This window comes from Longimicrobiales bacterium (assembly GCA_029245345.1).
In the GTDB taxonomy this organism is placed as follows: domain Bacteria; phylum Gemmatimonadota; class Gemmatimonadetes; order Longimicrobiales; family Gaopeijiaceae; genus CALFPJ01.
The window spans coordinates 1-57671 of sequence record JAQWPM010000014.1 but is presented as its reverse complement, the minus strand read 5'-3'; the positions used below and the strand labels follow the sequence as shown (position 1 = coordinate 57671).

Here is a 57671-nt window from a genome sequence, read left to right as displayed (position 1 = left end):
CGCCACTCACGTCCGAACAGGTTCACGCTCGTATCGATCTTGCTGACATCAATGAGCCGTCTCGCACGCACGTACAGATCCTCGAAGCCCGCTCGGTTGTTGCGTTGGGTCTCTTCACCGTCCACGCCGGTCTGGATGTATCCGAAATGTGCGGGAGGCATCACAGCTTCGGCGACTTTCTCCATGTCAAAGACGTCGAGTGCCTTCTGCGCTTCCATGACAAGATCGTCGAGCGTTCGGCTCCTGCCCTGCTGCGCGATGGTGTCTGGTGTGCCGAAGGCATCGCAGCCACCCAGGTAAGGAAGCAGCGGACTAGCGGCGAGCCACCGGAGGAAGTCACGGCGCCGAATCTCGGTATGCGGTGTGTCGGACAAGGTCGTTTTCTTTCAAGGTGAATCTGGCGTCGCCCATTTCGAGTGGCTGCGACGGAGTCAGGTTGGGATGCACGGGCAATAACGTCAATCAGGGGCCTGCTCGCAGTGCTCGATCCGGTTTGCAGTCCGACTCCGATGTTCCCTTGATGAAGCCCACATTTCGTTCTCTTTCAGCGCACGTCCATGGTGGCCTGTCGGTTGCTTTGGTGGGGCTGATCCTCTCGCCCGTCTCCGGCGAGGCCCATGCCGTTTGGTCGTATGATGCGCCGAGGGCGGCGGGCACAATTCAGATCGACGGCAGGCTCGATGATGCTTGGTCCGGGGCGCCCGGCCCGGTGGCGGTACCAGGACAAGCGCGGGCGGTCCCTCCCCGAGCGGGTGACAGCCGGCGGGTGAATTTCTCCCGCGTTGAGTGGCCGTTGATCGAGGCGGACGATGGCTACAGGAAGGAACGAGAGCCCGTGGATTGGTGACGGAGTTCGCGAGGGGGTGACCGCCTTGGCAGGCACGCTTCTGAATGCGGGGCTCTACCTGCCCGACCTAACGCCTGTGCAACTGGATGAGGCCGTTGCCATTGCTCGTGAGGCGGGGGCTTTAGGGGTGTCGGTCTTCGAAATGGATGGGCTGACGGACGAGCACTTGTCGACTGTGAGGAGCGGGCTGAGCGTCTAACGCTCTGCCAGCGCCGCTAGAGACAGGTCCAACTTCTCGCGAAACCAGTCGACGGACTTCGCGCATGCCTCGAGCTCTTCTGCGTTGATGAGGATGGACCAGCCATCGTTTGACTCGGCGACAATGCAGGGTGTGGCTCCTCGCGTCACGGCTTCCAGCTCCGGAGGCTGCTCGTTCAAGTGCACCAGGTGGAGTGGGAGTGTGCACTCATCTTCGAGTGTCTTCCACTCGTCCTTTTTGGACACAGTTGCGTGTGTGATATCACACAGAGCGCAGTGCATGGTCCCCCGGATCTTCCCGAACACATAGGCCAGCTCGCCGGCGATGCCGCCGTTTGCGTTGTACACGCCCCAAAGTGCCTTCGGTTGCACGCTCATTCCTCCTTGGTCGTATGGGTCGAAGAGTAACGCCCACAGGCATTCCTTGGGTTCCCCCTGTATGTTCGGGGCCATGACTATTCGATCGATATCAAGTGTTCTGACAGCCTTCCTGATTACCGCGTGCGGCCAGCCCGAATTCGACCTCGTACTCGAGGGCGGTATGGTGGTGGACGGCACCGGGGCGCCTGCTTTCACGGCCGACGTCGCCGTGCTCGACCAGGTCATCGTAGAAGTCGGGGATCTCTCTGGGCGTTCCGCGACGGACCGCATCGACGTCACCGGGCACTACGTCGCCCCCGGCTTCATCGACATCCATACGCATTCGATTGGGTTGATCCGGGAAGAGCGCGATGCGGACAACTTCGTCCGCCAAGGTGTGACGACCCTTATGGAGGGGAACGACGGAAACTCACCGCTCGAGCTGGGCGGCTTCTACGATTCGCTGAGTGCGGGAGGGCCTGTAGCCCCGAACTTTGGGATGTTCGTAGGCCATGGCTCGATTAGGTCCGAGGTAATCGGGAACGAAGACAGAGCTGCGACTCCAGGCGAACTGGATCGGATGCGTGCATACGTCGCCACGGGCATGGAGGACGGCGCCTTTGGGCTTTCCACCGGGCTCTTCTATTTGCCCGGTAGCTTTGCGGAGACATCAGAGGTCATTGAACTCGCGAAGGTCGCTGCTGCCGCGGGTGGCATGTACATCTCCCACCTGCGCAACGAGGACGTCAACGTCCTCGAGTCCGTGAAAGAGACGATCCGAATCGGGCGTGAGGCTGGTATCCCTGTCCAGATGACCCACCACAAGGTGGGCGGGCACCGCAACTTCGGGCGGAGCGTCGAGTCCCTGGAGTTGATCGCAGCAGCTCGAGCCGAGGGTGTCGACATCACCTTTGACCAGTATCCGTACACAGCGTCGTCGACAGGCTTGTCCAGCGTTATTCCCCGCTGGGCCCAGGCGGGTGGGCAACTCGCGGAGCGGCTATCCGATCCCGCGACGCGCCGGCGTGTGGTGGACGACATCGAGGCCTTCGTCGAAATGCGCTTTGCGGACGACCCGTCCAAGATCCAGCTCGTGTCTTGCTCTTTCGATGAAAAATCGGCGGCCGCTTTTCCGGACGATCTCTCGGGTTGGACGCTTGCCGACATCTTCACCGCTCGGGACGTGCCGGGGACTCCCGCTCAGATAGCTGACCTCATTCTCGAGATCGATGCCGCCGGACGGTGCGGTGCGATCTTCCACGCGTTCGACGAAGAGGACGTTGAACGCTTCATGCAGTCGGAGTTCGGCATGATCGGTTCGGATGGTCGCTTGTCCCGGTTCGGGGAGGCCAGCCCTCACCCCCGTGGATACGGCACCTTCGCCCGAGTTCTGGGAGTGTACGCGCGCGAGCGCGGCGTGATCACCATGGAAGAGGGTGTGCGTCGAATGACTTCGGCTCCGGCGGACCGACTAGGACTCTCTGATCGCGGAAGGGTGTCCCCGGGTATGGTGGCGGACCTCACCGTCTTCGATCCAGAGACCGTGGCCGACCGAGCGACCTTCGATGATCCACATCAGTACGCGGTCGGGATCCCGCATGTCTTCGTAGGTGGAATCGCGGTGGTGCGGGATTCTGAAGTCACCGGGATGCGGCCCGGCGTGGTACTACGCGGCCCCGGGTACCGGCATCGATGACCGCGACGGACACGCGGTCAGTCATCGTCCCCGCCTGCGGCGGCTTCAAATTCCAGAAGTCGTGTTTCGAGCGAGCCCATCACCCGTTCCAACGCATCCTGTTCTTTGCCGAAGAAGAAGCGGAAGACCGGAGTCGATGTGGCGACGACACCGAGGATCCCCGCCGGAAGCAAGAGTCCTGGGTTGGCGATCGCGAGTGCCTTTCCAACGATTGCAGCTGTTGCCATGCCCGTGACGGACCCGCCCCCAATGACCAGGCCGAGGAATCCGTCCCGATAGTTCCCGAGTACCCGGATGCGTGTCTGGTCGCCCTCGGGTCGAAGCGAGACGTAGCGAGTTCCGAGTGAACCACCTGCCTTCCACTCGAAGCCGCCCATGATCTCTGTCACGATGCCCTGGCGGGCGAATTCATTGCGAATCAGATCGAGCAGATGTGGCATGTGGTCGTCTTGAAGCCGCGCCGGGATGACACGCTCGAATTGCACCGTGGTCGGCTGACCCAAGATCCGTCCTGTGGGCGCGGTTCGAACGATATCGAGAGAGCGTGCCGCAGTTTCGATCTGGGCAGACTCGATGCCGACTTCTACGCCGATGTCTTTGAGCTCCTCCAGCGTCATGCCAGAGCCCGACATCGACCCGGAATCGTCAGTACGTGAGTCGACCGCTTTTCGTAGGATCAGGGCGACTTCGTCTTCGTTATAGCGGCGTTCAGGCACGGTCGTCAGCCTCGGCGAGCGGCCGCTAGGGTCGAGTACCTGCGCGTTTCGTGCCCATGATGGACCCGTTGCCCATACCCGCCATTTCGAACTGACCGATGAGTTCGCCTTCCTCGATCATGATTTGGAACGTGAGCGAGAAGTCTGGGCTGTCACCAACGAACGTGACCTCGTGAGAATCAGTATCTACCGTGAACGTGTTCAGGTCGACCACGCCCATGTCGGTTCCGAGGGATCCACTGAACTCACCGTCGGTCTCCGTGATGTCCAAGACTCCGCCGAGCTGCATGCCCATGGCGTCGATGGAGACGTCGTATGTGCCAGTGGGCGTCCACGGCGGCGGCGGCGGTGGCGGTGGCGGACCGGCCGAGCAGGCCGCGACCATCGCGGCGAGCATGATTGTTGGAAGCAGCTTCTTCATTGCTGTGGTCTCCGGGGTGGTAGCTGGTTGGGCACGCCCAATGTAAGGAGGTGCCGGCGCCTTGGCACGGATCGGGCGCATTGAGCTGGAGGACGGTGTCGCGCATCAGTCCAAATGCTTGAGCTCAGCATCGAGTGCTGGCAGAAGTGCCGTCGCTTGAGGGATCCGATCTCTAGCTCCCCGCCTGCTCGGCGGTCTCGCCACGCGTCGACTCCGAGCCCGACTACGACACCGAGTACAACAACGGCGAACTCGGCGGCCAACCAGCCGAGGCGGCTGCGGAGGTGGGATCGTTCACTCATGGGAGACTCCGCTCTTCGAATTGCGCCTCATGCAGACGGGCGAACCTGGCGCGGTTCCATACCGTGCGCCTCGGGGTAAGTCGGCATGTGGTGTTTCGTAGGATGCATGTGAAGGTGGCACCTGACGAACTGCGCACTGAGCCGCGACATCCCGATTCTAATGATCAACGGTGTGGTGATCTGCAGGTTCCGACCCTTGAGTACGTTGCTCGCTGGGGTGACCTGAACGCCTGCCAGGCGACGCTCTCCGTCCCCGAGTTTATGGATCCGTAGGACGACAACACGACCGTCGAGCGGTCGGCCTGCGTAGGATGCGGAGCGGAAACCCTGTTCTACAACGCCAACGGTGGGAGGCATACGTGGCCCGGTCACCTTCAATTCTGCGCTCGGGGCTAAAGGTTTGGAACTCAACGCGACCGACTCTATTCTGGCGTTCTTTTTTCGGAACTCCCGCTAACGATCGATGGCCCGCTTCCCTGAGTCGCGCCTCACGCGCTCGCACGGCATACTCATGGCGGGTGGAATGGTTGGGTTGATTCAGATCGGCCGGAGAAGAGCATGGTACGCTACGAAGTGAATGGCCCCGTCGACGAGCAGGAGGTCGATCAACTCTTCTCCGCGGTTTGGCCCAATCATGCGCCTAGGAGTTTGGCGGACATGCTCGACGTGAGTTTGACCTACGCCGTGGCCTACCCCGATGACACTTTGGGCGGATTCGTACGAGTCTTGGAGTGCGGGCGTGTGCGCGGATTCGCGATTGGCTCCACGGCGCATCCTGACGCGGGAGATGGCGTAGGCACGGCGTTGTTCAACGAGGCCGCAGCTGTGGCGAAGGAAAAGGGATTGAAGCAGCTACACGTCGAACTTCCGTCGAAGATGAGGTGTTTCTGCGGCCGGGCAGGCTTTCGGCACACCGCTGCGGGGCGCCACAAATGTTGAGTAACTGGCCACACAGCGTCGGTCCTGTGGCACTGAGAGTCTGCCTCATGGCACTCGCGATTCCAGCACTAGCTGAATCCCAGGCTCCTGATCCACAGCCCGGAACTACCGCGATCATGGGTGGCGTGCTATGGGATGGCACCGCCGATGTGGCCCGCCCGAACCCCGGGATCCTCATCCAGAACGGGACGATCCTGCGGCTCGGCGTCGCACCTGCCGAAGTTGGTGCCGCGACCGTCGTGCTCCTTGAGGACGACCAGTTCATTATGCCGGGCCTCTTCGATCTGCATGCACACTACGCGGTCGACCTATTCGGAGAAGGCCGGGTCGATGACTACACTGTGAACCCGGTCCTCTTTCTCGCGAACGGAGTGACCTCGACCTTTCCGGCGGGAGAGATCGACCCAGATGAGGCGCGCCGCGGCCGTGCCCGCATTGCGAGTGGTGAAATGCCAGGGCCGCGCATCTACAGCTCGGGACCGTATTGGGGCTCAGCTCGTCCAGGCTGGAGTCACGAAGCGATGACTCCTGATTCGATCAGGAAGGAAGCGACGTACTGGGCGTTGAACGGAGCCCGCGGTTTCAAGGCCAAGGGGATCCGGCCGGAACAGCTCGAGGTCCTCATTGACGTTGCCCACGCGCATGGACTCACGGTGACGGGCCACCTCGACTCTGGATTCCGGAATAGCGTCAATCCGCGAGATGCCATCTACATGGGCATCGATCGGATCGAACACTTCATGGGTGGCGACGCTTTTGTGGGTACGCAGTCTGCGTACGCGTCGCTTGAGTCGTTTGATCTGGACGACCCCGAGACCCTCGACCGGATCGAAGCGCAGACGAAGTTGTTCGTGGCCCAGGGCGCCTACTTCGACGCGACCCTCAGCGCCTATGACTACTGGGCAGGGAAGGACGCGGAGGTTTACGACTATTGGGAGGACGAGCGCGGCTTCCTGACCCCTTACGCGCGCGCAGAAGTAGAGTCGCGGCTCCCACGAAACCCGATGGGGCAGTTCGAACGCATTTACTACATGAAGCGCCGGACCATCAAACTCTTCTACGACTTCGGCGGCGGCGACAACATCTCGCTTGGCACGGACCACCCGAGTTGGGGAGAATGGTGGAGTGGTTTCGGTGTGCACCGAGAGCTCCAGTCGATGGTCCTAGCCGGCCTCCCGAATGCGGCTGCTCTCAGGGTCGGCACGATCAACTCTGCTCGCGCTTTCGGTGTTGACGAACGACTCGGCACGATCGAGCAGGGCAAGTATGCAGACCTGATCGTGATTGACGGGAATCCCCTCGAAGAGATCACGGATACGCGACGCGTTACGTGGGTCATGATCCGGGGAGACGGGTACTACACCGAGCCGTTGTTCGAGTCCGTCCGAGGGAAGATGGGACCCGCCAGCGAGGCAGACGCGGACGGGTGGAAGGGGAATCTCCGCTTCGGCCGCTAGGAACACTCCCATTCTCTGCGGAATGGGCTTCCTAGCGGCTTGTCGCGTCTCCATGCTGTGTCTAGCGTTTCCAAGATCCTCTGCATGGCTCTGAACCATTAATTGGGCATGGTGGCGACCTGAATCGTCTTCCGTGGTTCTGAAGGAGCATCCGACAATGAAGCGAATTCATGTCCTCCTGGGCCTCTTGGCTGTTCTCGTAGCTGTGCCCGCGAACCTCTCAGCCAAGGTACTGCCCGAACGCGCTGTGCTGCGGGATATCCCGCTGACGAACGCCTTCCGTCGTGCCTTCGAAGCAGGCACGCGTGATTCGACCGGTGCGCCAGGCGCTGCATACGGGCAGTTCGAGGCGAACTGCTCCATCGACGCGCGATTCGACGTCGACGCCGGTACGATCACGGGTCGCGAGACCGCGGAGATCGAGAACAACAGTCCAGGTCTGCTGGATCGGATTGTGATTCGTCTCGACCCGAATGTGTATTCGGCGACTGCGGTTTTTTCTCGCGCGGTTCCGGATATCATCACCGGGACGGTTGTTTCGGCGGTCTCCGTAGGCCGGTGGCCGAAGGCGTGATTATGGCTCGTTTGGCGGCTCGTTTGGCGGCTCGTCGATGTATCTGACGGACGGCCACCGGCTCCTTATCCGAGAGACGTTGCAGGAGATCGAGGAGACGCCGCCGCCGGCTGAACCCGGAGTGTACGGCTGTGGACTCGCCATAGTGGGCCTAGTGGTGCTCGTTGGCTTTGGGATCGTAGGTCCCAGATTCGGGGTGGGTGCCGGCGTTGCCACCCCGATCCTCGTCGTTGGAGGAGGCTCCTTGGTCATTGGTATGGTGCTTTCGCTGACACGCAGTGGCTTCACGCGAAAGGTGGCCGGTGCGGCGACAGAGGTCGCCTTGAGCGAACTCGAAGACGGAGAGGGCGACGAAGACGTGCTCCTACGTGCGGCGACGCTTCTCCTGGCCCATGCCTTCGTCGCTTCCGGAGAGACCATGAGGTCTACCTTCGACCGAAGTGAAGCCGCGCTGCGTATAGGCGAGCGAATGCCGCTCGTTCGGGCCGTGGAGGGGTACCTGACTTCGTCGGAATCGATGTATCCGGTCTTTACTACGGAGACGTCCGAGGACGCCTCACCTTTGGACGGTGAGAGCGAAGAGGCCTAGCGACCGTTAGTAGATCGGCGACCTGAGGTAGACATCGGTCCGCTCCCAAGAGGCCAGCCGCTCGGCGAGCACTTCGTCGGCCTCAGCGTCGTCCCCGATCGCTCTAAGTGACCGCTCGAGCCCGAACAGCGACCAGCCGTTGTGCGGGTGCGCGACCAGTTCATCCCTGAAGGCTTCGATGGCCTCGTCGTGGCGTCCTGCCTCCCATAATGCGTCGCCGAGCCACTGGCGAACCGAAAAGGGAAGGGGTTCTGGTTCGTCGTATCGGAGACCGCGCTCCAACTCCGAAGCTGCCTGGAAGATCGCGATGGCCCCGTCGAGATCACCGTTCGCACGCATGATCTCGCCTTCCAGGATACCGCCTGTGATCCCGAGCAGCTGAGCCACAGTGTGGCCTCGGAAGGACGCGTTTTCTGGGGCGTCTTCGATCCCCTGCTTCACGAGATGCAAGTACCACCGGGCCGTGCCTTCGTCACCCATACGCAGGTGGGCATACCCCTTCCCGGCGTTCCACAGGCCCTCGAAGACTCCCCCGTCAGGGGCCCCGTCCAAGGCAATGAGGTCCTCAAAGCGTCCGAAACGCATCATCGTCAGGGACTGATAGAACTGTCCGCCTTGCTGGATCTTGGCGTATTCCTTGGCGGCCTGGATCGCGACGGCGCCCTGGCCTCCGTTCGATGCGGCGAAAAGCAGCATGTGCAGGTTGTGGGACGGGTAGATCGCGAAGCCTTCGCCGGTGGCCGCCTTCATGTCCGAATGCCATGCCTGCGTATTCCCCACAACCGATTCGGCCCAGCGCCCCACCCGGTTGAACGTATGGGACGGCATGTGTTGGATGTGGCTCGCGCCCGGGATCGACTGACCTAGGTACGCTGCACACCCTTCCGCCTTCTCGGGCTGTACCGTCGGCTCGGTCGAGTGGATGTAGAGGTGGCAGGCTCCCGGGTGGGTGATGTCCTTGGACAGGACGTCTTCGAGTACCCGGTGAATCCGTTGGATGGACACCTTTTCGATGTCCCACCTGCCGCGGCGTGGCTCGAGGAGCATGAGGGACTCGCCTGCCAGGAACCCGATGTCCAGATCGTTCGGGTAGGCCTCGTAAAGTGTGTTCACGCTCTCGGCCCAGGCTTCGTCGAGTGTGCGGCGGCGATCCCCATCGTGTTCGGCTTCATAACGCTCGGCCATCGCCTCGATCATGGCCCGTTCCACCGGGGTCGTGTTCCCGTCTCGTACGTCCATCGCCTTTGAGATGGCGGCGTGGGCCCGGGGCGCGTCAGGCGTTGTCATCGGTCCGTTTAGATATGGACCCCAGGCCCAAGCTTCACCGAAGTAGCACATTGCGCAGTTCGGATCGAGCTTCCATGCCTCGCGGAACGACCGAGCACCCAGGCCAGGATCGAAGGCGTACACCAGCTGAATGCCTTGGTCGAAATACAACTGAGCCTGATCGGAAGACGTCGTGATCGTTCGAGAGAAGGGTCCCAATCCCCGGCCATCGTGGTGCAGCGGCATCGGCTCGTCAAAGCCTGCCGGGAGGTCGGGACCGTCTTGGGCGAGGGTCACGGTGGGAGCCATCACGAGAACGAGAGCCACGAACGGTATACGTCGGCGCATGCGGTACTGTCTCCGGTGCGTTCTTGAACTTCGAGAGGGCAGAATTTGCATGTAGATGGCGTTGGCGTCCAGCGAATTGCTGTGATTCGTCTGAAGGCCCGCCCCTCTAGCCGATCGCTCGTCCCGGGCTCAGGTTGAGCCCGTCGCTGCCCCCCTGCCGAGAGGAAGCTCCGCATGACACCCAAGCACCGCCCCGGTCTGTCCAGACGAGCCTGGCTCACCACGACCTCAGGGGTCATCGCTGCAGGTCTCCTGAAAACCCAAGCCGATGCCGTAAAGCTGGTTGCGCAGGAGGCTCCGTCTTCCGCAGACGATCCTACCAGGGTTCCGGGACGTTTGGTGTCTGAGTTGGGGAGTAGGGCTCCGGCTGAGCGGCCGCGCAGGCTGATGCGCAACCAGGCGCTGTCGAGTTCGTCCCGGACGCCACTCCAGGATCTCCACGGGACGATCACCCCGGCGGACCTCCATTTCGAACGGCATCATGGCGGCGTGCCGAACATCGTTGCAGAGAACCACGAGCTGCTCATCCACGGCATGGTGGACCGCCCGTTGGTCTTCAGCATGGCGGACCTCAAGCGATTTCCACAGACGTCGCGAATCTGCTTCGTCGAGTGTTCCGGAAACGGTGGCGGAGCCTACAACCGTGAGCGTATGCCCACGGAGATCACTCCGCAGGCGCTGGACGGGCTTCTCAGCACGAGCGAGTGGACGGGTGTGATGCTGTCCACCGTGTTACGCGAGGTAGGCGTCCAAGACGGAGCGAGTTGGCTCCTTGCCGAAGGGAGTGACTCGGCGGTGATGTCCCGGAGCGTGCCGCTGGAGAAGGGCCTGGATGACGCGATGCTCGTCTACGCACAAAACGGCGAGGCGATCCGGCCAGAGCAAGGATATCCGCTTCGGCTGCTGCTCCCTGGTTGGGAAGGCAATACGCAAGTGAAATGGCTGCGCAGGCTCGAGGTCGCCGACCGACCCACGATGACGCGCGACGAGACGTCCCGATACACGGATCCGCTGCAGGACGGGACGGCGCGGCAGTTCAGTTTTGTGATGGACGCCAAGTCCGTGATCACGTTCCCGTCGTTCCCGTACACGCTGCCTGAAGCTGGGTGGTGGGAGATCAAGGGACTCGCGTGGACGGGACGTGGGCGTATCACCAGAGTGGAAGTGAGCACGGACAGCGGGGACAGTTGGCAGGACGCCGAACTTCAAGAGCCCGTTCTGTCCAAGTCTACGGTCCGTTTTCGGCATCTCTGGGACTGGGACGGCGACGAGACGGTCATCCTGAGCCGAGCGACGGATGAAACCGGATACGTGCAGCCCACGGTACAGCAGCTTTGGGAGGCACGGGGCGAGCGCACCACGTATCACCAGAATCACCAGAGAGCGTGGAAGATCGGCGCAGACGGTGCGGTCACGTTTGGCCTAGGAGATCTGGTATGAGGCGAGCGACTACTTGGGCCGCGGTCGCGGTTCTCTTGGCGGCGTGCTCACCGGCAGACGGCCCGCAGCAGGCGACCAACGGCGTGGATTCCGAGGCTGGAGACTTCTCGGCCGAGTTGGCGGCGAACGCACCGGCTTCTTTCGGCTTCGGCGCGGATGCCACGAACGCCCGGATCGCGATGTGGGACATCGATGTGAAGCCGGATGGAGAAGGTCTTCCAGTGGGAAGCGGTTCCGTCTCCGAAGGCAAACGCGTTTACGAGATGTACTGCATCGCGTGCCATGGTCCGACGGGTACCGAAGGGCCGAACGACCGGTTGGCCGCTACCGATGAGTGGGAGCAGTGGCCGGTAGCGCGCGGGGTCGGCAACTATTGGCCCTACGCCACGACGCTTTACGACTACGTCCGCAAGGCGATGCCGCAGAACGCGCCGGGATCACTCTCCGACGATCAGAACTATGCGGTGATCGCGTATGTGCTGAATCTGAACGGGCTGCTCGCGGACGACGGGGTCCTGGATGCGACGTCCTTGCCGGCGATCCAAATGCCGGCGCGTGATCGGTTCGTAGCAGATGACCGCGTGGGTGGGCCGGAGATCCGCTAAAGGCGGCGGCCTATCCGACGTTCGCCACCCAGTGCGGAGCGGATGGAGAGCTCTTTCTTGCGGCGTTCGGCCCTGGCCAAGAACAAATTGCCTGCATTCAAGGCAGACACGAGCAGGAGAAGCGCGACTGAGGCGAACACGATCGACAGTGTTCGGGACACGCTGTGGAGGACCGACTCTTTCAAGGGCGTGGCTTACGCTACGGTAGGGTAGGGAATGCGTACTCGGTGATCGCGAGGCGATACCAGACGGCGCTGCTCTTGCCTCGAATGTTCTCCTCCCAAAGATCTCCGATCAATGCTTCAGGCGCCTCTCGGTCTGCCACGGCCCAGGGGAGAAGTCGCTCCCACCATCCGTTCTTCGTCATCTCTCAACGACTCCCTCCAAACCTTGCCAGGCCTGTACCAGGGCTTCCTTGGCCTCCCGCAGGGCACCTCGGCCGCTCTCTGTGACCGCGAAGTAGCGGCGGGCCCGGCCTCCTCGTTCTTCAGAAGCGTCAGCCATACGTGATGTCAGGCATCCCTTCTTCACGAGCCGGTCCAAGGTGATGTAGGCCGCGCCGCGGGCAACGGTGCGACCGGACCGGTCCTCACCATTGTCAGACAGGGCTGCAGCGAAAGGGTTGCGGAGTTTGACTGTGGGGGACGTGCTCTGCCGGAGGTCGTCCACGGGCTGCGTTACCGAGTGAAGACGCTACTCACCAGTGCCGTCATCGAGCACCTCGAGCGCTGCAATATCATCCACTAAGGGATGATATGCTGGCGGTCAGTTCCCTCCGCCCGGCGGTAACAGAGCCTTGAGATCTTCCACCATTTGGCCGGCCATGTACCCCAAGAGTTCGCGGGTTGCAGTGGCCTGGTTCACCGTCGTCACGTCCAGGGTGAACACCGCCTCGTTTTTTCCAGCTTCGTCCGTGGTGATCGCGGTGAGATTCAGCGCTTCGCCATTCTGGAGCCGCACGATCTGGTGCGACTGGAGAACGGCCGGAGCCTCGAGGACATCGCCGGTTCCGGCTGGGGCGCTCCAGACGACGTCCGCGTCGTCCGCCGCACCGAAGTGGAGAACGTACAGGTCCTCTCCGGCGAGTTTGTCGGGAAGCGTCGCCCGAACGACGAGCGAAGGAGCGTAGATGAGGTCCGGGTGGTCGAACTCGAATCCGATCGAGTCGAGGACCTCCTGGAACTGCCCCACTTGCTCCGGAGTCATTCCGTTGCGCCGCTGAAGAGCGGGAGCGAACTCGATACTGATCACTATGTTTCCGTGGCGCGCGAAAGCCACAGAACGAGCTCCATCGAGTATGCCTGTTGGGGCCACGCTGAGCGGACCAGGCGTTGTCCATGGGCGTACCTCTTGGACGTCCCAGAGGTCGTCGGCGGCGTCCACAAACCGATAGACACCGTCAGGTTCCGCTGCTGCTGCCGCGGGGGCACAGACGGGACTGTCTTGAGTGGCACAAGCCTCGATCACGACGGGTCTGATCAGGATCGCCCCATCACACGGACCAGCCGCCGTGGCGACATCCCCGGACGCATCAATCAGGTCCTGCGCCTGTGTTTGGATAGCCGTCGCAGCGATTTGGATCGTCCCCTTAGCCCCCTCTCGAGCGATGGTGCGTTGCCTCTGCATGTCCTGGTTCTCGGTGTCGACATAAGCCTGAGCGAGGCGTCCGTCGGCAACGAACCAGTCGTGAATCGCCTTTTCCGTCTCATCAGACTGGTCCAACTCGTCCATGATCATCCGATCTTCGAGCGCCATGGCTTCACTGATTTGACGCAGTCTCTCGGCACGTAAGCCCAGGGGCATGAGCTGGGTGTTGAGTGCGTCCATACGTGCTAAGATCGGCACACAGGCGGCAGTTCTAGCCCTTTCGATCGCGTCGAAGTTGGAAAGCAGCATGTCCTGCGCAGTCGCGAATTGTGGCGAGGCGAGGGTGATAATCGCAGCGATGGTAAAGACTCTCACTCGTACTTCCCTTTTTGGTCGATCTGGATCGATGGGCCGTCATACCCCGTGACTCGTCGAGGATCCCTCCCCCAAGCCCCGAGCGCATATATACGAAAATCCTTGGAAAAGGTACTGAATTGGGAACCGATTTGCCCCGCTCAGGATTGTTTTCTCGAAGAGACATTCATCACGTCGTCGCCACCGACTCGGTTGCGACGCCGAGGAGACTAAGGAGACAGGAATGAAAATCGACTTCGTTCGCGCCATCGCAGGTGGCGTCTTGGGGACCGTAGCGATGACCGTCGTCGGGGTGTATGTGGCACCGTTGATGGGCTTGGCCCCCATGAACCCGGCGAATATGCTGGCCGGTCAAATGGGCGGAAATATGATGCTCGGCTGGGGAGGAGACTTTATGATCGGCATGCCGCTCTTTTCTGGAGACGCGATGGTGGCCATGGGCTCGCTAATTGGGCACATGGTGTTCGGTGCGGTTCTGGGTGCCGTCTACGGCGAGGCCCGTGAGGCAGTGAGGGCTGCTGCCTAACGAGTTCTCGGACACCCGAAAACGACTGAGGGGGCGGCGCCGTGTGGCGCCGCCCCCTCTTTGCGTCTGCCGCGCACAGCTTCGACTAGTAGCTGTCGTCGCTGATTAACGGGTTGAGTCCGTGCTCCACCAAGAGGCGATTGAAGGCTGCCAGCTCCTCGGTCATGAGGTCGTCCAGCTCGCCACGCGCGTTCATGAGGATCGTACGGAGGAGGACCTGCACCTCTCCCTGCTGGTCTGTCGGACGGAAGTCGGCGGTGCCGGTCCCGTTTGCCAAGTGCCGGAGCTTGCCGGCGACCTTCGCTGGATAGCGCACCCCGTCTTGTCCAGTGCCGGTCGAGCGGAGTTGGATCAACTCCTCCTCAACATCGATGAATGCATTGTCCAATGCGTCCGCTCCGGTGATCAACTCCTCCGCGCCGCCCTGGTCTTCGAGAACGTCCACGAGGTCGTAGAGCTGCCTACGTATCCATTCGATCCGGTTGATCGCGTCGGCTGCTGCATCGTAGTCGTTACGGATCTCTTCCATTGCTGCGAACTGCGCCCGGATGTCCGCAATCGTCCCCTCGGAGCTTGGGTCCTTCAGCACAGTCAGTTGCTGAGTGAACTCCTCACCCGCGACATCGAGAGTCACGGTGTAAGCGCCCGGCGGGTGGCGGAGCGACATTCCGTTTTGGACCCTGACCCGGTCTGGGCCGTAGTCCACCCATGGGGCAAAGAGCGGGGCAACGCGACGACGAATGGCAGTACTGGACTCACCTTGGAAATCCCAGAATGCTCGGTTCATGCCCGGCTCGCTGCTCCCTTCCAGGGACCGGACCAGCGCTCCTGTCGCGTCGGTAATCGTGAGTGTTACCGGGCTGCCTGCATTCTCTTCGCTGATCCAGTAATTGAGATAGGCCGCGTTAGCCGGGTTCGTGCCTGCACTCTGATCGTAGTTCCCCTGCGCAGGCACGGTACGCGGATTGAAACGATACGCGTCGCGCGGTTCGAACAGGAACGCTGACGACCCACGCACACCATCTGTGAGCTGCTGAAGCGGCGTCAGGTCATCCATGATCCAGAACCCTCGCCCATACGTGCCGATCACCAGGTCGTTGAAGTTCTCTTGGATCACGATGCCGTACATCGGTGCGGGTGGCATGTTGTTGATGAACGGCTGCCAGTTGTCGCCGTCATCAAAACTCATGTAGACGCGGTTTTCCGTGCCTAGGAAGATGAGGCCTGGCCGAACTGGGTCCTCCTGGATGCTCCGCGTGAAGCTCAGGACGTGATCATTGATACCGTCCGTGATCTTCGTCCACGACGCGCCGAAATCCTCGGTGCGATACGCGTAAGGAGCGAAGTCGCCGACCTGATGCGCCTCGACTGCGAGGTATGCTTTTCCTGCGGCCCACTTCGAAGCATCGATGCCACGCACGACTCCATCCGCCGGCCAGTCCGGGATGTTGCCGGTGACGTCGGTCCACGTCTGACCATCGTCCTGACTGACGTGCACTTTGCCATCGTTCGAACCGGCGTAGAACACACCCTGCTGTGCAGGCGACTCATCGAATGCGTAGACCACGCAGCAGTACTCCACGCCGATGTTGTCCGGCGTGAGACCACCACTGATGCCCTGACGACTCACATCGTTCGTGGTCAGGTCTGGGCTTATCACTTCCCAACTCTGTCCTCCGTTACGCGTGCGGTGCACGTGCTGACTCGTGACATAGATCGTGTTGTTGTCGTGGGGCGAGATCAGAAGTGGGAATGTCCACTGGAACCGATATCGGAGGTCACTCGCGGGTGCCCCACCGGTGCTTTCAGGCCAAACCTCGACGTTGCGGAACTGGCGGGTCTTCTCGTCATGCCGGACCACGATGCCGCCACGCGCGCCGGAGCCTGATGCGCTCGACCACACGATGTCTGGGTCGGTCGGGTCTGGGGTCGCGAAGCCGCTCTCGCCACCGCCGACTTGGTGCCAGTCTCCACGAGGGATCGAGCCCCCACCGAAGCCGCTGTAGAGGCTATTGCTGGGTCCGCGGTAGCTGGGACCGTCCTGTCTGTTCCCGAGCACGTTGTATGGAATCGCGTTGTCTACGGTGACGTGATACATCTGCGAAATCGGGAGTTCAACGCGTTGGTACGATTTGCCGCGATTGCGCGAGATGTGCACACCCTGGTCGTTGCCGATCACCAAGCGATCCGGATTCTGAGGATCGATCCACAGCTCGTGATAGTCACCACCGGGACGTTCGAATCCCTGGTGAGTCATGTACGTCAGGCCCCCGTCGTACGAGCGGGACAACGCGGCGGTGAGGAAGAAGACTTCGTTTTCGTCGTCCGGGAAGACACGGCAGTTGTTGTAGTACGCGGTCCGCCCCCCGAGATCGCGGCTGTGATTCACCAGGTCCCAGTCGTACCCGCCATTGTCCGAGCGCCACAATTCACCGTCCTCGGTTTCCTGTCCATTCCACGGGACGCCGTCGCCGGTCTCGATCAGGGCGTAAATACGGTCCGAGTTGGCCTGCGACATGCAGACATCGATCTTGCCCACGGGTAGCATTGGTAGACCATGCCCCTCCAGTCGATCCCACGTGCTACCTCCATCGCGAGACATGAAGATCCCGGAGCCCGGCCCGCCGCTCTCCCGACCCCAGGTGTTCACGGTGACGGTCCACATTCCTGCGAATAAGATCCGAGGGTTGTTCGGATCCATGATCAGACTCGACGCGCCAGTGTTCGGGTCGACAAAGAGCACGTGCTCCCACGACTCCCCGCCATCCGTGGTTCGATAGATGCCTCGTTCCTGCTGGGTCGAGTGTGCGTGTCCTAGTGAAGCGACGTAGACGATGTCCGGATTCGTGGGGTCAATCACGATGCGACTGATCCGGCCCGTCGCGTCGAGACCCATGTGCGCCCAGTTGTCTCCGCCATCGGTCGATTTGTACACGCCGTTCCCGATGGTGACGTTGGAGCGGATGTGGGGTTCGCCCGTTCCCGCCCATACGATCTTCGAGTCCGACGTCGATACGGCCAAAGCGCCCACCGAGTGGACATCTTGGTCGTCGAAGAGCGGTTCCCAGAGAATCCCGCCGTCCTCGGTCTTCCAGAGTCCGCCCGAAGCGGCACCCGCGTAGTAGGTCAGGGGATCCCCCTGGACGCCTGCAACGGATGCGACCCGGTTTCCAACGACACCGATATGCCGGAAGGACAGGGAAGAGAGCTGGTCGGCCGGAAGGGCCTGGGCAGCTGAGACGGAAGGAAGCGATATGGCGAACAAGGCGACGACTGTCGCGATGCGGCGCGTTACAGACCCGATCATGGTGGGCTCCTGCCTGACGTGGTGACGCGCGTTGGTTCCGGTGGCGGAGACCAACATGAGGAGCGCTGTTCGGCGCCCGGATCTATCGACTCGGGACTAAGCCCGTTTGTCGTCACTTCTTTCGGCGGGGTACCGCTCAATTGGCGGGCCGGCGGGCACCCCGGCAAGTGGACGCGTCAGTCGCGCGAGGGCAGTGAGCCCTTCAGCGCGCCGCCGGCGACGACGAGGGCGAATCCGACGTAGACGACTGCCGCGACCACTAACGCCAAGCCGTAGACCCTGTCTGCCGTCTGCGGCTGGCGCCGTTCGGCAAGGGGAATGCATAGGGCCCCGAGGGCCGCTCCACACAGGAGCATCGCGGTATCCACGAAAGCACGCTCGACGAAATGGAAGGAGAGGCAGCCTTTTAGGTCTGCTTTACGTCAGAGTTGATGTGAACCGATGATTCCACCGGAGAAACCACATGAGCGGAATTAGTACAGATGTCATTGCGTTGGCGGCAATCTTGGGAAGTGCGGCGGCGGCGGGTGCCACCACCATGGCGTTGTCTAGTGATCGCTCTGATGACTTCGCGTTTGAATGCGCGACGACGGTCGTCGAGACCGCGCCGCGCGTCGTCGTGACACTGGGTGGGGATGAAGGGACGTTCGTTGTTGCACCGGACGTACAGGTGCATACGGAAGAGGCCTGCTCGAACGTGGTGTCGGTGAACATGCATGGCATGGACCGAGCGGCTGCGGAGATGGATCGAGTGAGGGCCCGAGTTGATCGGGCGAGAGAGCGCTACGAGCGCCTCCGTGAAGTGGAAGGTGACCTCGGTCGTCGCCAGATCGACTTGGATGGCTTGAAGATCGAGCTCAAGGGTCTGGAAGGGGTGATGATGATGGAGCTCGGAGGACTTGGTGAGTTTCTCGAGATGGAGTCAGAGGGATTGGACGAAATTCTCGAGATCGAAATAGAAGGGCGACTCGAAGACGAGATGCATGAGCTCGAGAAGCAACTGGAGCGGTTGGATGGTGGGAACGGGCGGTAGGGAAACCCGCACCAGAGCAAAGAGCCCCGGACGGTTTCAACCGTCCGGGGCTCTTTCTATTCTCGTCAGCCTTGAGATGGCTGTAGTTGTGATGCCTAGTGAGGCAGGCTCGGCTTCATGAGGCCGTAAGTCCACGCACCGACCAGAGCCCCCAGCAGCGCAACACCGATGATGGGCAGGCCACTCCCGATAAGTGCGAAGAGCGGGCCGGGGCATGCACCGGCGAGACCCCAGCCAAGGCCGAAGATCGTGCCGCCCAGGATGTGGTGCTTTTGTGGTCTCTTGGACTCGGCATCCGGCCAGGCGATCTCGTCACCGCGCACGGTGCGAGTCCCGAATTTCTTCATGGCCGCCACCGAGATTGCCCCCACACCAACCGCGAGACCAATAATCCCGTACATGTGGATGCTTTGGAAGCGGAACATCTCCTGGATCCGGAACCACGAGACGACCTCCGACTTGAGGAACACCACTCCGAGAAAGGTCCCGAGAAGGAAGTAGACCACTAATGAGCCAGGCTTCTGAGCGTTTTCTGTCATGATCCGCCCCTAAAGAACGATGGGGAGGAGCAGGTGGGCAGAGATCAGCCCACCTATGAAGAAACCCATGACGACTACCAACGAAGACAGCTGGAGGTTGGCCAAGCCGGAAATCGCGTGCCCGGATGTGCAGCCGTTGGCGTAACGGGCGCCGAAGCCAACGAGGAAGCCACCGACGATGACCAACATCACCCCCGGAAGAGTAAACAGCGCCTCGAAAGACATCACGTCGGACGGGATCAGGCCGGAGAAATCTGTGATCCCCATTTCGGCGAGGTCCGCACGGGTGGCGTCCGAGATCGCGACGACGTCGTCTGGATTGGACAACACTCGGCCTCCCAGGAGGCCACCCAGCACCATTCCGGCGGCCATGGCGAGATGCCACGAACCCTTCTTCCACCAGTCGTAGTTGAAGTACTCGATCTTGCCGGGGAGTGCGGCTGCGCAAAGATGTTGGAGGCTCGACGAGACGCCCCACTTTTTCCCGCCATACCAGTACACGAAGGGTACGACGAGGCCGATGAGAGGGCCGGCCACGTACCACGGCCAGGGCTGAGTGAGGATGTCCGGCATAATGCTCCACTAGGGTTGGCGACTGTCTCCCCCAATCTGCACATCCCAACTGATTCAAACCACCCGTGCAGGGCGTGCACCCGCCTCGCGACGGCACCCCGCGAAGTGCGGGGGCCGCCGTCAGTCGCTATTCAGCCTTCAACGCCACCACTAGATCGACACGTGAGGCCCTTCGGGCCGGCAGGTAGCTTGCGAGTAGCGCCACCATCAAAAGTGCCAGCGCTACCGAACCGAACGTCACCGGGTCCATTGGGCTGACCCCAAAGAGCAGTGACTCCATCAACCGGGTGAGTCCGAAGGCCCCGACCAGCCCGATCCCGACCGCCAGCGTCATCACCGCTACGCTTGAGAACAGAGGAGCCCGAAGAAGTTTCCAGATCGTATACCGAAGGTTCTGCACGAACCCGTCCACCACTCACCCATCCCACCCAAAATGAAACGACCGCCGCAGGCTAGGTGCCTGCCACGGTCGTCCCTACGGCCGGATTCCGGCGTCGGTTTTGGTGGTTCGCGCTCCGCTCAGTTGCCTCCCGGGCCGGCTGGCTTACGGTAGTCGAGCGGAGGGTCGCGATCCCCGAGGAGGGGCTCATACACCCAGCCTTCCGGGATACGATCTGTGTGCTCGGTCTTCGCGGCCTCGATCAGGTCGGGGTTTGTGAAGAGATCGATAGCGGTCATAGCGAGGGTCTTCGCTGCTACGATCATGCCCTTGTCTCCGATGCCGGTGCCGCCCGCGGCGATCGCCTGCCAGGAGTGCGCTGAGGTGCCCGGCACCCAGGTCGCAGCACCCATGCCACCCGTCGGGACCATCCAACTGACGTCAGCAACGTCCGTGGAGCCGCCGCTGCCCTCTTCTGTGACGAAGAACGGCTGGATTTCGGCCGCTGTCTCGAGCGATGGCCCGTCAGCGGGGAGTGTTTCCTTGATGAGCTCCGCGAACGTCCATTCTTGGTCGTCGTAGTACACGCCACCTACCCGTTCGAGATTGGCGTGCATGGTCTCTTGGAGTGCCACGTTTGGGAGCATGTTGTACAGCCCGTGGATGACCTCGTACTCCATGGTCGTCCCTGTGCCGAGTGCCGCGCCCTCAGCCGCCTTCGCGACGCGCTCAAAGATGGACTTCACGTTGGCCGGATCCGGGTTGCGGACGTAGTAGAAGACCTCAGCGAAGTCCGGCACCACGTTCGGGGCGGCGCCGCCGTATGTAATCACGTAGTGGATGCGCGTTTCTTGTGGGACGTGCTCACGCATCATGTTGACCATGTGGTTCATGGCCTCGACACCATCCAGGGCCGAACGGCCCCGCTCCGGTGCACCGGCCGCGTGCGCGGAGATACCGCTGAAGCGGAACTTGGCCGACTTGTTCGACAAGGTGCTGCTCGCGCCCGCCGCATTCTGAGAACTGGGGTGCCAATGGAGCACGACGTCCACGTCGTCGAAGAGACCTTCGCGAACCATGTAGACTTTCCCGGCTCCACCTTCTTCTGCCGGCGTGCCGTACAGCCGGATCTCGCCCTGCTGTCCCGTGGACTCCATCCACTCCTTGGTAGCAATGGCTGCAGCGACCGATCCCGTGCCAAACAAGTGGTGGCCACAGGCATGTCCCGCCGGCTTGCTGTCGATGGGGGCACGGACCGGCTGGCGGTCTTGGGTGATTCCTGGAAGTGCGTCGAACTCCGCCAGGACTCCAATCACTGGACCATCTCCAGTCTTGAACGTGGCCACGAACGCGGTGGGGATTCCCGCTACTCCGACCTCGACTTCGAAGCCTGCGTCACGCAGGGTCACTTGGAGGAGGGCTGAACTCTGTTCCTCCAGGTACCCCAATTCGGCGAAGTCCCAGATCTCTTGAGCGATATCGCCGTACGCCATGGCGTTCTGGTCGATGAAGTCGCTGACCATCTGTTTTCCGTCTTGAGCCGAGGCCAAGGTCGGGAAGGCGAGGGCCGCCACTGTGAATAGAATTTTGCGTCTCATGTCAGGTTCTCGTGTCTGGTCGGTCGGATCGTTGAAGTCGAGTCAGCGGGTTCAGTTACCGGGACGGCGGGCCGCCGGTCCGCGGGCGCTCCCTTCCCAATCGGGATCGGCTGCGCCGATCCAAGTGTTGGTCTCCGGGTCGTACTGGATTCCGTGCACACGGCCGAAGGCGCCGCTTTGTGGCTGTGGGTTGATGTCGATGCCAAGGGCTCTCATTTGTTCGAGTTCGGCATCGGTCCATCCGATGTCGGGACTCGTTTCGGCGTTGAAGCCGCCGCCACGGGCACCTGCGACGCGGGGTTCAGCAAGTGCGTCGGGGAGAGACATGCCGAAGTCGATCACGCGCGTGATCGCGTGGACGACCGCCGGGGGAATCAAGCCACCGCCGGCAGCGCCGAGTGCGAGAACAACCTCTCCGTCTTTCATAACCATGAACGGGTTAATGTTCGAACGGGCACGGTCACCGGCCTCCATCCGTCCCAAGTACCCACCCAATGTCGACGCGTAGAGAAAGCCGAGCCCCGGCGTCACGACTTTCGAGCCCATGTTCGGTCCGAGTGTCTGTGTCAGAGAAACGAACATCCCGTTTTCGTCAGCGGTCGCTAGATGAGTCGTATGGCCGCCGAAGTTATCCCCACGGTCGGCGAGGGGGGGCAACGGGCTCTCCCCCATCGGCGTGGCTTCGGAGTCAGGTCGGTCGCCCATGGCTGGAGCTGCGATTTCCTCCGCCATCCGCGTAGCCCATTCCTTTGAGATCGCACGCGTGGTCGCGCTGTCCGGGCCAAGCGTTCTCAACTCACGCGAGGCGAAGCTCAGAGCCTGCCCGGTGATGGCGAACCATTCCGCTTCGGACATCGAAGACGGGTCGAAGTTTTCCATGATTTGGAGAGCTTGAATCGAGAGCACGCCTGCTGCTGGTATATCGGTTCCGATGAGGTCATACCCCCGGTAGCTGCCCCGGACGATGCGACTGTCCTCAGCCACGTATTCCCTAAACGCCTCCAGAGTGACGGCGCTGCCGTGAGCTGCGAGGTCCGCAGCCATCGTTTCGGCCATCTCTCCTTCATAGAAGAGCTCCCGCCCGCCCTCGGCGATCTTGCGGAGAGTGTTGGCGTAATCCGGTTGCCGCAGGAGGTCGCCGGCCTGGTGGGGCGTGCCGTTCCCGCGGTAGTAGGCCTTAGCTGTGCCAGGAAACTCCATGGCCTGTTCCATCCCGAACATTTGACGGGCGGCGTCGGCTGGAAGAACTCTGAAGCCGTTCTCCGCATAGTCGATCGCCGCCGCCATCAGGCTAGCCAGCGGGAGAGAACCGTGTTCGTCGTGGAGCTTGAGCAGTCCTGCCAGCGCTCCGGGCACGGCGATCACGGCATATCCGTAGCCGGCCTGGGGGGCGGTCTCGTAGTCGTAGTCAAACGGCGCCTGCGTCGTCCCATCGATGCCGTGGAATTCACCCTCTGCAGTCCGCAGCAAGATCTGGTTGCGGCCCCCAATGCTGTTCATGGTCGGTTCGACGACCGCGATCGCGAAGCCGGCGGCCACAGCGGCGTCGGCGGCATTCCCGCCCATCTCGAGGATCTTCACGCCGGCCTCGGTCGCCATGGGGTGAGCCGCGGAGACCATTCCGGTATTCGAGCGCCCGGATTGCCGGACGTTCTGAGCCGCACTGAAGTCAGGAGTGGCGGCCGCTACCAGAGCGGCGGCGAGAACGACTGCGGAAAGTTTCTGAAAGCGCATGCGATAGCCTGTTTCGAGTCCCGGGAGGATTTCGGATTCTAACTGGCCCCCCCTGGCGGGCGCACTACCTGTGAGCTGACTTCTACTCGAAGTGTTTCCGGTAGGCGCGGTACGCCACGCCGGCCCGTTCTGGCATGAAATCGAAGATCGCCATGGGATCGTCCTCCAGGCGCTGGAGGAGCGCCAGCGTGTGCTCGTATCCGACGAATTCGGCCGCAAGGTCGCGCGTCAGGTCGTGGACGTTACGGTCCTGCCTGACCGTGGGCGGTCCATAAATCAGGGTCGCGCCACGCGACTGCACGTAGTAAGCCGTCCAGATGTCGATGAAGCGCCCGACGTGCGGGAAGAGGAAATACTCTCCGAGCCAATCCGGACTGACAAAGGTGTTCTGTGAATTGAACGGCCCGACCTTGTTCGATGCGAGTGGGAAGCGTGAGGCGTCGAAGACGACGTCCGGTTTGAATTGCATGCGGCAGAACGCGTCGATGTCCGGATCCCCGTTCCAGAAGTCTGCCTGAACATCCGGTGTGACGATCTTCCGCTGTGGCTCGCCAAAATCTCGTTCGGCGAGCAATTGGGGCGGATATCCGCGGTGCCACAGGTGACTGTGCTCCGTTACCGCGACCGGATCGAACGCGAGCTTGTCTGTCTCGTAGTAGTCCACCTCGACTTCTTGCCCAACGAAGACCTGCTTGCCCCAGTTTTCCAACGGCACATTGTCGTCGTCGACGACGGCCACGACCTGGGCTCCCATGTCCTTGGCCCATAAGAAGCCGTAGTTCCGGCGCTCAACCACGTTCCAGCCGAGTGCTTCCGACAATTCGGGGTCGTATTTCTCCTGTTCGTCTGGCGTGACATAGATCGCGCCATCGATATGGAAGTCGGTCGGGGTCTTCTTGTCCCCGATGACAACGAGCTGCCACTCCGGCATGGCCGCGAACTTCTGCAGCGCTTCAGTGGGCGGATTGATCGTGGTGGTGACGATGACTTTGGACATGTCTACTCTGGCTCGTCCGACTTGACAATGTCGTCGCGGTTCATAAATCGGGTTTTGAAGCCCGGTCTGAAGTACTCGAAGTTACGCATGAACGGGTTCACCGACTCACCTTCTACCCGCGCCTTCCAAGACGTAGGCACCTCGACGGCCCTTACACCGAGTCGCAGCGGTTTCACGATTGTTTCTAGGACGAACGGGTGCCTGGCCTCTTCCCACTTAATAGTCTTGGTGAGGTGTGTGGGCAAAATTCGATACCCAAAGGTCATGTCGGTGAGCTTTACCCCGTACAAGATCGCGAAGCTTTTTTGGAAGACCCAATTCGCGACCAGCTTGACCTTGTTGTACCCCTCGAAGCCCCCACCCGCCCAACGCGAAGCCGTGATCACGGCGTCTGGGTGCTCCTTCGCTGCGGCCACGAGCACGTGGGCGTCCTCTGGCTTGGTTTCGAGATCCGGAGCCATGAGCATCGTGTGGCTGCCCGTCGAGACTTGGAACGCCTTGAGGATGGCCCCGCCGAAGAATGGCTTGTCCTGCCAATGCACACTGACCAGGTCTGGGTACTTCTCGACCGCTGCATCGATGTGCGACAGCGCGCCTTCCGTTGTTCGATCACATACGATCACTAGGATTTGGATCAGTTCCGCACGGAGGTCTCCGACGAGCACGTCGACGGTATGCGTGAGGGAATGCGTCTCGTCCAACGTGGGAAGTACGGCTGTTAGAGACTCGAAGACGGCTGCCACTGTGTCAGCCCCCGAGGAAGATCGGGTGCATGCGCCCGGAGCGGGACATGTTCACCCGCAGTTCGCCCGAACTCCGCATGAACATCGTGGTGAGTTCCCCGTTGATAGCCCCCAGTGCCACGTCGTGACGTTGGAGGTCAGGGGCATCGACGTCGTACTCGATCCACGTGGTCGGATGGTATTCCTGGACTAGCCAGCCTTCGGCGATGGCGACATCGAGGGCCTCGGACCAGCGGTCGGCGTCGACTCCCGTGCCGATAATCACCCCTTGGCCGCGCGTGTCGAGACCCCGCTTGAGCACGTAGCGATGCCGTTCGTTGCGCACCAAGTCCAACCACTGAGGATCGAGTAAACGAGCGCTACGTGACCACGGGACGTGCTTCTGAAGGAGGTCCCAGTCGGTCTCGTCGAATAGATGTTTGAAATCTGGGTCAGACATCACAGCGAGGCACAACTTGTCGTCACCGACCCAGCGGCCGCGCTGCCCGTTCTGAACGAAGAGCGCCCGATCTCGCACCGCCTGAACGAAGGGCTCACACTCGGGGCGCATCCTTTGGAACGGCTGTATTCCCAGCTTCTGATATGCGTGTGTCAGCGCACGACCACGTGCACTCGGCGGCCCTTGGCCGTCGTACTTGATCTCTCGCGGATCTACTTCTTCGCATCCCACGCCTTCCCAGTTGAGGTGCTTCGCAAAGTCTCCAAGCTCGAGTCGGTTGCCGCCTTCCTCTCGAATGAGGCCGAGGAAGTCTGGCCGGGCGCCGGTGTCTTGCTCAATGACCTTGAGAAACCACTTCGCCATGAATGCCTTCTCTTCATGAGCTAGTGCCGGCGGCATCGTGTGTCCCCGTTTCTCCATGAACTCTCGCCACGCTCTGTTGCAGATCCCCGAGAAGACGAAGCCGCCGGGGCAATTCGCGTTCGTCTCAATAATCCAGAATCCGCCGGCCGGGTCCGGCATCAGGTCGAGGCGACAGATGTGCACCCGGCAGTTGGCGGGGTCCCTGTCGGCCTTGAGGTCCGATGCCAAGGCGGGTGGAGCGGAGAGTGCACTGCGAACGTGCTCGTCGGTGACGGACGCTTTCACGATGATCTCGATGGCGCGGTGGTAGGTCTTTGTCACCAAACGGAGTGTCTCGGCCAGCTCAGCTCGCACCATTTGGGCAGGCCCCAGCAGGAAAGGCTTACCTTCGGCGAACATGAAGCGCGCCTCCGCCTTGTGGCGGAGGGCTTCGCCCTCTGGGGTGCGACCTTCTTCGAGAAGGGCGGTGTGGAAATCTCGGTCTAGCCCGGACCAGATCGGATGGTCCGTCGCGGAGGGGGAGGACGCCACGCGGGATACTCCTTCAGAGAGATTGGCCACCCGGCCACGTAACGACTGCGGCGAGCAAGTAAAGCTTGCTCGTGCACACGTTACGAATTTTAGGGCCCTTCTCGCTATGGTTTTGCACATGAAGCATTATCGTGTCGTGTTAACTGTTCCTACTGCCTGAGCCTCATGCCGGAAGCCGCACCTAAGACCCGCATCGCGATCGGAGACCTGTCAGGAGGTATTGCGTCTGCGATCGTGGCGATTACCGGGAATGTGGCAGCCGGCGTCATCGCGTTTGCCCCGCTCGGTCCGGAATACGTTGGGCAGGGCATTCTGGCGGGCATGCTGTCCTCCGTAGTTGCAGGTCTAGTGGCCGCACTGTTCGGTGGCGCGCCGGGGATGATCTCCGGACCGAAGGCGACCACGTCCATGGCGTTTGCTGCCCTGCTGGCGTCATTGCTGGCCACGGGTCGATTCGACTTGGCCAACCCGGAGTCCGCGAACCTGCTGCTTTCGTTGGCATTCGGGGCCGTGCTGATCAGCGGAAGCGTACAAATTTTGCTTGGTGCATTTCGTGTGGGCGGGCTGGTCAAATTCATGCCCTATCCGGTTGTAGCCGGCATTCGGAATACGACCGCCATCCTGCTGATCTACGGACAGTTCTGGCCGTTTCTCGGGGTTTCGAAGCAGTCACCGCTCGAATTGCTGGGCGGCCTGGGTCAGATCCAGCCAGCTACCATGCTCGTGGCGGCAGTGACTGCAGGATTGGCTTGGAAAGGCAGCAAGTTCATGCCCAAGCCCGCCGTTGCGGTCGTCGCGTTGGTGAGTGGTACGGTCCTATACCACGTGATCGATTTCGTGGGAGGGGATGTCCCGTTGGGCCCCGTCCTCGGCGCCTTACCGTCCGCTGTGCCGACGCCAGCCTATTTCGCGGGCATTGTGAGTGCCTTTACTGACAGCGCCAACTTCACGCTTCTCGCCGCGGTGATTTCCGGTGCGCTGGCTATGGCCGTGCTCGATTCCATCTCCGCGCTGATCACTTTGGTTACGTACCAGAGCATTGCAGACAAGCGGTTCGACGCGAACAACCAGCTTATCGGGCAGGGAATCGGATCGGCCGCAGTGGCGTTCTTCGGCGGACTCACGACCTCGGGGATTTTGGCTCGAGCGGCGGTGAACCACAGCGCCGGTGGGCGTACCCGTGTTTCCGGTGTGGTGAACGCGGTAGCGGTCCTCGTATTGGTCGTGCTGCTCGCTCAGCCGCTCGCGATGATTCCGAAGGCGGCCATCGCCGGTCTCATCATGGTGATCGCGTCGGGGCTCTTCGACCGGTGGAGCTTCGATCAGATCAAGGAAGCGCTGAATACAGAGGCAGAGGACCGACGAGACAATATTGTCGCGGTCGCTCAGATGGCGTTCGTTGTTGCTGTGGGAGTCGTCGCTGGGCTGGTCTTCGCGGTGGGGGCAGGGGTCGCATTGTCCGCCTTGGTCTTCGTCGCTCAGATGAGTCGCTCCCCTATTCGGCGCGTTCGGACGGGCCGCACGGTCCGATCAACCAAACGGCGCGATCAGTACATGACCGACCTGTTGGTCGAGGAAGGGCAGCGGATCGCGGTGATCCAACTCGAGGGTATGATTTTCTTTGGATCGTGTGATCCCCTAGCGGCTCGTGCGGAGGATCTGGCGGACAAGGGCGCCGAGTTCGTGCTTCTGGATATGAAACGCGTGAGCGGGATTGACGCGACCGGCTTCAAGGTCCTGGGGCAGACCTTCGAACGGCTGAGGTCGCGCGGGACGACGTTGGCGTTCGGATATGTCCAGCCGGGGACGATCAACTCGGACCTCGCGGAGGACCTGGTGCTCAACGGAGTTCCTGCCGCTCGAATGTTCGAGAGCTCGGATGCCGGCCTCGAACACTTCGAGGAAGGGCTCCTCATGAAGCTTGGAGCCGGGGACAGTCATAAGAATGGGTGGACGCTCGAAGACTTCGGAGAGGCGTGGGAGATTACAGGTGACGAGCTTGAGGCTCTGTCTCTGATCATGGAACGCCGGACCTTCGATCCCGAGGACTTTGTCTTCGTGGAGGGCGACACGAGTCGGTCACTCTATCTCTTGTGCCGCGGAGACGCGGATGTGTCCATCCCGATTCCAGGTGGTACCCGACGTCGCCGTCTCGCGACGTTGTCTCAGGGGACTGTGTTCGGCGAGATGGCTCTACTGGATGGACTCCCCAGGGCCGCGGGCGTGCGGGCCACGGGTCGACTCGAGGTGCTTGAACTCACGTTTGATGCGTTCTCCAAGCTCAGTGAAGAACGTCCCCAAGTCGCGATGAAGATCCAGAAGAGCATCGGCAGGATCCTGGGGACCCGACTCCGGGGGGCGAACGCTTTGATCTTGGAGCTCGATTCATGAACGTGCGCCGACGGATCGGATACGTGCTCGTGGCGATCGCAGGATGCTCGGGGCAAGGGCAGGATTCTGCTCAGGAACGCCCCAATATTCTCCTGGTCTTCACGGACGACCATGCAGCACATGCGGTGTCCGCCTATGGATCGGTGTTGAATCAGACACCGAACATCGATCGCCTCGCGGCCGAGGGCATTCTCTTCCGGAATGCCTTCGTCACGAACTCCATCTGTGCCCCCAGTCGAGCGACGGTACTCAGCGGTCAGTACGGACACCTGAACGGCGTCCCAACGAATCGGGACACGCTCTATTCTGCGACCGTCACTTTCCCTGGACTCCTGCAGGACGTCGGCTACCAGACGGCCATTGTCGGGAAGTGGCACCTCAAGATCAGCCCTAAAGGATTTGACCACTACGAAGTGCTTCGCGGGCAGGGGCCGTACTACAACCCCGTGCTCTACACGCCAACCGACAGCGTGCGCTACGAAGGGTACACGACGGACATCATCACGGACCGAGCGCTCGAATGGATGAGGCAGGAGCGTGATCCGTCCGAGCCGTTCTTGCTCATGTATCAACACAAAGCGCCTCACCGAGAGTGGGCCCCGGGCCCAGACCAACTCGATCTCTATACAGACATCGAGCTGCCTGAGCCGTCCACGCTCTTCGACGACTGGGAGGGCCGCACGAGTGCCGCCCAGACGCAGGAGATGACGATTGCGCGCGACATGACGGACCGAGATCTCAAGTTCGTGCCGCCTGCGAATCTGACGGAAGCGCAACTCGAGACATGGTACGCCGCCTATGTGCCCCGAAATGAAGCGTTGGAAGCAGCCGGCCTCGAAGGAGATGAACTCGTCCGCTGGAAGTACCAGCGCTACGTGAAGGACTATCTGCGGGCGATCGCCTCCGTAGATGACAACTTGGGCAGGGTACTCGACTACTTGGAGGAGGAGGGCCTCGCGGACAATACGGTGGTGGTGTACACCTCTGACCAGGGCTTCTTCTTGGGCGACCACGGCTGGTTCGACAAGCGATGGATGTACGAGGAGTCGCTGCGTACCCCCATGCTGATCCGGTGGCCGGCCGGTATCGAGGCGGGCACCGTGAGTGACGCGATGGTTCAGAATCTCGACCTCGCCGAGACGTTCTTGGACTTGGCTGGGGCCTCGATCCCGAACTCTATGCAAGGTCGTAGCATGGTCGAACTCTTTGACGGAGAGGCGCCAGCCGATTGGAGAGACGCCATCTATTATCAGTACTTCGAGTACCCGGGATGGCACATGGTGCGGCGTCACTACGGCGTGCGTACACAGACGCACAAGTTGATCCACTACTACGAGATCGATGAGTGGGAGCTCTTTGATTTGGTGGCCGACCCGGACGAACTTTCCAGTGTCCATGCCGATCCGCAGTATGCCGACGTGCGAGCGACCCTTGCTCTACAGTTGGACTCGCTACGGACTCATTTCGCGGTTCCGGATGAGGATCAGGTCCCATACGTTGTTTGGCCTCCGGGTGGCTGAGCGTTTCGCTCTCTTTGGACGGACCCGGAATCCAGCCTTTTTGACCTCAGAGGTGTCATTTTTCGAGACGCCTATTCATCCCACGTGATCGAATCGCCTTGATGAACCCTGTTCGCTTACATCGCGCATGTCCCGCGCTTCTATGGGCCGGTTGCCTTCTCATGTCTGGCTGTGCCGCGAACACAGCAGACCTGATGCAGGGGACCTCCGGGCTTGCGGGGGCCTTGCCAGGTGGAGATGGGCGAGCGCTGGCTGCGTATAAGGCTGAGTTCAACGCCAACGCGTTGGCGGGTATGGACACCCTGATGCTTCGCATCGATGAGGTCTGGCGACGGGACAACCGGACCGAGTTGGCGAGGCTCTATTCCGACAAAGTGACGCTCCTGACTCCGGACGGGCAGCTATTGGCCGGGGGTGAGGCGGTCCGCGAATACGTTTCCTCGCAACTGCCGACCATGGCGACCCTGGATACCTGGCGGGACGAGTTCGGGGCTTCAGGGATCATGGCCTTCATGTATGGTCGTTACGACGCCGATTCGAACGAGCCGAGCGGAGACAACAAGGGGATTCACCTCACGATCGCCATGCGGGATCGCTTCAATTGGCAGATCCGGTCCAAGGTATATTTGTCCTTCGATGGTTCGGGCGCGCCCACAGCTCCAGAGCTTCTCACTGGAGATCCGCTGCATGTTTCGCCGGATTCGATCCGGGCTGCCTTTGGCGTGCGCGCGTTGAATGGACAGAACGACCGAGCAGAATGGCAGGTGAACTCATACTTCGCTGTGAATAGCTTCATGTCCGAGTGGCAATATGTCTGGAACAACGACGATTTTGATGGCGCCGTAGCTATGATGGCGCCCGGGGTCGTGGTGCGGTTCCCCTACGACATCCCTGCGGTAGGCAAGACGAATGCGGCTTATTCGCTTCAGCGCCTCCTTCCGGCGGCAGGAGACGTGACCATGTCCATTCTGGACTTCGACGTGAGTGAGCGCCTCAGCTTCTGCCTCGGCACGTATACTCTGAATGCTGGCGGGCAGGAGGTGACCGGGTACTACATGGCGGTCATCGGTATCCAGGACGAAGGCCCAGAGCTCCGTTCGCTTGTCTTTTCCGGCGCCGGGGCTAACGAAGGTTCGACAGACGGGTCTCTGGACTTCCATTGACGGCGCTTTCCTTGCTCTTCCAGGACCCGGCTTTCGCAGCTACGGCGCCGGCCCGTGTGCGTGCTGCGGTGGGCGCGGTCATGCTTATCGGAGTGGCTTGGGGACTTTCGAGCAGCCGAGACAGGGTCTCGTGGCGGTTGGTCGGTTGGGGCCTGGGTCTGCAGCTGGCGTTCGCCTTCTTGGTGCTTCAGACCCCATTCGGTGTGGCGTTCTTCGATTGGATGAACGGCCTCGTCCGGGCGGTGCTCGGTTATGCGGAGCAGGGTGGCCGATTCGTCTTCGGCAATCTCGTGTCGGACAACGTGCCGGTAGGGACGGTCGATGCGAACGGGCTTTTTAGTCCTGAGGCGGGTTCAGTCGCCCGCACGGGCGCGTTCTTCGCCTTCCGCATCTTCCCGAACATCATCTTTGTGTCGGCTCTCATGACCGTGATGTATCACCTTGGGATCATGCAGGCCGTCGTGCGCTGGATTGCCTGGGTTATGCAGCGGACCATGCGGACGTCTGGAGCCGAGACGTTGTGTGCGGCCTCGAACATTTTCGTGGGGCTGATGGAGGCGCCCCTGGTTGTGAAGCCGTTCATCGCGAAGATGACCGAGTCCGAGTTGATGGCGCTGATGACTGCAGGGATGGCGACGATCAGTGGAGGGGTGCTCGCAGCCTACGCTGGGATGTTGCTGCCGTACCAGCCAGAGGCGGCCGGACACCTCATCGCAGCGTCGATCATGTCGGCTCCTGCGGCCCTCGTCATGGCGAAGCTTCTGGTTCCTGAAACGGGCACTCCGGTCACTGCGGATTCGCTCGAGACCACCGTCGAGAATCCTGACGTAAACGTCATCGATGCGGCCGCGCGCGGTGCGTCAGAGGGGCTTCGCCTGGCGCTCGTTGTCGGGGCCATGCTGATTGCCTTCGTGGCGCTGATCATGATGGCCAACGGCATCGTCGGGTGGGCCGGTGGGCTCGTGGGCATCGACGGACTGACGATCGAGATGATGCTCGGCTGGTTGCTGGCGCCGGTGGCATGGATGCTTGGCATACCTTGGGTCGATGCCACCATCGTCGGTCAGCTGATCGGGGTGGATTTTGTCGTCAACGAATTCGTCGCGTTTGTCCAACTCGAGGGCGTGCTCGCGGCTGGGACGGAGCTCCAGGCGCGTTCGCTGGTGATCTCGATCTACGCTTTGGCGACGTTCGCCAACTTCGGGTCCGTGGCGATGACGATCGCCGGGGTAGGGGAGCTCGCACCTGAACGGAGGCACGATCTCGCCCGACTCGGCGTGAAGGCCATGTTCGCGGGGCTCCTCGCCGCGCTTTTGACCGCAGCCTTTGCCGGCGTGCTCGTATGACCGCACCCGCGGTCTTGGCTGTGGGCACCGTCTCCTTGGATACGATCGAGAGCGGTGCGAAGAGTGCCAAGGATGTGCTCGGTGGGTCCGCCCCGTACTTCGGAGCAGCGGCACGGGTCTCATGTGCTGTTGAACTGCTGGGTGTGGTCGGCGAGGACTTTCCGCAGGGGCATCTGGATCGGCTCAGGGATGCAGGCATCGGAACCGACGGGATCGAACGGCATCCGGGGGAGACCTTCAAGTGGCAGGTGCGTTATGCGCCCGACGGGTCGCGTGAGACCCTCGGGACGAATCGGGAGACCGCTCTCCGGGCCGCACCTGGACTCGATACAGGGCAGAAGGACCCGAGGGCGCTCTTTTTGGGCAGCACCGACCCCTCGATCCAGGCCGCGGTCTTGGCTTCAGCAGGAACGCCGGACTTTGTGGTCTTAGACACCATGGCTCACTGGATTCGGGACCGGCGCTCCGACTTTGAACTGGTGGCGCGTAGCGCGGACGTCGTCCTGCTCAATGAAGAAGAGGCCGTGCTTCTGGGGAACGGGAAGAGCGAGAGTGGGGTGCGAACGCTACTCGAGGCGGGGTGTTCTTGGGTGGTCGTGAAACGGGGGAAAGAGGGTGCGATCGCGTTTGGTCACGATCGTGCTGTTCTTGCTTCCGGGGCCCGGCCCAGTCAGGTCATCGATCCCACCGGAGCTGGGGACGCTTTCGCAGGTGGACTCGTGGAGGCTTTGGCCCGGAGTTGGCCTGATCGGTTGGGTATGGAAGAAGCCATGGCCAGCGGGGCCGCCTTTGGTGCCCTGGCGGTAGAGGGTTTTTCCGTGGATCGACTCTTGGGTGCGACCTCTGAAGGCGTCGCATCGCGGGCCCGAGAAGTGAGGGTCAGCGTGCGCATGCACCGCCCGGGGCCCAACTGACGAGTAAGGAGCGAGCCCGCTCGCCGAGTCCTCTTGAGTGGAGGGGGTATTGGGTCGACCTTACCTGCCCACTCCGGCGCCTGTGCGCTGGACCCTACGAGGGTCACCATGACGGATTCAAAGAAGCGTCTCATCGTTGTCGGCGATCGTGTCTTGATCGAGCCGGAAGAAGGTGAAGACCGCACCAAAGTCGGGCTGTACCTCCCCGCCACGGCGGTGGACAGCCAGCCGGTTCAAGGCGGGATTGTGCGGGCCACCGGTCCGGGGAATGCGGTGTCGGCGCCCACGGAGCTCGGGAACGAGCCTTGGAAGATCGGTTCGCCGGAGCCTAGGTACGTCCCGCTTCAGGCCCGTCTGGGGGATTATGCGATTTTCTTCCGGAATGCCGCGGTCGAGATCACGTTCGAAGGGATTCGGTACTTAGTGGTTCCTCAGGCCGCCATCCTGACGCTCGTCCGAGAAGAAGACGAAACGGACGAAGGCCTTCTCCCGTTCTAGGGGCCGCAATCCGCGGCCACCCCGTCGGCAGGCGGTCGACCTAGAGCGGTATCGGGACGTCGTGGACGACTGGGCCGCCTTCACCGAGGCCGCCGGACGTCCTGAGCCTTCTGTGATTCGGACCCGCACGGGCCGAATCTCGCCAGAAGCGCTGGTCGAGCGACTGGCTGCTCAGGGCTTCCGCGTCGTGCCGAAGCCAGGGCTCGAGGGCTTCTTCGAAGTCGCGGACGGACCCACCGCGATCTCGGCCACCGTAGAGCACTGGCTAGGGTTGTTCTACGTGCAGCAGGCATCGACTGGGGTGGCGGCTCCTCTGCTAGACCCGAAGCCGGGCGAGCGTGTCCTAGACCTGTGTTCGGCGCCCGGAGGGAAAACAACCCATGCCGCCGACCTCATGGGCGACACCGGGTGCCTGGTGGCGGGAGAGATCAGCGAGAGCCGCATACGCGGCCTCCTCGGAAATGTTTACCGCTTGGGACACCCGAACATCTTCGTCGTCTCGGGCGACGGACGTGACTTTCCGGAAGAGGCTTCCTTCGATCGTGTCTTGGTCGACGCTCCATGCTCTGGGGAGGGCACGCTCCGGAGGAGTGGGGGCAAGGCGCCCTTCCAGTCCAAGTCGTTCAAGGGATACGTGACAGGCGCGCAACGCGGTCTGCTCGAGAAAGCCATTCGTGTGACGCGGCCGGGCGGCACGATTCTCTACGTCACGTGCACCTTTGCACCAGAGGAGAACGAAGCGGTCGTCGACCACGCACTGCGTACACAGCCGGTGGAACTAGAGCCGATCGAACCGCCGGTTCCGCACGCCCGCGGGCTCACGTCCTTCGGGGATACGCGCTACGACAGTCGGCTTGAGGGCGCGGTGCGGATTTATCCGCATCACCTCGATTCTGGGGGTCTCTTCATCGCGAAGCTGACGAAGTTGGACGACGGAAGCGTAGCGGATGAAGGCTGGTGGAGTGCGCCGCCTACGTTTTTTGCGACTCCCGGCGAACAAGCCGACGACGCGGTCGCCGCCGATCTCGTGCGTGCTGCTACGGACGAGCTGACGGGTCGATTCGGCGTTCCACCCGAGGTCTTTGATGACTCAAGTTTCATTCTGAGGGGTGGGCGTCTGTGGCTTCACACGCTCCAGGAATGGCCATTTCCTGCGTGGAAGGAAGGTCCGTGGCGCCCTATCTCAGTGGGTTTCAGAGCCGTGGACTTCGACTCTCGAGGTCGGGCGCGACCGACCAACGACCTTCTCCGTTGGCTTGGGGACGCCTTATCGAACCGAGTCCAGACCGTGACGTCTGAGGAGTTGCAGAGTTTGGTAGCGCGTGAACCCGTAGGGCTCTCCGAAGACATTCTGGGGCCTGTCGCGATCCGTCATGAGGGTGCCGTGATCGGGAGGGGGGCTGCGACCCAGGATGGCTTGAAGAGTGAGATCCCAAAGGCCCGGGCTGCTGACCTCATGAGAGCGTTCAAGCAGAAGTAGCACCGAATGGCCGGAGCCCGCTCAGGTGGTTGCGGCGACCCACTCGACGAACGCGGCGTCGGACGGGGCCAGGGGCATGGTGCGCAGTGTTTTTGGGGTGAACCAGCCCAAGTCGATGTGTTCGAGGGCGACGGGCTCTCCCGACAGCGTGACCTCGACGAAGTGAATCTCGAAGGGGCTCCCGCTGTCACGGCCCACGAAGAGTGTCTCTCCGACGGATGTCACTTCCATGGCGAGTTCCTCTGCGACCTCCCGGTGGGCCGCCTCTAGTAGGGTCTCTCCGGGATCGACCTTGCCGCCCGGGAATTCCCAGAGCCCTCCGTGTTGCTTCTCGTAGGGGCGTCGGCCGACCAGGTACTGGCCGGCGTGTGAGGCGACCACGGCGACGACGGGTATCACAACGTCACTGTCGATGCTGCACCTGACCCTAGGCCAACCCGATCGCTAGAGCGATCGCGATCGAGATTGCACCCAATGCGATGAGCCCGCCATACAGCGGCACGGTGAACTTTATCCAGTCTTCGTAAGGCACGCCGGCGGAGGCGAGTATCGCCATGAGGGCACCGTTTGTTGGCGTGATCAAGTCGCAAAGTCCGGCGCCGTACTGGTATGCGAGCACCGTGACCTGTCGCGACATTCCAAGGAGATCGGACAACGGCACGAGCACAGGCATGGTCAACACGGCTTGGCCGCTGACACTGGGCACCGGGACGTGGATGGCTGCCTGGGCCACGATCATTCCGAGACTCGATGCCAGGACCGGGAGGCCTTCGAGCGGTGTGAACATGCCGTGGACGATCGTGTCCACGATGCGTCCGTCCTGGAGCACGACGTAGATGGCGCGCGCGAACCCGATCAGGATTCCCGCGTAGGCCATTCCTCGGAACCCCTTCACATATGCCTCGGCGGTGCCGGACATGCCCATCTTGGCGAGGCCGCCGACGATGAGTCCCATAATAAAGAATGCCGCCGATAGTTGGTCGAAGCCCCAACCCCATTGAAGCATCCCGACAACGATGAGCACGAACGTCGCCCCGACGAGCCCGAAGATGCCCCAGTCCGCCCCGGTGACTCCCTCTTCATCCGAGTCTGAGACTGCCTCAGAGGCGCCTCTGGTGCGGGCCGCATAGCGCATGGTCATGCTGACCCAGAAGGTGAGCGCGAGGAGCAGGAAGACGATGCGGAATCCTGCCGCCGACAAGGCCGGCAGTTCCGCTAACTGTTGGGCGATGGTGACTTGGAAGGGATTGATCGGGCTGAATGCCGAGCCGACGAAAGCTGCCCCCGCACTCATCGCGACGGCCACGAGTGGGGTGAATCCGAGCCTGCGCGTCAGGATGATCAGAACCGGTATGAGTGGGATGATCTCTTCCTGCATGTTCTCGACGACACCGCCCATCGCGAAGAAGATCGAGACGATGGGAATGACGAGTAGATCTCGCCCCTTCAGTTTCCGGATCAGAGAGGTCACACCGCGTCTGAGCGCTCCGGTCTCGTCGATCACCGTGAACGCTCCGCCGATCAGAAAGACCAGAAAGATCACGTCTGCGGCATCCGCCATTCCCCTGGGGAGCGCGACGATCGCGTCGAACAGATTCACCGGATTTGATTCGACCTCGTGGTACGTGCCCGCGACGACCACACTCCGTCCGGTTATGGGATCGTCCCGGCGGTCGAACTCGCCGGCTGGCAGGACGTAGCTCGCCATCGCGGCAAGGATCACACAGCCGGTGAGGAGAACGAGCGGATGAGGAACGGAGAACCGGCGTTTCGACTCGCTCATGGTGTTCTCTTCGGAAGGGTTGGGACCACCTCGTCCAGCGCGCGCAACGCGGACAGGATCGTCTCGACTGAAGCCAGAAACTCGTCCGCCTTCACGTGCTCGACGTCGTCCGTGGGTTTGTGGTAATCCACGTGATCTTCGACGCCGAAATAGACGAACGGAATTCCGGCACGGTGAAAGGGCGCATGGTCAGAGGAGTTCGTCCAGTCCGCGCCTTCGGGGGCTCGTGGCCGGTCGTGACCCAGGCGTAGTTCGACCCGTGCGTCCCTCGCGATTTCCTCGAGTGTCTGTCTGAGCTGGGGCGTGTGGTACGCGCCGACGGCCCACAGAAGGCCGTCGGTCCTCGCGACCATGTCGAGGTTCACGTTCAAGCCAATGCGATCCAGCGGAACTGGAGGGTCCTGTACGAAGGCGCCGGACCCGACCATCCCATCTTCCTCTGCGTCGACAAACGCGATGATCACTGTGCTGTTCAGCGGGTCGGCCATAAGACTTCGCCCGATCGCGAGCGCGGCCACTACCCCTGACGCGTTGTCGTCTGCCCCGTTGTACACCACGTCTCGCCGGACGCCTTCGTGGTCGTAGTGGGCCGTAACCACGATCACAGGGGCGTTCCGATCTCTGCCTGGGATCGCCCCCACGACATTCACACCCGAGCCACGAAGGGTAGAGAAACGTTCTTCGTATCCGCTGCCCGTCGGTGTCGCACCCATTTCATTCAGCGAGTGCACCAGGAAGTTCCTCGCCTGCTCACTCTCGATCGTGCCTGGCGCGCGGCCCTGCATCGAGTCGTGCGCCAGGACGGCTAGGTCCTCCATCAGGCGCTCCGCGGTTGGCTGTTGCGCACGGGCGAGGGAGGGCGTCAGCACGGCGAGTGCCAAGCTGAAGAGCGCGGTAGTGGTAAGGGAATGCTTCATGCCCAGGAGCTTGGCATCCGGCGGGGCACGACGCCAGCGTACTTCACGGTTAGACGAAGACCTCGCGAGGGTCGACACTTACTCATTGGCCCCCCTGTCGGCCGCCGTCCCCGCAAGAGCGAGGACGGCGGCCGGTACTACGTGGCAGACTCGCTCAGTCCGAGATGATGCGTCTCCGCGGCGGGAGCTTCATGACCCCAACCGTATTGGTGTCTGCACCGAACCACATGCTGTTCGTTTCCGCGTCGAAGTACATGTGACGGATCGTGCCGCCACCACTCTCAGGCGTGGTTTGACTGAAGATCTCCTCGGTCATTGGATCGAACCCGATGACGTTGTTCGGGCGAGGCCCTGTCTCAACTAGCCAGATACGGTCGGAGTCATCGGAGTTCACGGCGTAGGGGCGTGAACCCTCTCCGCCCGGCAGCGGGAACTCAGTCACCTCGTGTGTTTCAGGGTCGAGACGGCCAAGCGTGCCTCGGGTCCAGTCGCCGTACCAGATCACGTCGTCTGAAGTGATCGTGAGGCGGCGAGGGAGGGCATTCTCCGCGAGTTCGATCGTCTCGAATTCAAACGTCTCTGGATCGATGGTGCCGATGTGGTTGGTGTTGAAGAGCGCGATCCACGGGCGGTCATTGGAGTCGAGTTCGATTCCGTACGGGCGGCTTCCCGAGGGATTGCCGCGACGTGGGTGGCCGGCGATCGACTCCACAAGGCGAATCTCACCGGTTTGGGTGAAGAGTTTGCCCATGAAGTTGCCCTGCTGGACCGTGAACCAGATGTCGCCTTTCGAGTCGAACACCATGGTGTGCGGGTCCCGGGCGCGCTCGTCCGGCATCATGAAACGTTCGATGTCGCCGGTTTCCGGGTCGAGTTTACCGATGTGTCTCGCCACACCGCCTTCATTCGCAGCGTTGCCCGCGTACCAGACCATGCCGTCTGCGGCCACGATCAGGTTGTGGGGACGGACGCCCTCGGTGTCGTACTGCGTGAACTCACCACTGTCGGGGTCGAGTACTGCGATGTACGCACCGGCTTGGCCGCAGAACCAAACGCGACCGTCTGGAGCCACGAACGGGTCACGCGGACGCGACTGCTCGTAAGGGACCTCCCACTCTTGGAGTTCCGGGTCGTCGAGCGGGCCTTGAGCGGCGACTTGTGGTGCCGGAATGAGCATGGCGGAGATCAGTGCAACGCCAAACGCGGTATTCCGCATGGGAGGTCCTCCATCCTGCTAGGGTCAACTTCGGCGGTACTGGAATAGACACACGGCCTTTCGAGTGCTGAAAGGTGGGGTGGGCGTGTCGGCTGCGCGAGTGTTTCGAGCGCCGCTTCCGGTGCGCCTCGCTCCACGCTGGGCGACTTGGTAGCTTCAGGTGGCACCATCACGAACGCTCTCGGAGGCCCCTTGCAAGACCCCCGCGCCTATTCCCGCCGTGACTTTCTCGGACATTCGGCTTCGTGCGCGGCTCACGTCGGTCTGATGGCGGCCGGAGTGCCGCTGTGGAGCCGAGGGGTGTGGACCCGGCAGGAGCGATTCCCGGTGGTGGCGTCCGAGCCGTGGGGTCGCCTCGAGCAGATCTCGGAGGGTATTTGGGGGCTCGTCTCGGATCCGCTCACCGACCGGACCACCTTGTGCAACGGCGGAATCGTCTCGGGTCGAGCCGGCGTTGTAGTCATCGAGGCCTTCGGGTCCGATGACGGCGCTCGGTGGATGGCGCAGCAGGCGCTCCGTCTGGCGGGAAGGGCTCCGACACACGTGATCGCGACGCACTATCACGGAGATCACACGGGCGGCCTCAGCGGAGCGAAAGAAGCGTCTTCGCCTGAGGTGCTGATGACGGAGGTCACGCGTGATACCATGGTGGAAAGGAACAACGGTGCCCCGAGGGAGATCTTGAGTGAGGCTCAGGTCATCGACCAGCGACGCCCCACGGAGATCGATCTGGGAGATCGATCTCTGATCGTAGTACCACGCCGCGGCCACACGGACTCGGACATCTCCATCGAAATCTCCGATCCGTCGGTCGTATTCTGTGGAGACTTGGTCTGGAACGCGATGTTCCCGAACTACGTCGATGCGATCCCGTCGCGGCTCTCACAAGCTGTGCGCCTGATGAGGCGTAGAGAGCCGACCACCTACGTGCCCGGACATGGGCCCTTAGCGGACGACGCAGCGATGGGGCGATACATCGATCTCTTGGATCACGTCGAAGGGGCGTCACGTCGTGCGCTGGAGCGCGGCATGACTGCAGAAGAAGCAGGAACCGAGTACACTCTGCCCACCGGTCTCGAAGACTGGACGCTGTTCAACCCCGGCTACTTCGCCCGCGCAATCGGGGCCTGGATGTCGGAGTTGGAGGGCGCCTAGTCACATCGCCAATCATCTTTCTTCCGTGGTCATCATCACCGCTGTCCTGGCTGTCCTGGCAGTCGGAAGTCGGGTCCAGGCGTTCGGGGTCCAACGGGATTGGTATCCGGAGTGGGTAGGACGAAAAGTCGCCCACTTCGGGTTTGGAATTTTGGTGCTCCTCAGCTGGACTCTGTACCCAGAGGGGCCTGCGGTTCGGTGGATCGCGACAGTGCCCCCCACTGCTGTGGCGCTCTACTTCACAGCGATCGGAGTCGGGTGGGTCAGTGACCCGGGCACGGTACGGGCGGGTTCGCGAGCGGGTTCTCCTGCCGGCCTACTTCGTGGGCCTGTGTTCTACTCCGGCGTCTTCGTGCTGCTCACGATCACCTTCTGGCGGACGTCTCCCGTGGGAATGGCAGCGCTTGGCTTCATGATCCTAGGGGACGGGATGGCCGAAGTCTTCGGGAAGACCATTCGCTCCCCAAGCCTGCCCTGGAACGCTGAAAAGTCGGTGGCGGGCTCGGTGGCGGCTTTTGTCTTCGGATGGATTGGGGGTGTCGCCGGCCTTTCGCTGCTCATCTCGGGCGGATGGATCGCGGGTCCGCTCTCTGCCTACGCGTTCCCCATGGTCTGGGTCGCCGTGGCGGGCACTGCGGTAGAATCGTTGCCATTTCAGGAAATCGACAACGCGACGGCTACGTTGGGGTGCGTCGCAGTGGGGATGCTGGTGTTTGCTTAAGGTCCGATCAGGACCAGGTCGTCAGTCCTCGATCATCCGGCTGATTTTGTCATCGTTTCCTGCAAGGATCTTGGCCATACACTGAGTTTCGACGGTATGGTGAATCGCTTGAGTGATGCTCGTGCCGGTGCGTTAGTCCGACCTGGAGGGCGACGAAATGATCACTCGCTGCCCGGATCCAAAATTGCGTCGATGCGAACGATGACGTCATCCAAGTGCGCCTCCGTGACGCGATGAACGATCTGTCTGCCGGTCCTCCGCACCACGTCGGCCCGTAGGTCGGTCAATTGAGCCCTGACGAGCGGCCGCACGTCTGAATTGCTTACGTCGGGTGCGGCACCCTGGAACGGGTTGCCCGCGGGTTCCTCGGTCATGAGGTACTCCATCCGCTCTAGGTATGCGCGTTGGAGCGCGCGACGATATCCATCGATGGCGGACACCGCGCTTAGATCTTGCCAGACCCCGGAACGGACATCGTCTAGGAACTCCACCAGCGGATACGAACCGGATGGCTGAGTCGCCTCGAGTTCGGAGAGCGTGGCCATCCGGCGCGGATCGAGTAGGCGATTGAGGATCGAAATCTGTCGCCGCGAGACGTTCGCGAAGCTCCCTCCGGTGGGCCCGATCCGCTCCAAAATGTCAGGGACGTTGAGCCAAACAGGTGCGTCGAAGACTTCGCGCGTCAGCCATGCCATTGCACGCTTCTGCTCGGTGCGTTCGACGCCGTCGAAGACCGCGCCGTCCTGGTCCGCTGTCTTGAGGTCGACGTGAACGCCAGCGACGACCGTGACCACGTGCCCCACGTACCGGTTCCATTGGCCCACCGCCTCGCCGTAGATCTCTCTGAGGTCGGAGTAGTCTTCACCCGACTTCGTGGTCCATGCGACGAGGTTGGGAACGATGCGCTTCAGATTCGCCATGCCGTATTCGCTGGCCCGGACGGGGTCGTCTCCCATGTCCTCGGTTTGCGCCCGCGGGTCACTTACCCCGAGTCCGCCCTGCGGCAGGTACTTGTACATGCGGTCGTCTGCACGTGCGACGATCCACTCGTCGAGCGTATCGAACTCATCCGCGGGGGTGGCTGCGTCCGGAAGGAGCCGGTACCCCCAATTGACGGAGTAGTGGTCGTACACACCGATTCGGCGCAGGAAGTCTTCCGGACGGAGGCCGTCCCCGGGCTGCGCGATGTAGTTCTGCCGCGCGTAATCCATGATCGTGGGAGCAACGCCCATTTCGCTCGCGAAAGTCTGTGAGCGGAGTGAGTCCACCGGATAGGACGAAGACGCCACCATGTTGTGGGGGAGCCCAATCGCATGACCGATCTCGTGGGTGATGACCTGCTCCATGGCTTCTTCCATGAGCTGGTCCGTCAGAGGGAGCTGCCGCGCGTCCGGGTTCGCACCGCCAGTCTGAACCATCATCCAGTTGCGGTAGGACCGCATGTGGTTGTGGTACCACACGATGTCCGATTCGATGATCTCACCCGTTCGCGGATCTGACGTGCTTGGGCCCTGAGCGTTACGCGTCAGGCTCGCCGACCAGCGGACTACCGAGAAACGCACGTCTTCCGGATCCCAATCTGGGTCTTCTTCCGGAGACGGTGCGTCGAGCGCAACGATCGCGTTGCTGAACCCCGCGGTCTCGAAGGCCGCCTGCCAGTTCTCCACGCCTCTCTTCACCGCGCCGACATAACGCGCTGGTGTTGCCGGGTCGACGTAATAGGTGATGGGGGTCACCGGATCGACGACTTGGCCGCGGGCGTACGCTGCGGCGTCGGACGGTTCAAGGCGCCACCGACGGATGAACGTCTCTGTGGCCGCCTTCTGCTCGTCCAACCCGTAGTTGATCCGATTGATGGAAAAGAACCCTAAGCGCGGGTCCGCATGCCGGGCCCTCATGGGCTCCTCGGGCAGGAGCACGAGAGATTGATTCATTTCCAAGGAGATCGTATTCGCCCGCGCATCGGACGGTGGGGCGCCTGCGTCGTACGTGAGCGTATGGCGCACGTTGACGTTTTGCGGGTAGCTGCGGACTCTCCCAATGAAGCTCCTGTCCTCGTCCAGCCGTCGGACCTGGTAGGTGCGGCGCTGAGCGGGGCTGAGGCCGGAGATCGCCGGGGTGTCGCCTCCGAAGAAATCGGTCACATCAACGACAGACGATGTGCTGTCGGGCCCACGAGCCTCGATCTCCCAAGAGGCCAAGATCGGTGGGAAGTAGTTCGCTTGAACCGAGAGAGCGATGGCCAAGGTGTCGTCCGCCATCGCTTCGCCGGAGTACTTCCGCAGGAGAATGCGGTCGTCTTGTCGCTCGAACCGGACCATCTGACGGTTCGACGCGGCTCCGGCCGGTGAGAATCCGCCAAGGCCATCCATTTTGCCGGAGACTCGACTGATGAGCAGCATGTCTCTCCTGAGCAGCGCGTCAGGGATCTCGAAGAGGTAGTCGGAATCCTTGTGATGAACCGTAAAGAGACCCTCGTCGGATTCTGCATCCTCGATCACGTCCTCGTAGCTTTCATCGCCGCTATCCGAGTCTCCGCCGCGATCGCCCGGGCCTCCCTCACGTGCGTTTCCGGACCCTTCTGGAGACGGCATGTCGGGGCCGTTGGTCGTTCCTCCACATGCGGAAAAGAGAACGATCGTCAGGAGGGCGATCCAAGCGGTCGGCGTACGCATCATTACACTCAAGTCGAGGTGTCGTGGCTCATGAAGAGCTTTGTATCCGATAACCGAACGGGCGCTGCGAGCCGGGGCAATGGTCGGATGCAGGCCGCACGTCATGGCGGAGCACGGAGCCTTTTCCCCATCTTCTCCGGATGAGGAACTACCGATGACACGGCGCCCCATCTTTTGGGTCGTCTTCAGTGCGCTGGGGCTCGCAGGCGCGATCGTAGCGGTCCAGCTGTTCACCGTCGCCCTGCCCAACGTATCCCTCGATATCTCGATGGATCGCGCGGCGGCGATGGCTGACGCGTCTTCGCTCGCCGACCGGATGGGGTGGGGGCCTGACTCCGCCCGCGCGGCGGCGTCCTTTGGCCAGGCAGACCCTGAGGTTCAGACGTACGTCGAGCTCGAGGGTGGCGGTCGGGACGCGTTTCAAGATCTCATGGATGCAGGCGTCTATCAGCCGTATCAGTGGCAGGTGCGACTTTTCGCTGAGGGCCAGGTCACGGAAACGCGGGTACGCTTTTCTCCTGCCGGTGAGCCTTACGGATTTCGAGTGAGACGCGCGGAGGATGACCCCGGCGCGGGTAACCTCAATGAAGCTCAGGCGCGCTCCGTGGCAGAAGAGGCGGGCACTGCCTGGCCGGTCGACCTCGGTCGGTACTCGCTTCTGGATTCGTCCGAGGAAGAGCAACCCGGCGGTCGCGTAGACCACACCTTCGTCTACGAACGTCAGGACGTCACGCTCGCCGAAGCTCGATTTCGGCTGCGGCTCGTGGTGGCGGGTGATCAGCTCACTGAACTGACACACTTCGTGTTCGTTCCGGAGGCGTTCTCGCGTAGGTATGCGGATATGCGGTCGACCAACGATGCGATTGCGTTGGTATCGAGTTCGATTTTCATGTTGATCTTCGTGCTGCTCGGAGCGGGAGTTGGTAGCGCGCTTCTGCTGCGTCGGCGCTGGATCGAGTGGCGGACTGCATTGGCCTGGGGTGCGGCCAGTGCAGCGCTCTTCGGTCTGAACGCGATCAACGCCCTACCACTCGCGTGGATGGGGTACGACACGGCGCTCTCGTCGAAGCTCTTCGTATTCCAGAACATCGCTAGCGCTGGAGCCATCGCGCTCCTGGGGGCGCCTCTACTCGCCTTCTTCTTCCTGGCCGGTGAATCGCTCGGCAGGAAGGCGTTTCCGGAGCATCTCCAGCAATGGCGCTTCTGGAACCGAGATGTGGCTGCGTCGAATACCGCCCTCGGGATGACCGTTGGTGCGTATATCCTGGTGGGCCTCGAGTTGGGCTACGTGATTCTCTTCTACCTGGGGACTGCGCGCCTGGACGGGTGGTGGTCTCCAGCAGACGCCTTGGTGCAGCCCGATCTGCTTGCCACCTACTTCCCTTGGTTACAGGCCGTCTCCATCTCGCTGTTCGCAGCGTTTTGGGAGGAGAGCATCTTCCGCGCGGTGCCGATCGCCTGTGCTGCTTTGATTGGGGCACGGTACGGACGGAAGAACATGTGGATCTGGGGCATGGTGGCGTTCCAAGCCGTCGTCTTCGCTGCAGGGCACGCGAACTACCCGCAGCAGCCGGCCTATGCCAGGGTGATCGAACTTTCTCTGCCGGCGTTTGTGTGGGGCAGCGTGTACGTCTTCTTCGGTCTTGTCCCGACCATTATCACGCATTTCCTCTACGACTTGGCCCTCATTTCCAGCGTGCTCTTCGCGTCGGACGCAGTTGTGGACCAATTCGTGATCGTGTTGGTGGGGGCGATTCCTCTGGCGGTCGTGTTGTGGGCCCGCAGGGGAGGACGAGGGACAGCTTATGCACCCCCGTGGGCGTTCAATGGCGCCTGGAGTCCCCGACCTGTCCCTGAGCGACCGCCTGCCGAAGCTCCACCACTCCGTGAGAGTTCAGCGGCGCCAGTAGTGGAGGAAGCCGCCCCCGTGGACGCTGCCGCTCGACTCCCGCTCCCGGCAGTTCTGTTTAAGGTGATGGGAGCCGTGGGCTTTGCGCTGTGGCTTGGTGCGCTCATGGTCGACAAGGCGCCTCCCCGGTTCGAAGTCACGCGTGTTCATGCCATCGAAATCGCTAACGAAGCCCTCACTTCGAGCGGCCATGACATCAGCGGTTGGACTCCTGGGGCCTTCACGGGTGGCGGTGCGTCTGAGGGTCACGAATACGTCTTTGCGGAGGCAGGTTTCGAGACATTCGACGCGCTCGCGGGAGACTTCCTTTCCCCTCCGCAGTGGGTTGTCCGGTATGTCGATTGGACTGCCGATCCCGAGGATAGGGTCGAGGAGTTCCTAGTGAACCTCAATGTGGACGGATCGCTCCGACGAATCGTGCACACGCTTCCAGAGGGGAGAGCGGGGGCGATGCTCGGGGCGCCAGCGGCCCGCCGGCTGGCCGAGGCGGCACTCCCTCCGGGTGACTGGGAAGAGGTCGGGGCAGAAGAAACGACTCATGAGGCCCGCACAGACTGGAACTTCACCTTCCGAGACAGGGCGGTGCTGACCGAAGTGGACGGCGAGGGGCGGGCAGCAGTGTCCGTGCTGGGAGATGAGGTCGGCAATGTGCGCCGTTTCGTACACATCCCTGAGGAGTGGCAGCGCGCGCGCCGTGACTTGGAGAGTCGGCGGTCCATCCTGGGCGTCGGACTCATCTTCACGCTGATCTTGATGTTCGGAGTGGGGGCGATTGTGGCCATCGTCGTGTGGAGCAGGGGAGGACTGAAGGTGGGGCCGGTCTGGAAGGGCTCTGCACTGGCGGCCGTGGCGCTTGGGATGTCGGTGGCGAACGAGTGGCCGGTCACTGTATCTCGCTTTTTGACGAGTCAGCCGTATGGATTCCAGGCAGGAGGGGCTGCGCTCGGGCTCCTCTTGGTGACGGTGATCGCAGGCGCCGCGATCGGGCTCGTCATCGCTCTTGGGCACTCCTGGGCCGAACCCGAGGCACGGGTCCGGCCTCCACAGTGGATTGGCATTTCCGTGGGACTGATCGTGGCGGGGGCCGGCAGCTTCGCGGCTGCGTTCCTCGGCGGGATGCCGTCGCTGCCAGACTACTCTGGGGTCGCGACGTTCATACCGCTGCTGTCTCCACCCATCGATAGGATTGTGCCACTCCTTTTCGTGACGTCTGCCTTGCTGCTCCTTGCGGTGGCGATGCGTCGTTTCCGCGGACATCCATTCCTCGGGAGCGTCACCGGCTACGCGGTACTCGCTTTGGGCATCGTGATCGTCCCGACGGCCCTACAGGATTCGTTGGTGATGTGGGTGGGAGGTGGACTGGTCGGCGCAGCAGCCATCTACGGCCTCGTCCACGTGATTGGACTTCTGCCGGCTTTGGCTCCGATCGTCTTCGGTACGGTAGTGTTCTTGGATGCCCTGGAGTCTGTGCTCGACCGAGCCTATTCGGGAGCTATGCTCGGGTATCTGCTGGCCGCGATGATCGTCGCGGTTCTGGCGCGAGCGTGGTCGAACGAATTGGCGGCGGCACCGTCGGAGAGCTCGGCCAACCTTCCAGCTAGCTGACCAACGTCAGGCTGCTGAGTTGTCCCTGGCTTCGGCGGGCAGCGAGTAGAGATGTACAGTCACCGCGCCGGCTACCAGAAGTAGCAGCACCACAGCCCACAGGCGGCTGGCCAAGAAAAACGCTGACACCCCAATGAACAGCCAGAGGGTAACGACAGAGGTCCGTCGGATACGCGGCGAGATGATGCCTCGCTCCCGGTAGTCAGCCAGATACCGACCGAAGAACCGGTTTTCATGGAGCCAACGTTCGGCTCGGTGTGAGCTCCGGGCGAAGCACCACCCGGCGAGGAGCAGAAAGCACGTCGTCGGCCAGAGAGGCACGAAGATCCCGATCACTCCCAGAACGACGCTTGTTGCCCCAATTGAGAAGTAGACGCCTCGACGCACTGGGCCCGGCAACACCTTGGCGGCGTGTTCGGCGGCTTCATGGTCGACGGGGCAGTCCTGGGTCACTTCGCATCCTGTAAGAGCGGGTCGGAGCCGATACGGTGCCACAAACGTGGGCGGTTCTCAAGCCCGTTGACCCGGGCTACTCATCCCGTACAAAGTCCCGCTCAGCATATCCTGATCGAGACCGGCTGAGGGATAGGCCCTCAGACGCCGGAGCAAGCTGTGGAAGGTGGCAATTCCATAAGGTGCCAACTCCTGCAATGAACGTAGTCCATTGATAGATGAGTCGCCCGTCGCGTCTACGATGCGGCCGCCAGTCGTACATATGGGCGATCGATTCTCCCGGGGTCCGGTGAGGACCGACCAGGAGAATCGGAATGCATCACCCCATCTCCGCAGCGACGCATGTAGACTCGACACAGCGCCGTCGTTGCCGGAGCGATCGTGGCACAGGACCCCGCGCTTCCCGAAAAGTTGGCGTGGTGGGCCACTGCTTTGGGGGTGCCTGGATCACCCATCCCCTCGTACCTCGGACTCCGCCCGTCAGATTGACCACGAGGTGGATGCTGGCCGCCACACACGGGGCACCGAAACGGTAGGACGTCGTAGATCCGGGCGTGATGAATACACCATCGAGCTGAAAGACTGAATCGGTCAGATATTCGTCATGTGAGTGAGCCATTCCATATTCGGATCAAGGCACCATACCCGGGAATGCCGGTCTCATGGTAACTCCCAATTCTTAGATTACGCTTTTGGCTTCTCGGCTACCGCCACAAAAACACCCACGGCTCCCCAAGCACCTGGTTCGGCGCAAAGTCCGTAGATTTCTGTTAGAAGCTCCTCACCTTCAGCGCGAGTCTCGTCGGTGAGGTGCTCTCTTTTGAAGCCCGTCGTGATATCCAAAAAGCTTTTTATGCCGAGTTGAGCCGCATTCATTACAACCACTTCTATTGTTGGCTTTTCAAATCCGGCTTCGAGTAGATAAGCCTGAAGTTTCCGGCCCACAAAACGATCGCCTCCCTGGGTGTGTTGTCCTTCCGCAGCCAACGTGGTAAACGACGTAAACTCATCTGTTTTGGGGTACACGCTGAGCCAAGAATCATCCACGTCCACTATGCAGACCCGCCCACCGGGACGAAGCGACGAGAATATATTCTTTAGAGCGTCTCCGGGCCTTTCGAGATGCTGAAAGAGGAACCGAGCATAAGCAAAGTCAAATTGCTCCTTGAAGGGAAGCTTATACACATCGCCTGTGCTAAAAGCCACGTTTGCTGTTTGTTGTTCGTCTTTGACACCCCGCGCGACCTGAATTAGGGCATCGTTAATGTCAAGGCCCGTTACTTGTCCCGGAAAGACCAACCGAGCAAGTTCGCAGGCCGTAATGCCCGGCCCACAAGCTACATCTAACAGGTCCATTCCCTCTTCGAGGCCCAACTTATGCCAAAATCCGCGCTCTAATTCGAGAGCAATAGACGCCTGATGCTTGAGTCGCGTCAACTCTTTGTCGTTTTCATCAAATTCTCCAAATGCATAAGATCCCGCATTGTCACTCATTACGTGGCTCCTAAGTTGTAGAGTCGGAATGACCCATTAAAAGATCAGTCGTGTCTTTCAAGCGTATGCTTAAAAGACACGACAGATTAAATAAAACCTTTAAAGAGATTTCAGGATAGCGCTTCATCGCCTTCCTTAAAAACGTTTGGCTAATCACCAGCACTTCAAAATCAGTTTCGGCGGTAATGGTTGCCGTTCGTGGAGCTGTCGACAATAACGCGACTTCTCCAAACAGGTCTCCGTTTAAAAATTCAGCTAGCTGAGCACGTTTCTTTCCTGTCTGTCGCGTCGCAGTTAATCGACCATTAAGCACGAGGTACATTTCATTACCCCAATCGTCTTGCCTTAGAAGAACTTCTCCCGTGTTTCCTTTATAGGTCGTGCCCACGCCGATGAAGGATTTCATTTCTTCATGGTTTAAATCCTTAAAAAGAGGAATGTCTTCCGGGCGAAGATGTTCTGAAAAATACGACCAAAAATCATCGACGCTTAACAGGCCGATGCTCGGGTCCCGATGCCTCTCCGGAAACGTGCGTTCAAACCAAGTCTTCATGTGTTCGTCCCGAAACAATTCTTTGGCCGGTCCGTAAAAAGGCGAACGTACTGTTTTAAAATAATCTAGATCATCCCCCACCATCAAAAGTGGGATCTGCGTTCCCAGCCCTTTCATTTCAAAACCATTCTTATATTTGCGATATCCTATTCGTTCATAGAGCCTAGTGAGAGAAGGTACGCAGTGAATCAGACTGACTGCACAGCCCAGCTTCTTTGCTTGGCGGAAGACAGCTTCTAACAGGGAAGGCATGACGAGCGAGCTTCGCCATCTCTTTGCCACCATCAGTCGCGACACGTACCCAATCTGGTTGAGTTCCAGCCCCTTAAACAAATTTATACCAAAGGCCTCCGCATAGTCTTCGAGACGAGGCAAGGTGCTCAACAGATTGATTCTTAAGGTGGCGGCAACTTCGCCATTCTTTTCGAGGTAAAGAAGGTCGGCGACCTCATCAAGATCATCCTTTAATAATTTATTCTTGTGGTCGGCTTCTGCAGAAGTCTTTTTCATTTCTTCGATGTATATCTTGTAGCGAAAAGCATAAACGCGACGCCGCTCTTCGGCGGTGGCGGCGAGTCGTACCTTTGGAAAGAGCAACGCTTTAATGAGCTTCATGAGGCCTTCCTGTCCTTGCTTCGTTCGCTGTGCTCATCAGCCTCTAAAGGTTCGTCTGGCCCGATCGCGTGCGCCCGGATGTCACGCGCGGCGAGCTCCATCGCCAGGACCTTCGTGAGCTGTCCCGCGGTCCTTCTAGAGGTCGCGTGGGCGAGCTGGTCGGGAATCGTCACCGCCGCATTGGTGGACGACATGTTGAGGATCGCGCCTTGAGTGCCGCGGTCCACCATGTGGAGTGCGACCGCGGGGCCTAGCAGAAACGTTCCTCTAAGGTTCACGGCCAAGACTCGATCGAAGTCCTCCGTGGAGACGTCGACGATGGAGCCAGCCTCTATGATGCCCGCGTTGTCGAGGAGGATGTCACACCGCCCACCCCGGTCGACGCACGCGTCGAGCAGGGCGGCACGCGCTGCCTCTTGAGTGACATCGGTCGGGACGGGTAGGGTCTCCATACCGGAATTGTCTGCGATGCTTTGAGCCGTTTCGGCGCGCGGGTCCGCATGGGCATCGGCCGTCGCCACCCGCGCGCCATGCTCCGCGAAGGCTCGGGAACAGGCCGCACCGATTCCGCGGGCTGCGCCTGTGACGCCGGCGGTCTTTCCGGCTAACGAGATCAAGTGTGGTCTCCAGATCAGGGGCGGGTCCGAGGCAGGGTAGATGGGGGTGCGAGGACGGACAAGCGCGTCCGCACGATTCCCTGATCGTCTTGCTCTAGAACCGGTAGGTGTAGTTCACCTTGAAAGAGGCCCCACGCGAGAGTGTGTTCAGGACGCGTTCGTTGGGACTGGCCAGGAGCGACACGTACTGCCAGTTGTGCGAGTAAACCAAGTAGATGTCGTTCCCCGGCTTCACGATCCAGCGTAGTCGCGCGAACAAGCCGACCAGTTCGCTCTGGTCGTCGTACTGCACCTGGTTGGTGATACTCACCCAGGGGCTCGGATTCCAGTCGCCGCTTATCTCATACAACGAGGCCGTAAACGAACCCGACGGCATCTCGACTGAGTTGTACTCGAAGTTCGTAGACAGGCTAATGCCTGGGTTCGGTCGGACGGTAATGCGAGCCTCAGATCGACTCCTGTCACCATTCCAAAATCCGCTCTTGGTAAGGCTTCCGTCCAGAGACACACGGCGCCGTCCTGAAGTGCGGCCGCCGACTCGATATTCCCAGTTGGTGTAGTCGCCCGGGGTGACCTCGATGCCGTCGCTGACCTCGAATGCGTCGTCGAGGAATTCGAACTTCTTGGTTGCGTTGAAATCGATGCGGTCACCGCTCTCGAAGTTCAGACCCAGAAGCTTGAACTCCCACTCACGCTCCTCGAGAATCCCGGTATCGATCGTATTCTGTGTGGAGAGTTGCCCCTCGAAGTTCAACTCGCGGATCCACGACACACTCGGAACCCGCGGAGACCACTGCACCTGGGAATTGACCCGACGAAAATTGTTGCGGGTTACGAATCCCACTGCAGGGTCGAAGTCGTCACCGAATTCGCGGAACGAGAGGTGTCCGTTCCAGACGTCGTTGGGGTAACTCACCCGAGTCCCCCATGAACGCAGATTTTGGAAGCTGAGGTCCTCGCGCTCCGCATCCTCCGTCCCAAGCGGGTTCGTATTCGCCACCAGATAGGCGGAGAAGGTGAGGTTTTTGTCGCCCATGAAGTGCCGGGTCTTCAGGTCGAGATCCACGCCCGCTGTGTGTCGATCGATGAGGGCGAGTCCCGTGGGGCCGGCGGCCGTGCTGCGCCGCGTGTAGATGACGCCCAACGCGGACTGCTCGAAGAGCTGCCTCTTCACGCGGGCGACCGTGAAGTTCTCGCGAGGGATCGTGGCGTCGGCTTCGGCACGGGAATCGAAGTAGTCCAGTTGACCGGTGCCGATCTGATAGAAGCCCAGCTCGAACGGCCCGGACTGTCCAGTGAGCCGGGTGCCGTAGTTGATCGGGACCTGCCGTCCCTGATTAATGCCGATCGCACGGGAATAGAACGGCGAGGGGCCGCCGTTCGGGGCGAACGAAAAGACGCCCGATCCTTCCAGAAAGAAGTTGCGTTGCTCCGGAAAGCGGATCGCGAAACGCGTCAGGTTCACGCGTCGCTGATCGCTTTCGACCTCGGCGAAGTCAGTGTTGAGGCTGAGAGATGCCCGCAGGCTAGAGGTAAGGCTGTAGTTGAGGTCCAGGCTGATGTCTTTGGGGAACGTGTGGGCTTTTGCCTCGGGATCGGCCGCAGTCGCGACGTTACCGGGGGTATTACGCCAGTTCGCGACCGAAGAAGGCACCGCCTCGAGACCGAGACCCTGGGACAGACCACTCAAGCCAGTAAGACGGCCCGCAAACACCGGGTTTCGAAGGCCCTGATTGCGCTGATATCCTCGCCACAGCATCTCTTCGTTCTTCCTGCGGATGGTGCGCTGGAAGTTGATCCCCCACTCAGACTGGTCGGGGTTGAAATTGAGCGTCCGGAACGGAATCTGAATCTCCGCGGACCACCCATCAGGGCGAATGAACGTCTGCGCTTCCCAGATCCCGTCCCACGCCTTGTTGGTGCCGCCACCACCACCACCACCACCACCACGGCCGCCACGCCCTCCGCCAGCGCCGATCACGCCATCACCCATCAGTCCAGCGGCATTGATCTCGAAGAAGTAGCCCGTGCGGCCATCCAGGAAGGTGTCGAGGATCCACATGAAGCGGTCATCGGTCCCAAGGCTCGCGTCGCGTTCCCGCTGAAAGGCGAGAATCTGACTGGGGTCATCGTAGATGATCGCGCCGATATAGAGGTTGTTCTCGTCGAAGATCACCCGGATTTCGGTGCGTTCCGACGGTTGGCCCCCTTCCACGGGTTCCTGCTGGGTAAAATCCGAAATCGGGATAGCGTTCTGCCACACGCTCTCTTCGATCCGCCCATCCATGCTGATGTCGAGGGCGCTACTCGATCGGTACGCGATGAGCGGAACGAGTGGAGCGGTCGCGCTCGAGGTCGGACCGCCGCTACCGGACTCCTGCGCATGAGCGGGTTCGACTGGGAGTGTCGCAGAAACTGTGATGATCAGTGCGATGGTAACGATAGTCGGACGGCTCATTCACTGTTCCTTCTGTACTGACTTGGGCATGGAAGGGTGCTGCAACCAACGAGACACACAAGCCACTCAGCCTGTTGGGTAGCGTGCGGTGTCCCCTCCTCCCAGCCAGCCTTACGTTGCGCCCCATGCGATATATCCTCCCTCTCGTCTGCCTGGCGGGCTTGGCCGCCGCCCCAGCAGCCGACGCGCAGATCCCTCGTTACGGGCTCTCGACCCGGGTCGAACTTCACATGCTCCCGGCAGTCACCAGCGGACCGCTCGACCCCGCCTGGCACCCCGATGGCTCGGCACTGGCCTACTCCATGCGTGGCGATATATGGATCCAGAGCGTCGGTGCGGATCAGGCGCGGGCCATTACGCAGGGACCTGGCTACCACTTCGAACCGACGTGGAGTCCCGACGGAGAGTGGATCGCGCTCGCGGTGGACACAGACGGCGAGCTCGACATCGCCGTGGTTCGGACCGATGGCTCTGACTTCGAGCGCCTGACATCCGATGCCGCCGTGGACGTTCAACCGGCATGGACGCCTGATGGGCAATTTGTAGTCTTCGCATCGGCTGCTGGCTCCGACTTCGACATCATGCGATACGAGATGGCGACGGGAGAGGTCCAGACTGTGGTCGGCGGACGAGGGAACCAGTTTCAACCAGCCCCTTCTCCAGACGGATCGACGCTCGCCTTCATTGCGGGACTCCGCGGCCGCCTTGGAAGCGGAGGCATTTGGACCCAGCCCATGTCGGGCGGCGAACCTCAACTCGTGCACTACGAGGAGACCAGCTACCGGACGGCTCCCACGTGGACTCCGGATGGTACCGCCCTCGTCTTCGCCTCGGACGCTGCCGGCTCCTACGACCTGGCCACGGTCCCGGCCACCGGGGGAAACAGGGTCCGTCTGACCAACGAGCCTCTCGACGAATTCTCCCCCGCGTTGAGTCCTGACGGTACGCTGATGGCGTTCGTGGGAAACCATGAGGGACCTACCTCCCTCTACGTGACATCCCGCTTCGGTGGTGGAAACGCGGCGTGGCAGCCCGTCACACAGACGCGGCTGTCACCGATGTACGAGACGGCCACGGTACGCGGACGGGTGCTCGGGCCCGACGGCGAGGTCGTGCCTGCCCGCATCCAGATCTTGGCATCGGATGGAAGGGGCTACGTACCGTCGGGGGCGTTTCATCGCGTGAGTCCAGCCAACGAAATCCACTACTTCCACTCCACCGGTGACTTCGAGATCGAGGTCCCCGCCGGGGATGTGAGAGTAGAGGCCCTACGGGGCTTCGAGTGGATCCCCGCGGACGAGACCGTACATGCGGAGGCGGGTCGAACTGTGACCGTCGAGCTTCACATGGAACGACTCGCGGATCCCGGCCAGTCCAATTGGGTGTCGGGCGACACACACACGCACGACCTGCACGAGGGTCGGTACGGGCTGACCCAAGAGGACTTTTTCGGTCAGCTCCGAGCAGATGACCTGCACGTCACGAATGATCTCATCCACATGGATGGGACCAAGATCATGGGCCGATGGAGCGACCTCACCGGCGAGGACTACTCGGGATCGACCGAGGATTACATCCTGCGTTACACGCAAGAATTTCGCGGGTCGTTCGGGCACGTTGGGTTGCTCGGAGTGAACGAGTTCATCATGCCTCTCATTGGGGGCACGTCCGGGTCGCCCTACCCGGCGGACGGTCTGAAGCTGATGTACCTCGATAGCATCCGTGCGCTCGGGGGCATTGGTGGCTTCATGCATCCTTACACGTTCAACAACGCAGCCGTGGGGACGCCTGAGTTCGCGGCTCAGTCCGACATCCCCATCCACGCCGTCCTGGGTCGTGGTGACTTCTACGACATCGTCTCCATCGCGTCGGACGAGCTGGCCAGCGCCGACATGTACTACCACATGCTCAACGTCGGCGTGCGGCTGACGGCTACAGGCGGTACCGACAACTTCTCGAACGTCTGGCGTGATCCGTCAGGTGGAACCGCGCGTACCTATGCTCGACTCGATGGTCCCACGAGCTGGCGGGGGTGGATCGATGCTGTGAGGGCCGGGCGTACGATTGCGACGAACGGGCCGCTTCTTTTCGCCGAGGTCGATGGCCAGGAGCCCGGATCGGAAGTCAGCAGCCGAGACCGCGTGATGGTGGAGGTGGACCTCGCCACCATCGCGCCCGTAGACGTGGTCGAGATCATTGTCGATGGTGCCGTTGTGTTCACCGTTCCTGTGCCGGAAGGTCAGGATCGGCTGAGCGTGCGGGAGTCGATCCCCGTGGACGGCGCGCGCTGGATCGCCGTCCGGGCCAGGGGAGGCAAGGCACGGTATTCAGGGGACAACTACACCTTCGCGCACACCACGCCGGTCTACTTCGTAGATGCCACGGCCAACGATGCTTCGAGAGCGTCAGCCGTCTTTCTAACTGAAGTGATCGACGAGATATGGCGCCGGGTGGATGCGAGAGACGCCTGGCTGGAGCCCGGGGATCGCAGTGAGTACCGGCGGCTTCTGGACGAGGCGATTGCCCGCTTGTCAGGGGAGTAGCTTCGCGGCGGGTGACGTGCCCCCCACTTCGGTACCACGATCGCCATACACTCCCGCGTGTGTTCATCGATCACGGTAAGCAGTTTGAGCGGCCGACCGTCATGTGTCCGAGTGCTCACGAAGTCATACGACTATACGTGTTGAGCATACAGCGGTCGAAGCCGGATACACGATCCGTCATTGAGCCACAAACGGCCCCGCTTCGGCTGACGTTTCGGCACCTTCAGTCCCTCTTGGCGCCAGATTCGTTCCACCCGCTTATGGCTCACCTGCCAGCCTTCGATCCGTAGCAGATTCGCCACCGGACGGTATCCGTAGCGACCGAACCTGCCTGCGAGTCGCACCACGTCACCGCGTAGTGCCGTCTCCTCTGATCGGACCTGCTTCACCCTGCGCTGCGTCGAGCGTGCCTGTCCCAGCACACACCACGCTCGACGCTCGCTCACCCCGAGTCGCTGACGAACGTGCACCACGCACCTCCGTACGGATAATTTCATCTTCTCTATTATTAAAGATACCGATCATAATTACTGAATCCAACAAACAGGGTATATGCACCAGTACGGATTAAAGACACCTAACATCCATGCGATAAGAATCCATAAAGGAATCTTTACCCAGAGTTTGTCTTTAGACCACTCCCTAAATCGGATAGCATAAGGTGCTAATTTATTCATTATCCACTGACTCATTTATTACCTCTATTATATTTGGGAAAAAGTTACCACTGATCTTTATCTTTGAAGCCAATGATCTTGATCATTCTCATTGGAGCACAATCCTGTGCGACTTCTTTGTTCTGGATCTCTACGAGTCCCCAGTCTTGTAGTAATGTAGCAATTGTATTTCTACGTTCTACATCACCTTGTTCTAAATTTTATTTCTTTCCGTCAAGCATAAACAAATCTTTGAAGTGTACTATGAGAAGTACCGACCTTGTTTATGAAGAATATGACAGGACTGGTATAGTTTGTTATCAACGGATAGGAAATTCAACGCCCCAAATGAGGTGTTCAGCGAGCGGGGACAGCGCGAGGCATGGGACGAGGAGCATGGGGCTGCGGGGTTGGCCTGAAAGCAGAGGCGGCTGGAGGCGCGGACAGTGCTCAGATGTGGGAGGGGGACGAGGAGATGTCGATATGGGCGGAAGCGAGCGGCCGGGT

Annotated in this window: 50 protein-coding genes, 1 pseudogene and 1 riboswitch (1 of these 52 running past the window's edge); of the genes and pseudogenes, 21 read left to right on the top strand and 30 right to left on the bottom strand. The window is 61.3% G+C overall.

Annotated elements, in window-relative coordinates:
• A protein-coding gene (locus P8L30_07695) for an alpha-hydroxy acid oxidase (GenBank protein MDG2240071.1) crosses the window boundary here: on the bottom strand, window positions 1-374 show its 5' end (the start). It extends 862 nt beyond the left edge of the window; the window shows 374 of its 1236 coding nt (coding positions 1-374); its start codon is at window positions 372-374; its stop codon lies off the left edge, out of view.
• Between the two features lie 435 nt (window positions 375-809).
• Between P8L30_07695 and P8L30_07690 the strand changes: the two genes are divergently transcribed.
• Window positions 810-1046 carry a hypothetical protein gene (locus tag P8L30_07690; protein ID MDG2240070.1) on the top strand — a complete coding sequence of 79 codons (237 nt, stop codon included), beginning with the start codon at window positions 810-812 and terminating at the stop codon, window positions 1044-1046.
• Here P8L30_07690 and P8L30_07685 read toward each other — a convergent pair.
• A complete protein-coding gene (locus tag P8L30_07685; protein ID MDG2240069.1) occupies window positions 1043-1498 on the bottom strand; it encodes a hypothetical protein in 456 nt (151 codons plus the stop codon). The two genes, P8L30_07690 and P8L30_07685, sit on opposite strands and share 4 nt — an antisense overlap.
• Here P8L30_07685 and P8L30_07680 point away from each other — a divergent pair.
• A complete protein-coding gene (locus P8L30_07680; protein ID MDG2240068.1) occupies window positions 1497-3101 on the top strand; it encodes a D-aminoacylase in 1605 nt (534 codons plus the stop codon). The genes P8L30_07685 and P8L30_07680 overlap by 2 nt on opposite strands.
• A 17-nt stretch (window positions 3102-3118) precedes the next feature.
• On the opposite strand, the gene P8L30_07675 is transcribed toward P8L30_07680, so the two are convergent.
• On the bottom strand, window positions 3119-3817 hold the full coding sequence (locus P8L30_07675) for a hypothetical protein (protein ID MDG2240067.1): 699 nt from the start codon (window positions 3815-3817) through the stop codon (window positions 3119-3121).
• A 25-nt stretch (window positions 3818-3842) separates the two neighbouring features.
• Window positions 3843-4238, bottom strand: a complete 396-nt coding sequence (locus tag P8L30_07670; GenBank protein MDG2240066.1) for a hypothetical protein — start codon at window positions 4236-4238, stop codon at window positions 3843-3845.
• Window positions 4239-5098: 860 nt separating this feature from the next.
• Here P8L30_07670 and P8L30_07665 point away from each other — a divergent pair.
• From P8L30_07665 to P8L30_07650, 4 genes are all read left to right on the top strand, one after another.
• Complete coding sequence (locus tag P8L30_07665) at window positions 5099-5479, top strand: GNAT family N-acetyltransferase (protein MDG2240065.1); 381 nt, start codon at window positions 5099-5101, stop codon at window positions 5477-5479.
• Window positions 5480-5526: 47 nt separating this feature from the next.
• A complete protein-coding gene (locus P8L30_07660; protein MDG2240064.1) occupies window positions 5527-6936 on the top strand; it encodes an amidohydrolase family protein in 1410 nt (469 codons plus the stop codon).
• A 157-nt stretch (window positions 6937-7093) separates the two neighbouring features.
• On the top strand, window positions 7094-7510 hold the full coding sequence (locus P8L30_07655; protein ID MDG2240063.1) for a hypothetical protein: 417 nt from the start codon (window positions 7094-7096) through the stop codon (window positions 7508-7510).
• Between the two features lie 37 nt (window positions 7511-7547).
• A complete protein-coding gene (locus P8L30_07650) occupies window positions 7548-8099 on the top strand; it encodes a hypothetical protein (GenBank protein MDG2240062.1) in 552 nt (183 codons plus the stop codon).
• Between the two features lie 6 nt (window positions 8100-8105).
• On the opposite strand, the gene P8L30_07645 is transcribed toward P8L30_07650, so the two are convergent.
• Complete coding sequence (locus P8L30_07645) at window positions 8106-9713, bottom strand: tetratricopeptide repeat protein (GenBank protein ID MDG2240061.1); 1608 nt, start codon at window positions 9711-9713, stop codon at window positions 8106-8108.
• A 174-nt stretch (window positions 9714-9887) separates the two neighbouring features.
• On the opposite strand from P8L30_07645, the gene soxC reads away from it, so the two are divergent.
• Together soxC and P8L30_07635 are read left to right on the top strand one after the other, a co-directional pair.
• Complete coding sequence (gene soxC / locus P8L30_07640) at window positions 9888-11153, top strand: sulfite dehydrogenase (GenBank protein MDG2240060.1); 1266 nt, start codon at window positions 9888-9890, stop codon at window positions 11151-11153.
• Window positions 11150-11758 carry a cytochrome c gene (locus tag P8L30_07635; protein ID MDG2240059.1) on the top strand — a complete coding sequence of 203 codons (609 nt, stop codon included), beginning with the start codon at window positions 11150-11152 and terminating at the stop codon, window positions 11756-11758. The genes soxC and P8L30_07635 overlap by 4 nt, the downstream gene beginning before the upstream one ends.
• On the opposite strand, the gene P8L30_07630 is transcribed toward P8L30_07635, so the two are convergent.
• The 4 genes from P8L30_07630 to P8L30_07615 form a co-directional block, all read right to left on the bottom strand.
• Window positions 11755-11919, bottom strand: coding sequence for a hypothetical protein (locus P8L30_07630; protein ID MDG2240058.1), 165 nt, complete (start codon window positions 11917-11919; stop codon window positions 11755-11757). The genes P8L30_07635 and P8L30_07630 overlap by 4 nt on opposite strands.
• A 38-nt stretch (window positions 11920-11957) precedes the next feature.
• On the bottom strand, window positions 11958-12125 hold the full coding sequence (locus tag P8L30_07625) for a hypothetical protein (GenBank protein MDG2240057.1): 168 nt from the start codon (window positions 12123-12125) through the stop codon (window positions 11958-11960).
• Window positions 12122-12427 carry a helix-turn-helix transcriptional regulator gene (locus P8L30_07620; GenBank protein ID MDG2240056.1) on the bottom strand — a complete coding sequence of 102 codons (306 nt, stop codon included), beginning with the start codon at window positions 12425-12427 and terminating at the stop codon, window positions 12122-12124. Before P8L30_07620 ends, P8L30_07625 begins: the two co-directional genes overlap by 4 nt.
• A gap of 96 nt (window positions 12428-12523) precedes the next feature.
• Window positions 12524-13720: a hypothetical protein gene (locus P8L30_07615; GenBank protein MDG2240055.1), complete on the bottom strand. Its 1197-nt coding sequence runs from the start codon at window positions 13718-13720 to the stop codon at window positions 12524-12526.
• A 223-nt stretch (window positions 13721-13943) separates the two neighbouring features.
• Between P8L30_07615 and P8L30_07610 the strand changes: the two genes are divergently transcribed.
• Window positions 13944-14246, top strand: a complete 303-nt coding sequence (locus P8L30_07610) for a hypothetical protein (protein ID MDG2240054.1) — start codon at window positions 13944-13946, stop codon at window positions 14244-14246.
• Between the two features lie 85 nt (window positions 14247-14331).
• Here P8L30_07610 and P8L30_07605 read toward each other — a convergent pair whose 3' ends face one another.
• Both P8L30_07605 and P8L30_07600 read right to left on the bottom strand, forming a co-directional pair.
• On the bottom strand, window positions 14332-17553 hold the full coding sequence (locus tag P8L30_07605; GenBank protein ID MDG2240053.1) for a hypothetical protein: 3222 nt from the start codon (window positions 17551-17553) through the stop codon (window positions 14332-14334).
• A gap of 176 nt (window positions 17554-17729) precedes the next feature.
• Window positions 17730-17921: a hypothetical protein gene (locus tag P8L30_07600; protein ID MDG2240052.1), complete on the bottom strand. Its 192-nt coding sequence runs from the start codon at window positions 17919-17921 to the stop codon at window positions 17730-17732.
• Window positions 17922-18016: 95 nt separating this feature from the next.
• Here P8L30_07600 and P8L30_07595 point away from each other — a divergent pair, with 95 nt between their 5' ends.
• Window positions 18017-18586: a hypothetical protein gene (locus P8L30_07595; GenBank protein ID MDG2240051.1), complete on the top strand. Its 570-nt coding sequence runs from the start codon at window positions 18017-18019 to the stop codon at window positions 18584-18586.
• A 95-nt stretch (window positions 18587-18681) separates the two neighbouring features.
• Here P8L30_07595 and P8L30_07590 read toward each other — a convergent pair whose 3' ends face one another.
• The 8 genes from P8L30_07590 to P8L30_07555 form a co-directional block, all read right to left on the bottom strand.
• Window positions 18682-19125, bottom strand: a complete 444-nt coding sequence (locus P8L30_07590) for a YeeE/YedE thiosulfate transporter family protein (GenBank protein ID MDG2240050.1) — start codon at window positions 19123-19125, stop codon at window positions 18682-18684.
• 9 nt (window positions 19126-19134) lie between these two features.
• Window positions 19135-19698 (bottom strand): YeeE/YedE thiosulfate transporter family protein, encoded by a 564-nt coding sequence (locus tag P8L30_07585; protein ID MDG2240049.1) that lies wholly within the window; start codon window positions 19696-19698, stop codon window positions 19135-19137.
• 127 nt (window positions 19699-19825) lie between these two features.
• The gene (locus P8L30_07580) at window positions 19826-20113 is read right to left on the bottom strand and encodes a hypothetical protein (protein MDG2240048.1); all 288 of its coding nucleotides are present in this window, start codon (window positions 20111-20113) and stop codon (window positions 19826-19828) included.
• Between the two features lie 104 nt (window positions 20114-20217).
• Window positions 20218-21675: an amidohydrolase gene (locus tag P8L30_07575; protein MDG2240047.1), complete on the bottom strand. Its 1458-nt coding sequence runs from the start codon at window positions 21673-21675 to the stop codon at window positions 20218-20220.
• Window positions 21676-21726: 51 nt separating this feature from the next.
• Window positions 21727-23409 carry a gamma-glutamyltransferase gene (locus P8L30_07570; protein ID MDG2240046.1) on the bottom strand — a complete coding sequence of 561 codons (1683 nt, stop codon included), beginning with the start codon at window positions 23407-23409 and terminating at the stop codon, window positions 21727-21729.
• An 82-nt stretch (window positions 23410-23491) separates the two neighbouring features.
• Complete coding sequence (locus P8L30_07565) at window positions 23492-24406, bottom strand: hypothetical protein (GenBank protein MDG2240045.1); 915 nt, start codon at window positions 24404-24406, stop codon at window positions 23492-23494.
• Between the two features lie 2 nt (window positions 24407-24408).
• Entirely contained in the window at window positions 24409-25149 is a 741-nt protein-coding gene (locus P8L30_07560; GenBank protein MDG2240044.1) for a glycosyltransferase, read from the bottom strand.
• 4 nt (window positions 25150-25153) lie between these two features.
• The gene (locus P8L30_07555) at window positions 25154-26482 is read right to left on the bottom strand and encodes a hypothetical protein (protein ID MDG2240043.1); all 1329 of its coding nucleotides are present in this window, start codon (window positions 26480-26482) and stop codon (window positions 25154-25156) included.
• Window positions 26483-26647: 165 nt separating this feature from the next.
• On the opposite strand from P8L30_07555, the gene P8L30_07550 reads away from it, so the two are divergent.
• The 7 genes from P8L30_07550 to P8L30_07520 all read left to right on the top strand — a co-directional run bounded on the left by P8L30_07550 (window position 26648) and on the right by P8L30_07520 (window position 35794).
• Window positions 26648-28873, top strand: a complete 2226-nt coding sequence (locus P8L30_07550; GenBank protein ID MDG2240042.1) for a SulP family inorganic anion transporter — start codon at window positions 26648-26650, stop codon at window positions 28871-28873.
• Window positions 28870-30393 carry a sulfatase gene (locus P8L30_07545; protein MDG2240041.1) on the top strand — a complete coding sequence of 508 codons (1524 nt, stop codon included), beginning with the start codon at window positions 28870-28872 and terminating at the stop codon, window positions 30391-30393. Before P8L30_07550 ends, P8L30_07545 begins: the two co-directional genes overlap by 4 nt.
• A gap of 161 nt (window positions 30394-30554) precedes the next feature.
• Window positions 30555-31556 (top strand): nuclear transport factor 2 family protein, encoded by a 1002-nt coding sequence (locus P8L30_07540; protein MDG2240040.1) that lies wholly within the window; start codon window positions 30555-30557, stop codon window positions 31554-31556.
• Entirely contained in the window at window positions 31553-32902 is a 1350-nt protein-coding gene (locus P8L30_07535; protein ID MDG2240039.1) for a nucleoside transporter C-terminal domain-containing protein, read from the top strand. The genes P8L30_07540 and P8L30_07535 overlap by 4 nt, the downstream gene beginning before the upstream one ends.
• Window positions 32899-33816 carry a PfkB family carbohydrate kinase gene (locus P8L30_07530; protein ID MDG2240038.1) on the top strand — a complete coding sequence of 306 codons (918 nt, stop codon included), beginning with the start codon at window positions 32899-32901 and terminating at the stop codon, window positions 33814-33816. The genes P8L30_07535 and P8L30_07530 overlap by 4 nt, the downstream gene beginning before the upstream one ends.
• Before the next feature lie 108 nt (window positions 33817-33924).
• Window positions 33925-34314 (top strand): co-chaperone GroES family protein, encoded by a 390-nt coding sequence (locus tag P8L30_07525; GenBank protein ID MDG2240037.1) that lies wholly within the window; start codon window positions 33925-33927, stop codon window positions 34312-34314.
• 61 nt (window positions 34315-34375) lie between these two features.
• Window positions 34376-35794: an NOL1/NOP2/sun family putative RNA methylase gene (locus P8L30_07520; protein ID MDG2240036.1), complete on the top strand. Its 1419-nt coding sequence runs from the start codon at window positions 34376-34378 to the stop codon at window positions 35792-35794.
• 21 nt (window positions 35795-35815) lie between these two features.
• Here the strand turns inward: P8L30_07520 and P8L30_07515 are convergent, their stop codons facing one another.
• From P8L30_07515 to P8L30_07500, 4 genes are all read right to left on the bottom strand, one after another.
• Window positions 35816-36193 carry an NUDIX domain-containing protein gene (locus tag P8L30_07515; GenBank protein MDG2240035.1) on the bottom strand — a complete coding sequence of 126 codons (378 nt, stop codon included), beginning with the start codon at window positions 36191-36193 and terminating at the stop codon, window positions 35816-35818.
• A gap of 28 nt (window positions 36194-36221) precedes the next feature.
• Window positions 36222-37577, bottom strand: a complete 1356-nt coding sequence (locus P8L30_07510; protein ID MDG2240034.1) for an AbgT family transporter — start codon at window positions 37575-37577, stop codon at window positions 36222-36224.
• A complete protein-coding gene (locus tag P8L30_07505) occupies window positions 37574-38494 on the bottom strand; it encodes a M28 family peptidase (protein ID MDG2240033.1) in 921 nt (306 codons plus the stop codon). Before P8L30_07505 ends, P8L30_07510 begins: the two co-directional genes overlap by 4 nt.
• A gap of 154 nt (window positions 38495-38648) precedes the next feature.
• A complete protein-coding gene (locus P8L30_07500) occupies window positions 38649-39710 on the bottom strand; it encodes a hypothetical protein (GenBank protein MDG2240032.1) in 1062 nt (353 codons plus the stop codon).
• A 192-nt stretch (window positions 39711-39902) separates the two neighbouring features.
• Here P8L30_07500 and P8L30_07495 point away from each other — a divergent pair, with 192 nt between their 5' ends.
• Window positions 39903-40865, top strand: a complete 963-nt coding sequence (locus P8L30_07495; protein ID MDG2240031.1) for an MBL fold metallo-hydrolase — start codon at window positions 39903-39905, stop codon at window positions 40863-40865.
• Between the two features lie 25 nt (window positions 40866-40890).
• A complete protein-coding gene (locus tag P8L30_07490) occupies window positions 40891-41586 on the top strand; it encodes a hypothetical protein (protein MDG2240030.1) in 696 nt (231 codons plus the stop codon).
• A gap of 161 nt (window positions 41587-41747) precedes the next feature.
• On the opposite strand, the gene P8L30_07485 is transcribed toward P8L30_07490, so the two are convergent.
• Window positions 41748-44261: a zinc-dependent metalloprotease gene (locus P8L30_07485; GenBank protein MDG2240029.1), complete on the bottom strand. Its 2514-nt coding sequence runs from the start codon at window positions 44259-44261 to the stop codon at window positions 41748-41750.
• A 154-nt stretch (window positions 44262-44415) separates the two neighbouring features.
• Here P8L30_07485 and P8L30_07480 point away from each other — a divergent pair, with 154 nt between their 5' ends.
• On the top strand, window positions 44416-47775 hold the full coding sequence (locus P8L30_07480; GenBank protein ID MDG2240028.1) for a type II CAAX endopeptidase family protein: 3360 nt from the start codon (window positions 44416-44418) through the stop codon (window positions 47773-47775).
• Window positions 47776-47781: 6 nt separating this feature from the next.
• On the opposite strand, the gene P8L30_07475 is transcribed toward P8L30_07480, so the two are convergent.
• The 5 genes from P8L30_07475 to P8L30_07455 form a co-directional block, all read right to left on the bottom strand.
• A complete protein-coding gene (locus P8L30_07475; protein ID MDG2240027.1) occupies window positions 47782-48228 on the bottom strand; it encodes a YbaN family protein in 447 nt (148 codons plus the stop codon).
• Window positions 48229-48337: 109 nt separating this feature from the next.
• Window positions 48338-48453, top strand: a riboswitch (SAM riboswitch).
• A 459-nt stretch (window positions 48454-48912) separates the two neighbouring features.
• The gene (locus tag P8L30_07470) at window positions 48913-49722 is read right to left on the bottom strand and encodes a methyltransferase domain-containing protein (protein ID MDG2240026.1); all 810 of its coding nucleotides are present in this window, start codon (window positions 49720-49722) and stop codon (window positions 48913-48915) included.
• A gap of 10 nt (window positions 49723-49732) precedes the next feature.
• The gene (locus P8L30_07465) at window positions 49733-50890 is read right to left on the bottom strand and encodes a cyclic nucleotide-binding domain-containing protein (protein ID MDG2240025.1); all 1158 of its coding nucleotides are present in this window, start codon (window positions 50888-50890) and stop codon (window positions 49733-49735) included.
• Window positions 50887-51507 (bottom strand): SDR family oxidoreductase, encoded by a 621-nt coding sequence (locus tag P8L30_07460; GenBank protein MDG2240024.1) that lies wholly within the window; start codon window positions 51505-51507, stop codon window positions 50887-50889. Before P8L30_07460 ends, P8L30_07465 begins: the two co-directional genes overlap by 4 nt.
• Window positions 51508-51601: 94 nt before the next feature.
• A complete protein-coding gene (locus P8L30_07455) occupies window positions 51602-53965 on the bottom strand; it encodes a DUF5916 domain-containing protein (protein ID MDG2240023.1) in 2364 nt (787 codons plus the stop codon).
• A gap of 125 nt (window positions 53966-54090) precedes the next feature.
• Between P8L30_07455 and P8L30_07450 the strand changes: the two genes are divergently transcribed.
• Entirely contained in the window at window positions 54091-56508 is a 2418-nt protein-coding gene (locus tag P8L30_07450; GenBank protein ID MDG2240022.1) for a CehA/McbA family metallohydrolase, read from the top strand.
• 26 nt (window positions 56509-56534) lie between these two features.
• On the opposite strand, the pseudogene P8L30_07445 reads toward P8L30_07450, so the two are convergent.
• Window positions 56535-56990 (bottom strand): annotated as a pseudogene (locus tag P8L30_07445) (IS3 family transposase).
• Window positions 56991-57671: the final 681 nt, after the last annotated feature.

Excerpts from the sequence above, each read along its gene's own strand:
- P8L30_07545 (MDG2240041.1), top strand. The coding sequence starts at position 28,870 with ATGAACGTGCGCCGACGGATCGGATACGTGCTCGTGGCGATCGCAGGA.
- P8L30_07530 (MDG2240038.1), top strand. The coding sequence starts at position 32,899 with ATGACCGCACCCGCGGTCTTGGCTGTGGGCACCGTCTCCTTGGATACG.
- P8L30_07585 (MDG2240049.1), bottom strand. The coding sequence starts at position 19,698 with ATGCCGGACATCCTCACTCAGCCCTGGCCGTGGTACGTGGCCGGCCCT.
- P8L30_07685 (MDG2240069.1), bottom strand. The coding sequence starts at position 1,498 with ATGGCCCCGAACATACAGGGGGAACCCAAGGAATGCCTGTGGGCGTTA.
- P8L30_07645 (MDG2240061.1), bottom strand. The coding sequence starts at position 9,713 with ATGCGCCGACGTATACCGTTCGTGGCTCTCGTTCTCGTGATGGCTCCC.
- P8L30_07570 (MDG2240046.1), bottom strand. The coding sequence starts at position 23,409 with ATGCGCTTTCAGAAACTTTCCGCAGTCGTTCTCGCCGCCGCTCTGGTA.
- P8L30_07485 (MDG2240029.1), bottom strand. The coding sequence starts at position 44,261 with ATGCGTACGCCGACCGCTTGGATCGCCCTCCTGACGATCGTTCTCTTT.
- P8L30_07465 (MDG2240025.1), bottom strand. The coding sequence starts at position 50,890 with ATGAAGCTCATTAAAGCGTTGCTCTTTCCAAAGGTACGACTCGCCGCC.
- P8L30_07650 (MDG2240062.1), top strand. The coding sequence starts at position 7,548 with ATGTATCTGACGGACGGCCACCGGCTCCTTATCCGAGAGACGTTGCAG.
- P8L30_07680 (MDG2240068.1), top strand. The coding sequence starts at position 1,497 with ATGACTATTCGATCGATATCAAGTGTTCTGACAGCCTTCCTGATTACC.
- P8L30_07655 (MDG2240063.1), top strand. The coding sequence starts at position 7,094 with ATGAAGCGAATTCATGTCCTCCTGGGCCTCTTGGCTGTTCTCGTAGCT.
- P8L30_07590 (MDG2240050.1), bottom strand. The coding sequence starts at position 19,125 with ATGACAGAAAACGCTCAGAAGCCTGGCTCATTAGTGGTCTACTTCCTT.
- P8L30_07690 (MDG2240070.1), top strand. The coding sequence starts at position 810 with ATGGCTACAGGAAGGAACGAGAGCCCGTGGATTGGTGACGGAGTTCGC.
- P8L30_07595 (MDG2240051.1), top strand. The coding sequence starts at position 18,017 with ATGAGCGGAATTAGTACAGATGTCATTGCGTTGGCGGCAATCTTGGGA.
- P8L30_07625 (MDG2240057.1), bottom strand. The coding sequence starts at position 12,125 with ATGACGAAGAACGGATGGTGGGAGCGACTTCTCCCCTGGGCCGTGGCA.
- P8L30_07635 (MDG2240059.1), top strand. The coding sequence starts at position 11,150 with ATGAGGCGAGCGACTACTTGGGCCGCGGTCGCGGTTCTCTTGGCGGCG.
- soxC (MDG2240060.1), top strand. The coding sequence starts at position 9,888 with ATGACACCCAAGCACCGCCCCGGTCTGTCCAGACGAGCCTGGCTCACC.
- P8L30_07550 (MDG2240042.1), top strand. The coding sequence starts at position 26,648 with ATGCCGGAAGCCGCACCTAAGACCCGCATCGCGATCGGAGACCTGTCA.
- P8L30_07455 (MDG2240023.1), bottom strand. The coding sequence starts at position 53,965 with ATGAGCCGTCCGACTATCGTTACCATCGCACTGATCATCACAGTTTCT.
- P8L30_07540 (MDG2240040.1), top strand. The coding sequence starts at position 30,555 with ATGTCTGGCTGTGCCGCGAACACAGCAGACCTGATGCAGGGGACCTCC.
- P8L30_07660 (MDG2240064.1), top strand. The coding sequence starts at position 5,527 with ATGGCACTCGCGATTCCAGCACTAGCTGAATCCCAGGCTCCTGATCCA.
- P8L30_07610 (MDG2240054.1), top strand. The coding sequence starts at position 13,944 with ATGAAAATCGACTTCGTTCGCGCCATCGCAGGTGGCGTCTTGGGGACC.
- P8L30_07450 (MDG2240022.1), top strand. The coding sequence starts at position 54,091 with ATGCGATATATCCTCCCTCTCGTCTGCCTGGCGGGCTTGGCCGCCGCC.
- P8L30_07480 (MDG2240028.1), top strand. The coding sequence starts at position 44,416 with ATGACACGGCGCCCCATCTTTTGGGTCGTCTTCAGTGCGCTGGGGCTC.
- P8L30_07470 (MDG2240026.1), bottom strand. The coding sequence starts at position 49,722 with ATGAGTGACAATGCGGGATCTTATGCATTTGGAGAATTTGATGAAAAC.
- P8L30_07605 (MDG2240053.1), bottom strand. The coding sequence starts at position 17,553 with ATGATCGGGTCTGTAACGCGCCGCATCGCGACAGTCGTCGCCTTGTTC.
- P8L30_07525 (MDG2240037.1), top strand. The coding sequence starts at position 33,925 with ATGACGGATTCAAAGAAGCGTCTCATCGTTGTCGGCGATCGTGTCTTG.
- P8L30_07505 (MDG2240033.1), bottom strand. The coding sequence starts at position 38,494 with ATGAAGCATTCCCTTACCACTACCGCGCTCTTCAGCTTGGCACTCGCC.
- P8L30_07510 (MDG2240034.1), bottom strand. The coding sequence starts at position 37,577 with ATGAGCGAGTCGAAACGCCGGTTCTCCGTTCCTCATCCGCTCGTTCTC.
- P8L30_07665 (MDG2240065.1), top strand. The coding sequence starts at position 5,099 with ATGGTACGCTACGAAGTGAATGGCCCCGTCGACGAGCAGGAGGTCGAT.
- P8L30_07670 (MDG2240066.1), bottom strand. The coding sequence starts at position 4,238 with ATGAAGAAGCTGCTTCCAACAATCATGCTCGCCGCGATGGTCGCGGCC.
- P8L30_07565 (MDG2240045.1), bottom strand. The coding sequence starts at position 24,406 with ATGTCCAAAGTCATCGTCACCACCACGATCAATCCGCCCACTGAAGCG.
- P8L30_07575 (MDG2240047.1), bottom strand. The coding sequence starts at position 21,675 with ATGAGACGCAAAATTCTATTCACAGTGGCGGCCCTCGCCTTCCCGACC.
- P8L30_07500 (MDG2240032.1), bottom strand. The coding sequence starts at position 39,710 with ATGCGGAATACCGCGTTTGGCGTTGCACTGATCTCCGCCATGCTCATT.